At 70.9% G+C, this 53,475-nt stretch carries 71 protein-coding genes and 2 tRNA genes; 27 read left to right on the top strand and 46 right to left on the bottom strand.

From position 1 onward, the window contains the following. Positions 1-328: 328 nt before the first annotated feature. Positions 329-1,696 carry a hypothetical protein gene (locus tag ACXJJV_RS07255; protein ID WP_456467510.1) on the bottom strand — a complete coding sequence of 456 codons (1,368 nt, stop codon included), beginning with the start codon at positions 1,694-1,696 and terminating at the stop codon, positions 329-331. Between the two features lie 280 nt (positions 1,697-1,976). On the opposite strand from ACXJJV_RS07255, the gene ACXJJV_RS07250 reads away from it, so the two are divergent. From ACXJJV_RS07250 to ACXJJV_RS07240, 3 genes are read left to right on the top strand one after another with little or no spacing between them, the layout of a single operon-like run. After that, positions 1,977-3,185 carry an adenosylhomocysteinase gene (locus tag ACXJJV_RS07250; protein WP_456467561.1) on the top strand — a complete coding sequence of 403 codons (1,209 nt, stop codon included), beginning with the start codon at positions 1,977-1,979 and terminating at the stop codon, positions 3,183-3,185. Positions 3,186-3,192: 7 nt separating this feature from the next. After that, the gene (locus ACXJJV_RS07245; RefSeq protein ID WP_456467509.1) at positions 3,193-4,170 is read left to right on the top strand and encodes an NOL1/NOP2/sun family putative RNA methylase; all 978 of its coding nucleotides are present in this window, start codon (positions 3,193-3,195) and stop codon (positions 4,168-4,170) included. Positions 4,171-4,224: 54 nt separating this feature from the next. Beyond that, entirely contained in the window at positions 4,225-4,665 is a 441-nt protein-coding gene (locus ACXJJV_RS07240) for a hypothetical protein (RefSeq protein WP_456467508.1), read from the top strand. Positions 4,666-4,719: 54 nt separating this feature from the next. On the opposite strand, the gene ACXJJV_RS07235 is transcribed toward ACXJJV_RS07240, so the two are convergent. Beyond that, positions 4,720-5,787, bottom strand: coding sequence for a UDP-N-acetylglucosamine--N-acetylmuramyl-(pentapeptide) pyrophosphoryl-undecaprenol N-acetylglucosamine transferase (locus ACXJJV_RS07235; RefSeq protein ID WP_456467507.1), 1,068 nt, complete (start codon positions 5,785-5,787; stop codon positions 4,720-4,722). Between the two features lie 31 nt (positions 5,788-5,818). Here ACXJJV_RS07235 and ACXJJV_RS07230 point away from each other — a divergent pair, with 31 nt between their 5' ends. Then, the gene (locus ACXJJV_RS07230) at positions 5,819-7,021 is read left to right on the top strand and encodes a redox-regulated ATPase YchF (protein ID WP_456467560.1); all 1,203 of its coding nucleotides are present in this window, start codon (positions 5,819-5,821) and stop codon (positions 7,019-7,021) included. 22 nt (positions 7,022-7,043) lie between these two features. Then, positions 7,044-7,526: a hypothetical protein gene (locus ACXJJV_RS07225; RefSeq protein ID WP_456467506.1), complete on the top strand. Its 483-nt coding sequence runs from the start codon at positions 7,044-7,046 to the stop codon at positions 7,524-7,526. Here the strand turns inward: ACXJJV_RS07225 and ACXJJV_RS07220 are convergent. The 17 genes from ACXJJV_RS07220 to ACXJJV_RS07140 are packed head-to-tail and all read right to left on the bottom strand — an operon-like array spanning position 7,523 to position 17,361. Beyond that, positions 7,523-7,756, bottom strand: coding sequence for a DUF3194 domain-containing protein (locus ACXJJV_RS07220; RefSeq protein WP_456467559.1), 234 nt, complete (start codon positions 7,754-7,756; stop codon positions 7,523-7,525). The two genes, ACXJJV_RS07225 and ACXJJV_RS07220, sit on opposite strands and share 4 nt — an antisense overlap. Positions 7,757-7,790: 34 nt before the next feature. Then, positions 7,791-8,153, bottom strand: coding sequence for a prefoldin subunit beta (locus ACXJJV_RS07215; protein ID WP_456467505.1), 363 nt, complete (start codon positions 8,151-8,153; stop codon positions 7,791-7,793). Further along, positions 8,134-8,406, bottom strand: a complete 273-nt coding sequence (locus tag ACXJJV_RS07210; protein ID WP_456467504.1) for a KEOPS complex subunit Pcc1 — start codon at positions 8,404-8,406, stop codon at positions 8,134-8,136. The genes ACXJJV_RS07215 and ACXJJV_RS07210 overlap by 20 nt, the downstream gene beginning before the upstream one ends. A gap of 19 nt (positions 8,407-8,425) precedes the next feature. Continuing rightward, complete coding sequence (locus ACXJJV_RS07205; RefSeq protein WP_456467503.1) at positions 8,426-9,010, bottom strand: Brix domain-containing protein; 585 nt, start codon at positions 9,008-9,010, stop codon at positions 8,426-8,428. Beyond that, complete coding sequence (locus tag ACXJJV_RS07200; protein WP_456467502.1) at positions 9,007-9,177, bottom strand: TFIIB-type zinc ribbon-containing protein; 171 nt, start codon at positions 9,175-9,177, stop codon at positions 9,007-9,009. The genes ACXJJV_RS07205 and ACXJJV_RS07200 overlap by 4 nt, the downstream gene beginning before the upstream one ends. A gap of 1 nt (position 9,178) precedes the next feature. Further along, complete coding sequence (locus tag ACXJJV_RS07195) at positions 9,179-9,457, bottom strand: 50S ribosomal protein L37ae (protein ID WP_456467501.1); 279 nt, start codon at positions 9,455-9,457, stop codon at positions 9,179-9,181. A gap of 24 nt (positions 9,458-9,481) precedes the next feature. Next, the gene (gene rrp42 / locus ACXJJV_RS07190) at positions 9,482-10,285 is read right to left on the bottom strand and encodes an exosome complex protein Rrp42 (protein ID WP_456467558.1); all 804 of its coding nucleotides are present in this window, start codon (positions 10,283-10,285) and stop codon (positions 9,482-9,484) included. 19 nt (positions 10,286-10,304) lie between these two features. After that, entirely contained in the window at positions 10,305-11,030 is a 726-nt protein-coding gene (rrp41, locus tag ACXJJV_RS07185; protein ID WP_456467500.1) for an exosome complex exonuclease Rrp41, read from the bottom strand. 6 nt (positions 11,031-11,036) lie between these two features. Further along, a complete protein-coding gene (rrp4, locus tag ACXJJV_RS07180) occupies positions 11,037-11,756 on the bottom strand; it encodes an exosome complex RNA-binding protein Rrp4 (protein WP_456467499.1) in 720 nt (239 codons plus the stop codon). Positions 11,757-11,761: 5 nt separating this feature from the next. After that, positions 11,762-12,823: a M42 family metallopeptidase gene (locus tag ACXJJV_RS07175; protein ID WP_456467498.1), complete on the bottom strand. Its 1,062-nt coding sequence runs from the start codon at positions 12,821-12,823 to the stop codon at positions 11,762-11,764. 3 nt (positions 12,824-12,826) lie between these two features. Further along, the gene (locus tag ACXJJV_RS07170; protein ID WP_456467497.1) at positions 12,827-13,549 is read right to left on the bottom strand and encodes a ribosome assembly factor SBDS; all 723 of its coding nucleotides are present in this window, start codon (positions 13,547-13,549) and stop codon (positions 12,827-12,829) included. 1 nt (position 13,550) lies between these two features. Continuing rightward, complete coding sequence (gene psmA / locus ACXJJV_RS07165; RefSeq protein ID WP_456467496.1) at positions 13,551-14,303, bottom strand: archaeal proteasome endopeptidase complex subunit alpha; 753 nt, start codon at positions 14,301-14,303, stop codon at positions 13,551-13,553. 5 nt (positions 14,304-14,308) lie between these two features. Continuing rightward, complete coding sequence (locus ACXJJV_RS07160) at positions 14,309-14,782, bottom strand: Rpp14/Pop5 family protein (protein WP_456467495.1); 474 nt, start codon at positions 14,780-14,782, stop codon at positions 14,309-14,311. Next, a complete protein-coding gene (locus ACXJJV_RS07155) occupies positions 14,775-15,512 on the bottom strand; it encodes an RNase P subunit p30 family protein (RefSeq protein WP_498043503.1) in 738 nt (245 codons plus the stop codon). Before ACXJJV_RS07155 ends, ACXJJV_RS07160 begins: the two co-directional genes overlap by 8 nt. Then, positions 15,509-15,970 (bottom strand): RNA-binding domain-containing protein, encoded by a 462-nt coding sequence (locus tag ACXJJV_RS07150; protein ID WP_456467493.1) that lies wholly within the window; start codon positions 15,968-15,970, stop codon positions 15,509-15,511. The genes ACXJJV_RS07155 and ACXJJV_RS07150 overlap by 4 nt, the downstream gene beginning before the upstream one ends. A 16-nt stretch (positions 15,971-15,986) precedes the next feature. Then, a complete protein-coding gene (locus tag ACXJJV_RS07145; RefSeq protein WP_456467492.1) occupies positions 15,987-16,571 on the bottom strand; it encodes a 50S ribosomal protein L15e in 585 nt (194 codons plus the stop codon). A 58-nt stretch (positions 16,572-16,629) separates the two neighbouring features. Further along, positions 16,630-17,361 (bottom strand): HD domain-containing protein, encoded by a 732-nt coding sequence (locus tag ACXJJV_RS07140; RefSeq protein WP_456467491.1) that lies wholly within the window; start codon positions 17,359-17,361, stop codon positions 16,630-16,632. Positions 17,362-17,425: 64 nt separating this feature from the next. Here ACXJJV_RS07140 and ACXJJV_RS07135 point away from each other — a divergent pair, with 64 nt between their 5' ends. Further along, positions 17,426-18,928 (top strand): 2-isopropylmalate synthase, encoded by a 1,503-nt coding sequence (locus ACXJJV_RS07135; protein WP_456467490.1) that lies wholly within the window; start codon positions 17,426-17,428, stop codon positions 18,926-18,928. Here ACXJJV_RS07135 and ACXJJV_RS07130 read toward each other — a convergent pair. Both ACXJJV_RS07130 and comE read right to left on the bottom strand, forming a co-directional pair. Next, positions 18,925-19,947, bottom strand: a complete 1,023-nt coding sequence (locus ACXJJV_RS07130; RefSeq protein WP_456467489.1) for an Ldh family oxidoreductase — start codon at positions 19,945-19,947, stop codon at positions 18,925-18,927. The genes ACXJJV_RS07135 and ACXJJV_RS07130 overlap by 4 nt on opposite strands. Continuing rightward, a complete protein-coding gene (gene comE / locus ACXJJV_RS07125) occupies positions 19,944-20,510 on the bottom strand; it encodes a sulfopyruvate decarboxylase subunit beta (protein WP_456467488.1) in 567 nt (188 codons plus the stop codon). Before comE ends, ACXJJV_RS07130 begins: the two co-directional genes overlap by 4 nt. A gap of 61 nt (positions 20,511-20,571) precedes the next feature. Between comE and comA the strand changes: the two genes are divergently transcribed. Together comA and comD are read left to right on the top strand one after the other, a co-directional pair. Beyond that, entirely contained in the window at positions 20,572-21,342 is a 771-nt protein-coding gene (comA, locus tag ACXJJV_RS07120) for a phosphosulfolactate synthase (RefSeq protein WP_456467487.1), read from the top strand. A gap of 8 nt (positions 21,343-21,350) precedes the next feature. Further along, the gene (gene comD / locus ACXJJV_RS07115) at positions 21,351-21,842 is read left to right on the top strand and encodes a sulfopyruvate decarboxylase subunit alpha (RefSeq protein WP_456467557.1); all 492 of its coding nucleotides are present in this window, start codon (positions 21,351-21,353) and stop codon (positions 21,840-21,842) included. On the opposite strand, the gene ACXJJV_RS07110 is transcribed toward comD, so the two are convergent. From ACXJJV_RS07110 to ACXJJV_RS07085, 6 genes are all read right to left on the bottom strand, one after another. Beyond that, on the bottom strand, positions 21,834-22,340 hold the full coding sequence (locus ACXJJV_RS07110; protein WP_456467486.1) for a hypothetical protein: 507 nt from the start codon (positions 22,338-22,340) through the stop codon (positions 21,834-21,836). The two genes, comD and ACXJJV_RS07110, sit on opposite strands and share 9 nt — an antisense overlap. Next, complete coding sequence (locus ACXJJV_RS07105; protein WP_456467556.1) at positions 22,324-22,518, bottom strand: RNA-binding S4 domain-containing protein; 195 nt, start codon at positions 22,516-22,518, stop codon at positions 22,324-22,326. The genes ACXJJV_RS07110 and ACXJJV_RS07105 overlap by 17 nt, the downstream gene beginning before the upstream one ends. Positions 22,519-22,535: 17 nt before the next feature. Next, complete coding sequence (locus ACXJJV_RS07100; RefSeq protein ID WP_456467485.1) at positions 22,536-23,030, bottom strand: RNA-binding domain-containing protein; 495 nt, start codon at positions 23,028-23,030, stop codon at positions 22,536-22,538. Further along, on the bottom strand, positions 22,987-23,580 hold the full coding sequence (locus ACXJJV_RS07095; protein WP_456467484.1) for an AAA family ATPase: 594 nt from the start codon (positions 23,578-23,580) through the stop codon (positions 22,987-22,989). Before ACXJJV_RS07095 ends, ACXJJV_RS07100 begins: the two co-directional genes overlap by 44 nt. A 40-nt stretch (positions 23,581-23,620) precedes the next feature. Beyond that, complete coding sequence (locus ACXJJV_RS07090; protein ID WP_456467483.1) at positions 23,621-24,691, bottom strand: DUF763 domain-containing protein; 1,071 nt, start codon at positions 24,689-24,691, stop codon at positions 23,621-23,623. A 44-nt stretch (positions 24,692-24,735) separates the two neighbouring features. Beyond that, a tRNA-Met gene (locus tag ACXJJV_RS07085) sits at positions 24,736-24,853 on the bottom strand. A 64-nt stretch (positions 24,854-24,917) separates the two neighbouring features. Here ACXJJV_RS07085 and ACXJJV_RS07080 point away from each other — a divergent pair. Continuing rightward, on the top strand, positions 24,918-25,880 hold the full coding sequence (locus ACXJJV_RS07080) for a THUMP domain-containing protein (RefSeq protein WP_456467482.1): 963 nt from the start codon (positions 24,918-24,920) through the stop codon (positions 25,878-25,880). A gap of 78 nt (positions 25,881-25,958) precedes the next feature. After that, positions 25,959-26,771 (top strand): tryptophan synthase subunit alpha, encoded by an 813-nt coding sequence (gene trpA, locus ACXJJV_RS07075; RefSeq protein ID WP_456467481.1) that lies wholly within the window; start codon positions 25,959-25,961, stop codon positions 26,769-26,771. On the opposite strand, the gene ACXJJV_RS07070 is transcribed toward trpA, so the two are convergent. Beyond that, complete coding sequence (locus ACXJJV_RS07070) at positions 26,760-27,152, bottom strand: hypothetical protein (RefSeq protein ID WP_456467480.1); 393 nt, start codon at positions 27,150-27,152, stop codon at positions 26,760-26,762. The two genes, trpA and ACXJJV_RS07070, sit on opposite strands and share 12 nt — an antisense overlap. Before the next feature lie 12 nt (positions 27,153-27,164). After that, positions 27,165-27,479: a hypothetical protein gene (locus ACXJJV_RS07065; protein ID WP_456467479.1), complete on the bottom strand. Its 315-nt coding sequence runs from the start codon at positions 27,477-27,479 to the stop codon at positions 27,165-27,167. 166 nt (positions 27,480-27,645) lie between these two features. On the opposite strand from ACXJJV_RS07065, the gene ACXJJV_RS07060 reads away from it, so the two are divergent. Then, a tRNA-Ile gene (locus ACXJJV_RS07060) sits at positions 27,646-27,720 on the top strand. A 43-nt stretch (positions 27,721-27,763) separates the two neighbouring features. Here ACXJJV_RS07060 and ACXJJV_RS07055 read toward each other — a convergent pair. Continuing rightward, positions 27,764-28,723 (bottom strand): sodium:calcium antiporter, encoded by a 960-nt coding sequence (locus tag ACXJJV_RS07055; RefSeq protein ID WP_456467555.1) that lies wholly within the window; start codon positions 28,721-28,723, stop codon positions 27,764-27,766. Positions 28,724-28,747: 24 nt separating this feature from the next. On the opposite strand from ACXJJV_RS07055, the gene ACXJJV_RS07050 reads away from it, so the two are divergent. Together ACXJJV_RS07050 and mobA are read left to right on the top strand one after the other, a co-directional pair. Next, the gene (locus tag ACXJJV_RS07050) at positions 28,748-29,041 is read left to right on the top strand and encodes a hypothetical protein (protein WP_456467478.1); all 294 of its coding nucleotides are present in this window, start codon (positions 28,748-28,750) and stop codon (positions 29,039-29,041) included. Then, positions 29,038-29,571: a molybdenum cofactor guanylyltransferase gene (gene mobA, locus ACXJJV_RS07045; protein ID WP_456467477.1), complete on the top strand. Its 534-nt coding sequence runs from the start codon at positions 29,038-29,040 to the stop codon at positions 29,569-29,571. Before ACXJJV_RS07050 ends, mobA begins: the two co-directional genes overlap by 4 nt. Here the strand turns inward: mobA and ACXJJV_RS07040 are convergent. From ACXJJV_RS07040 to ACXJJV_RS07015, 6 genes are all read right to left on the bottom strand, one after another. Further along, a complete protein-coding gene (locus tag ACXJJV_RS07040; RefSeq protein WP_456467476.1) occupies positions 29,525-31,510 on the bottom strand; it encodes a DUF460 domain-containing protein in 1,986 nt (661 codons plus the stop codon). The genes mobA and ACXJJV_RS07040 overlap by 47 nt on opposite strands. A 44-nt stretch (positions 31,511-31,554) precedes the next feature. After that, on the bottom strand, positions 31,555-32,091 hold the full coding sequence (locus ACXJJV_RS07035) for a DJ-1/PfpI family protein (protein ID WP_456467475.1): 537 nt from the start codon (positions 32,089-32,091) through the stop codon (positions 31,555-31,557). 100 nt (positions 32,092-32,191) lie between these two features. Next, complete coding sequence (locus ACXJJV_RS07030; RefSeq protein ID WP_456467474.1) at positions 32,192-32,923, bottom strand: 50S ribosomal protein L2; 732 nt, start codon at positions 32,921-32,923, stop codon at positions 32,192-32,194. 12 nt (positions 32,924-32,935) lie between these two features. Further along, positions 32,936-33,223 carry a 50S ribosomal protein L23 gene (locus ACXJJV_RS07025; protein WP_456467473.1) on the bottom strand — a complete coding sequence of 96 codons (288 nt, stop codon included), beginning with the start codon at positions 33,221-33,223 and terminating at the stop codon, positions 32,936-32,938. Between the two features lie 13 nt (positions 33,224-33,236). Next, positions 33,237-34,019, bottom strand: a complete 783-nt coding sequence (gene rpl4p, locus ACXJJV_RS07020) for a 50S ribosomal protein L4 (protein ID WP_456467472.1) — start codon at positions 34,017-34,019, stop codon at positions 33,237-33,239. A 12-nt stretch (positions 34,020-34,031) separates the two neighbouring features. Further along, entirely contained in the window at positions 34,032-35,117 is a 1,086-nt protein-coding gene (locus tag ACXJJV_RS07015; protein WP_456467471.1) for a 50S ribosomal protein L3, read from the bottom strand. Between the two features lie 50 nt (positions 35,118-35,167). Here ACXJJV_RS07015 and ACXJJV_RS07010 point away from each other — a divergent pair, with 50 nt between their 5' ends. From ACXJJV_RS07010 to aroD, 14 genes are all read left to right on the top strand, one after another. Then, the gene (locus ACXJJV_RS07010; RefSeq protein WP_456467470.1) at positions 35,168-36,013 is read left to right on the top strand and encodes a hypothetical protein; all 846 of its coding nucleotides are present in this window, start codon (positions 35,168-35,170) and stop codon (positions 36,011-36,013) included. A 15-nt stretch (positions 36,014-36,028) separates the two neighbouring features. Further along, positions 36,029-36,307 (top strand): 50S ribosomal protein L44e, encoded by a 279-nt coding sequence (locus ACXJJV_RS07005; RefSeq protein ID WP_456467469.1) that lies wholly within the window; start codon positions 36,029-36,031, stop codon positions 36,305-36,307. 39 nt (positions 36,308-36,346) lie between these two features. Next, positions 36,347-36,550 carry a 30S ribosomal protein S27e gene (locus ACXJJV_RS07000; protein ID WP_456467554.1) on the top strand — a complete coding sequence of 68 codons (204 nt, stop codon included), beginning with the start codon at positions 36,347-36,349 and terminating at the stop codon, positions 36,548-36,550. Then, the gene (locus ACXJJV_RS06995; RefSeq protein ID WP_456467468.1) at positions 36,550-37,356 is read left to right on the top strand and encodes a translation initiation factor IF-2 subunit alpha; all 807 of its coding nucleotides are present in this window, start codon (positions 36,550-36,552) and stop codon (positions 37,354-37,356) included. The genes ACXJJV_RS07000 and ACXJJV_RS06995 overlap by 1 nt, the downstream gene beginning before the upstream one ends. A gap of 4 nt (positions 37,357-37,360) precedes the next feature. Then, the gene (locus ACXJJV_RS06990; RefSeq protein ID WP_456467467.1) at positions 37,361-37,564 is read left to right on the top strand and encodes an RNA-protein complex protein Nop10; all 204 of its coding nucleotides are present in this window, start codon (positions 37,361-37,363) and stop codon (positions 37,562-37,564) included. Between the two features lie 2 nt (positions 37,565-37,566). Beyond that, positions 37,567-38,388, top strand: coding sequence for a proteasome assembly chaperone family protein (locus ACXJJV_RS06985; RefSeq protein ID WP_456467466.1), 822 nt, complete (start codon positions 37,567-37,569; stop codon positions 38,386-38,388). A 71-nt stretch (positions 38,389-38,459) separates the two neighbouring features. Beyond that, complete coding sequence (locus ACXJJV_RS06980; protein ID WP_456467465.1) at positions 38,460-39,281, top strand: hypothetical protein; 822 nt, start codon at positions 38,460-38,462, stop codon at positions 39,279-39,281. Positions 39,282-39,286: 5 nt separating this feature from the next. Next, positions 39,287-39,772: an archaeosortase/exosortase family protein gene (locus ACXJJV_RS06975; protein WP_456467464.1), complete on the top strand. Its 486-nt coding sequence runs from the start codon at positions 39,287-39,289 to the stop codon at positions 39,770-39,772. Between the two features lie 21 nt (positions 39,773-39,793). After that, positions 39,794-41,062 (top strand): TIGR00375 family protein, encoded by a 1,269-nt coding sequence (locus ACXJJV_RS06970; RefSeq protein WP_456467463.1) that lies wholly within the window; start codon positions 39,794-39,796, stop codon positions 41,060-41,062. A 6-nt stretch (positions 41,063-41,068) separates the two neighbouring features. Then, positions 41,069-42,547: a glutamate--cysteine ligase family protein gene (locus ACXJJV_RS06965; protein WP_456467462.1), complete on the top strand. Its 1,479-nt coding sequence runs from the start codon at positions 41,069-41,071 to the stop codon at positions 42,545-42,547. Next, a complete protein-coding gene (locus tag ACXJJV_RS06960; RefSeq protein ID WP_456467461.1) occupies positions 42,541-43,269 on the top strand; it encodes an amidohydrolase family protein in 729 nt (242 codons plus the stop codon). The genes ACXJJV_RS06965 and ACXJJV_RS06960 overlap by 7 nt, the downstream gene beginning before the upstream one ends. A gap of 2 nt (positions 43,270-43,271) precedes the next feature. After that, entirely contained in the window at positions 43,272-44,006 is a 735-nt protein-coding gene (locus tag ACXJJV_RS06955; protein ID WP_456467460.1) for an N-formylglutamate amidohydrolase, read from the top strand. Positions 44,007-44,009: 3 nt separating this feature from the next. Next, positions 44,010-44,453, top strand: a complete 444-nt coding sequence (gene cfbA, locus ACXJJV_RS06950) for a sirohydrochlorin nickelochelatase (RefSeq protein ID WP_456467459.1) — start codon at positions 44,010-44,012, stop codon at positions 44,451-44,453. Between the two features lie 3 nt (positions 44,454-44,456). Further along, positions 44,457-45,119: a type I 3-dehydroquinate dehydratase gene (aroD, locus tag ACXJJV_RS06945; RefSeq protein ID WP_456467458.1), complete on the top strand. Its 663-nt coding sequence runs from the start codon at positions 44,457-44,459 to the stop codon at positions 45,117-45,119. Here aroD and ACXJJV_RS06940 read toward each other — a convergent pair. From ACXJJV_RS06940 to sepS, 10 genes are all read right to left on the bottom strand, one after another. Beyond that, complete coding sequence (locus ACXJJV_RS06940; protein ID WP_456467457.1) at positions 45,116-45,847, bottom strand: sulfide-dependent adenosine diphosphate thiazole synthase; 732 nt, start codon at positions 45,845-45,847, stop codon at positions 45,116-45,118. The two genes, aroD and ACXJJV_RS06940, sit on opposite strands and share 4 nt — an antisense overlap. Before the next feature lie 17 nt (positions 45,848-45,864). Then, positions 45,865-46,254 carry a hypothetical protein gene (locus ACXJJV_RS06935; RefSeq protein ID WP_456467456.1) on the bottom strand — a complete coding sequence of 130 codons (390 nt, stop codon included), beginning with the start codon at positions 46,252-46,254 and terminating at the stop codon, positions 45,865-45,867. After that, positions 46,254-46,643 (bottom strand): hypothetical protein, encoded by a 390-nt coding sequence (locus ACXJJV_RS06930; protein WP_456467455.1) that lies wholly within the window; start codon positions 46,641-46,643, stop codon positions 46,254-46,256. Before ACXJJV_RS06930 ends, ACXJJV_RS06935 begins: the two co-directional genes overlap by 1 nt. A gap of 4 nt (positions 46,644-46,647) precedes the next feature. Then, on the bottom strand, positions 46,648-47,439 hold the full coding sequence (gene surE / locus ACXJJV_RS06925; RefSeq protein WP_456467454.1) for a 5'/3'-nucleotidase SurE: 792 nt from the start codon (positions 47,437-47,439) through the stop codon (positions 46,648-46,650). Then, positions 47,414-48,184 (bottom strand): diaminopimelate epimerase, encoded by a 771-nt coding sequence (gene dapF / locus ACXJJV_RS06920; RefSeq protein ID WP_456467453.1) that lies wholly within the window; start codon positions 48,182-48,184, stop codon positions 47,414-47,416. The genes surE and dapF overlap by 26 nt, the downstream gene beginning before the upstream one ends. A gap of 39 nt (positions 48,185-48,223) precedes the next feature. Next, positions 48,224-48,943 (bottom strand): 2,3,4,5-tetrahydropyridine-2,6-dicarboxylate N-acetyltransferase, encoded by a 720-nt coding sequence (gene dapD / locus ACXJJV_RS06915; RefSeq protein ID WP_456467553.1) that lies wholly within the window; start codon positions 48,941-48,943, stop codon positions 48,224-48,226. 14 nt (positions 48,944-48,957) lie between these two features. After that, positions 48,958-49,539 (bottom strand): anthranilate synthase component II, encoded by a 582-nt coding sequence (locus ACXJJV_RS06910; protein ID WP_456467452.1) that lies wholly within the window; start codon positions 49,537-49,539, stop codon positions 48,958-48,960. Beyond that, positions 49,505-50,917: an anthranilate synthase component I gene (gene trpE / locus ACXJJV_RS06905; protein WP_456467451.1), complete on the bottom strand. Its 1,413-nt coding sequence runs from the start codon at positions 50,915-50,917 to the stop codon at positions 49,505-49,507. The genes ACXJJV_RS06910 and trpE overlap by 35 nt, the downstream gene beginning before the upstream one ends. Continuing rightward, positions 50,902-51,663, bottom strand: coding sequence for a stage II sporulation protein M (locus tag ACXJJV_RS06900; RefSeq protein ID WP_456467450.1), 762 nt, complete (start codon positions 51,661-51,663; stop codon positions 50,902-50,904). Before ACXJJV_RS06900 ends, trpE begins: the two co-directional genes overlap by 16 nt. A gap of 125 nt (positions 51,664-51,788) precedes the next feature. Beyond that, positions 51,789-53,423, bottom strand: coding sequence for an O-phosphoserine--tRNA ligase (sepS, locus tag ACXJJV_RS06895; protein WP_456467449.1), 1,635 nt, complete (start codon positions 53,421-53,423; stop codon positions 51,789-51,791). Between the last annotated feature and the right edge of the window lie 52 nt (positions 53,424-53,475).

The following is a 53,475-nucleotide window of genomic DNA, read 5'->3' as shown; positions in this document are numbered from 1 at the left end:
CCGCCTCCCCCGGCGCTCGGCCCCGGGCCGTGACCGCCACCGTGACCACCGCCGCCCTTACCGCCGCCTCCGCCGCCACCGGAGTGCTTCCCGTGGGAGCCGCCGTGCGCGGCGCCCCCTCCACCGTGTCCTCCCCCGCCCCGACCCGAGGATTTCGACCCGTGCTCCTGCTTCGGAGGGGCCGGGGCGGGGTGTGAGGCTGGAGGGGGCGCCGCGTGACCCGCGCCGCCGCCCTTACCGCCGCCTCCACCTCCGCCCGATGATTTGCCCGCGCTCGGTGCCGGCGGTGCGGGAGGGGGCGGGGGCAGCACCTGAGATTCGGCCGGGATCAGCGCCGCGAGCAGGAGCGCAACGATCGCCGCAGCGGCGGCACCGCGCAAGCTATCAGCCCCAGGATCGGTATCGGGCCGGTCTTTACGAGTTTCACGACCGCGAGGGCGCCCACGCCCACCCCCACGGTGGCCGCCACCGGGAACCACGGTTGCTCCAGGACCCACTCCCACCACGGACGCTCGGTTTCGCTCGGGGGCTGGACGACGTCGACGATGCGGACCGGGATCCGACGGTACCCTTCGATGTACTCGGCGTAAAGCCGCCTGACCTCGTTGTACTCCGGGAGCAGTCGATCGTCGACCAGCCGGGCCGCCTCCCGGCGGTTACCGGCCTCCAGCAGCGCCGCCACCTGCCGGCACTCGTCCGACATCCGTCGGAGCAGGGAGGAGATGCGGCGCGCCAGCTCGGACAGGTGCCGGAGGACGTCCGCGTAGTCCGGGTGTTGGTCGGCCGCGAGCTCCAGGTATCGGGCCGTTCGGTCCCAGACCCCGGCCGCGACCTCGTACCAGTGGGCGAGCTTCCGGTAGCCCTCGGGCGTGGGCGACACGCGGCCGCCCTCGAGCGCGTACAGGTACAGGGCCTCGAGCAGGGCCTTGTCGAGCTCCGTGCGGTAGTTGTCGTAGTTGGCCGGCATCTCGCGCTCGAGGTAGTAGTACCCGTTCTCGAAGGTGGCGGCCGGGATGCCGGCCCGGGCCACGGGCGCGGTGACCCAGGGAGGTGAGGTACCCTTCTGGTTCGGGTCCACGCTGGCGCCGATCACGCCGGCCAGCGCCTCGCAGATCTGCAGGGCCTTGCGGTAGGAGGTCGGGTTGTCGTTCCCGTGGACGGGGCCGGCCGGGATGAGGATGAACTCCGAGGCGCCCCACCAGGGTCGGTGGGCGTGCACGTCGAGGAAGAGTTCCGGGCGCCCGGTGAGCCTCACGCCCACCTTCCGGCCCAGCTCCTCGGGGTGCAGGACGTAGCGCAGCACGTGGTGGTAGAACGTCAGCTGTCCCAGGTCGCGGGAGACCTGGTAGTCCCGCTGTCGGTCGCCGGTCGTGTAGTACTCCTTGGGGATTCGGATCCAGGAGACGATGAGCGTGCCCCGGAACTCGCCGGAGTACCGCACGAACCACTGGGCGGCGTGGAACATGCACTCGTGGGCCTGATGCTCGAGCGGATGGACGCCCAGGGAGAGCCAGACGAAGTGTCCGTCCCCGTTCTTCCAGACGTAGTAGTCGACGGGTACCCGGTAGGTGACGCCGTTGAGCGTGACGGTGTAGGTCTCCCTCAGGTGGCCCTGTTCCAGCGCGGTCGCCCCGGTCGTTCCCAGGAGGAGTCCGGTCAGTAGTGGGACGAGGAGGGTCGTGGGTCGAGGGGACATCCCGCGTCCCCCGTCGTGCGCAAGGAAATATGTACCCGGCGGCCAGGTCGCCCGGTCACGGACGGCGTCGCGGCCTGCTCCCGGGCGTGACGGGGCGGGGTGTACCGGGATCGTGACGGCGGGGTTCATCGCGCGGTGAATACCGCCTCGCCCCGCCGGGGGCCCCGGTCGGCCGGGCCCGGTCCCGGCTATAATTTCTCGGGGGCGGGAGCGCGTGGTCGTGGTGAAGGAGGGTGAGTACGCGATCCGGGACCCGTCCCTGGCGCCGAAGGGTCGGGACATGATCGAGTGGGCCCGCGAGCACATGCCCGTGCTGCGGATCATCCGGGAGCGCTTCGAGGAGGAGCGGCCGCTGGAGGGGCTCACGGTGGGGATGACCCTGCACCTGGAGGCGAAGACGGCGGTTCTCGTGGAGACGCTGATGGCGGGCGGCGCGGAGGTGGCGATCACGGGGTGCAACCCGCTGTCGACGAAGGACGAGGTGGCGGCGGCGCTGGTGGAGGAGGGGGTGCACGTGTACGCGTGGCGCGGGGAGACGCGGGAGGAGTACTACGAGAACATCGACCGGGTGCTGAGCCACGAGCCGGATATCCTCGTGGACGACGGGGCGGACTGCATCACCCGGGTGCACCTGGAGCACCCGGAGCTGGCCGATCGGATCATCGGGGCGACGGAGGAGACGACGACCGGCGTGCAGCGGCTCCGGGCCATGCACCGGGACGGGAAGCTCAGGTTCCCGGTGATCGCGGTGAACGACGCGCGGACGAAGTACCTCATGGACAACCGGTACGGGACGGGGCAGAGCGCGCTGGACGGGCTGATGCGGGCGACGAACGTGCTGATCGCGGGGAAGACGGTCGTGGTCGCCGGGTACGGCTGGTGCGGTCGGGGCATCGCGCGGCGGGCGCGGGGTCTGGGCGCGGACGTGATCGTGGTGGAGGTGGACCCGATCCGGGCGATGGAGGCCGTGTTCGACGGGTTCCGGGTCATGCCGATGGACCGGGCGGCGGAGGAGGGGGACATCTTCATCACGGCGACCGGCAACCGGGACGTGATCCGCGGCGAGCACATCGAGCGGATGAAGGACGGGGCCATCCTCGCCAACGCCGGCCACTTCGACGTGGAGATCGACAAGGAGTACCTGGAGGAGCATTGCGAGGAGAAGGTCGAGCGGCGCGGGGGGCTGGTCACGGAGTACCGCATGCCGGACGGGCGCCGGATCTACCTCGTGGCGGAGGGCCGGCTCGTGAACCTCGCGGCGGGCGAGGGGCACCCGATCGAGATCATGGACATCAGCTTCGCCCTGCAGGCCCTCTCCGTCGAGCGGCTGGCGCGGGAGGGCGAGTCGATGGAGCCGGGCGTGTACGAGGTCCCGTCCGAGATCGACCGGCGGGTCGCCGAGCTGAAGCTCGAGTCGATGGGCGTCGAGCTCGAGGAGCTCACGCCGGAGCAGCGGGAGTACCTGAGGAGCTGGAAGGAGGGCACGTGATCCGACCATGCGCGTGTTCCTGCCCGAACCGGACGAGCGGGCCCGCCGCCTCGCCGAGGAGCACGGCCTGCGCCCCTACATGGTCGCCCGGTACCTCCGGTTCCTGGGGCGCCGGGAGACCCGAGAGCTCCTGGAGCACCTTGACGACGTCCGCCCCGCCCTCCGCACCAACACCCTCCTCGTCACCCCGGAGGACCTGCGGAGGCAGCTCGAGGGGAAGCGCGGCTTCAGGCTGGAGCGCTGTCCCGAGCCCATCGACGAGGGCTTCTGGGTGGTGGAGGAGCCTCCCATCTCCCTGGGCGCCACCCTCGAGTACATGCTCGGGTACTACGTGCCGCAGGACGCGGCCTCGATGGTCCCGCCCGTGGTCCTCGACCCGCGGCCCGGCGAGCGCGTGCTCGACGCGTGCGCGGCCCCGGGCGGGAAGACCACGCACCTCGCCCAGCTCATGCGCAACGAGGGCACGCTGATCGCCATCGACGTCGACCCGGACCGAGTCCGCAAGCTGAAGAGCAACCTGCACCGCTGCCGCGTGGCGAACTGCCTCGCCCTGCGCATGAACGCCCTCGACCTGCCCCGAACCGACTGGGAGTTCGACCGCGTGCTCCTGGACGTGCCGTGCACGGGCGAGGGCGTCATCCACAAGGACCCCAGCCGGCGGCGCAGCCGGGACCCCGAGGACATCGAGCACTGCGCCCGCCTGCAGCGTCGCCTCCTCCGGGCCGCCGTCGAAGTGCTCAAGCCGGGCGGCGTCCTCGTCTACTCCACCTGCACGTTCTCCCCGGAGGAGAACGAGCTCAACGTGCAGTACGCGGTCGAGGAGCTGGGCCTGGAGCCCGAGCCCGTGGACATCGACTGGGCCGAGCCCGGGCTTCGGGTACCCGGCGTGGACCGGGAGGTGCGGGAGGCCTGCGCCCGGTTCTACCCCCACCGGCACGGCACGGAGCTCTTCTTCGTCGCCCGGCTCCGCAAGCCCCTCGGCTAAGGCCCCACCGATCATTACAAGGTCACCAAGGGATTCCCTCGTCATCGGGGCCCCGTGGACGCGACCCTCGAGTTCGAGCTCACCCTCACCGAGCTGGACGTGCCCGGGCCCGTGCGACAGGACGCGGTCGGGCTCCTGAGGTGCGCGCTCAACGCCCTCGAGGGCGCCGAGGCGCGCGTCACCGCCCGGCACCGTCGCGAGGCCCGGGCCGTGATCGAGGCCGAGGACGCCAGGGTTAGCGTGATCGTCGAGCTCGGTTCCGACCGGCCCCGGCTCTCCGCCACCGTCGACGACCCGAGCATTCCGGAGGAGGTGCTCGCCTGCGCGGCCGAGACCGGGGTGCGCTCGTTCTCCTTCGACCTTCAGGGGGAGGGGCTGCGGGTCCAGGGCCGGTTCGACGTGGGGTACGTGCAGGTCGAGGTCGTGGGCGGTGAGCGGGGTCGGGAGCTGCTGGACCGGCTGAGGGAGCGGGGGCTGCGCGTCGTCGAGGTCTGAGGCGTCGGCAAAGGGGGAGCTCCTCATCCCGGGCTCGGCCGTGCGGAGACCTCCTCATCCGGCCGCGAGCCTCTCGCAGAGGCTAACGAACCTTTCGCGGGCGTTCCCCCCGAACAGCTCCCGGCCCCGCTCGCCCATCTCCCGCCACCGCTCCTCCCCCGCCTCCAGGGCCTTTCGAACCGCCCGCAGGACGCTCTCCTCGTCCGCGGCGTCCTCCGCCGCGAAGGCGACGCCCAGCCGCTCGAGCTTCTTGGCCGTCACGTACTGGTGGTCCCGAAGGACGTCCCGGCGGGGTAGGACGACGATCGGCTTCCCGAGCGCGGCCGCCTCGACGGGGGTGGCACCGCCCAGGCACACGACCAGCCGGGCCGCCTTGAGCAGGGCGGGGAAGTCGTGGAAGAACCGGCGCACGACCGCCCGGCGGCAGCGGCCCTCCAGCTTCCGGCTCAGCCGCTCCGGGTCCATGGCCCGCCCCGTGTTCACCACCACGTCCCAGTCCTCGAGGAGCCCCTGCTCGGCGCAGGTGATCAGCGCGCGCAGCGCGGGCTCGTACCCGCCGGAGCCGGTCGTCCACACCAGCACCCGCTCGCCCAGGCCGTACCGCTCCCGGGCCTCCTCCGGGTCCGCCTCGTCGAAGGCCCTGGGGAGCACGATGCCGACGGCCACGGCCCGGTCCCCGTAGTACTCCTTCAGGTCCCGGTCCCACACGCCGATGAGGTCCGCGCAGTACTTGGCGACGCGGCCGGAGACGGACACGACGTCCGTGGGCTCGTAGTGGGCGACGGGCAGGCCGCGGAGCTTGCCGGCGACCATGGGTCCGATCGCCACGCCGGCCCCGGTGGAGAGCACGAGGTCCGGGTTCACCCGGTCCAGCGCGCGTCGGGCGCGCAGGAGGTTGCGCAGGCCCCCGAGGGCGGCGCGCCAGGCGGGGTCCCCGACGCGACGTGGTCGCGGTAGGCCGATGCGCTCCCGGAAGCCGGCCCGGTCCAGCCGCTCCCGGGCCTGCTCGGAGTCCTCGTTCACGGCGAAGACCACCTCGTGGCCCCGGTCCTCGAGCTCCTCGGCGAGGGCCACGGCCCGGGTGAGGTGACCACCGTCCCCTGAAGCTATTAGCACGCGCACCGTCGACGCCCCCAGGGTAGCGGTCTTGGGCGTGCAGGTGGGCATCGTCGGGAAGCCGAACGTGGGCAAGAGCACGTTCTTCGCGGCCGCGACGCTGTCCCCGGTGGAGACGGGTAACTACCCGTTCACCACGGTCGACCCCAATAAGGGCGTGGCGCACGTGGTGGACGAGTGCCCGTGCCGGCGGTTCGGGGTCGAGTGCGACCCGCGCAACTCCGAGTGCGTGGACGGGCGCCGGTTCGTCCCGGTGGAGCTGATCGACGTGGCGGGCCTCGTGCCGGGGGCGCACGAGGGTCGGGGGCTGGGGAACCAGTTCCTGGACGATCTCCGGCAGGCGACGGTGCTGATTCACGTGGTGGACGCGGCGGGGGCGACGGACGAGGAGGGGCGCCCGTGCGAGCCGTGCTCGCGGGACCCGGTCGAGGACGTGCGGTTCCTGGAGCGGGAGCTGGACGAGTGGATCGCGGGCATCCTGTCGCGGGACTGGGACCGGACGGTGAAGCGGGCGAGCCTGGAGAAGAAGCCGGTGTCGGAGGTGCTGCGGGAGCGGCTGGCGGGGATCGGGGTCTCGCTGGAGGACGTGGAGCGGGCGCTGGACGAGTCGGGGGTGCCGGACAACCTCGAGGAGTGGTCGGAGGAGGACCTGCGCCGGTTCGCCCGGGAGATCCGGCGGGTGAACAAGCCGATGGTCATCGCGGCGAACAAGGCGGACGTGGACTGCGCGGAGGAGTACATCGAGCGGTTGAAGCGCGAGGTGGAGTACCCGGTCGTGCCCACGTGCGCGGAGGCCGAGCTGGCCCTCCGTCGGGCGGCGGAGCGGGGGCTCATCCGGTACCTGCCCGGGGAGGGGGACTTCGAGGTCCTGAAGGAGGACGAGCTCAGCGACCGGCAGCGGGAGGCGCTGGAGTTCATCCGGGAGCGGGTGCTGGAGCGGTGGGGATCGACGGGCGTCCAAGAGGCGCTCAACACGGCCGTGTTCGACGTGGCCGGGATGATCCTGGTCTACCCGGTGGAGAACGAGAGCAAGCTCTCGGACTCGGAGGGTCGGGTGCTGCCGGACGCGTTCCTGGTGCGGAAGGGGACCACGGTCCGCGAGCTGGCCTACAAGATCCACACCGATCTCGGGCAGAGTTTTAATAGGGCGGTGGTGCTGAGGCCGGACGGATCGCGAGAGGTGGTGGGTGAGGACTACGAGCTCGAGCACGGGGACGTGGTCAAGATCCAGACCTCGTGAGCCTCGGGGGTGGGCCCCGCTGGTGGTTCCTGCCCTCATCCTGTGCCTGCTCGCCGGGCTCATCGGCCCGGCCGCGGGCGCGGACGTGACCTCGGCCGCGACGGAGGCCGGTAAGGGCGCGCCCGCGTCCCAGCCGGAGGTTAACACCCCGCCCAGCGAGGCGGTGAAGCCGACGGTCCCCGAGCCCAAGCGTGAGGTTAAGAGGGTCGAGGTGCGGTCCAGCGGTCCGGAGGAGGTGAGCGAGCGGTCGGAGGAGAGCGTGCGGTCCGAGGCGGGGGCGGGATCGACCCGGACGACCGAGGAGAAGCGAGAATCGAAGCCGCGGGAGGAGACGGGTGAAAAGACCGCGGGCGGGCTGAAGGAGCGGCTGCGCCAGCCGGACACGGCGGAGCGTAGCACCGTGAACGCTCAGCTGTTGGTGGGCGCGCTGATCGCGGCCCTGGTGGGCCTCTACAGCATCGGGAAAAACGGCAGGAGGGGCGCGTCGAAGATCCCGGCCGCCTAATCGGTGCCCTTCATCAGCTCGTCCGCGGCCCGGATCGCGGCCTCCGCGGCTTTTTCCACCGCCTCCTGGATTTCCCCGTCGGACAGCTCGCTCAGCGGGTGCACGGTGACCTCCACGCGCACGTCCACGTCGTCGCCGTCGATCACCACGCGTACGTCCACGTCCTCCAGGTCCCGCTTGGGAATCAGCCGGTAGAGCTCGCGCAACGCCGCCTCCTGGATTTTTTCCACGCTCCGGGGATCGAGCCGACGGGGCAATGGCGCGTTAGGCGGCCCCTCCTCCCGCCTGTTGTTGCTGCTGCAGGACCTTCTGGAGGCGCTTCTGCAGGCTCTCGATCTGCTCCTGCACCCGCTTCTCCTGCTTCTCCAGCGTCTTGACGCGGAGCTCTAGGGTCTCCTTCCGATCCTCCAGCTCCTCCTTCACCTCATCCCGGTCCGCCTCGATGAGGAGGCCGCCCACGGTCTTGTAGATCTTCGTGTCCTCGTCGATCTCCTCCAGCTCCTCCAGCGCGCGCTCGATCTCGCGCAGCTGCATCTCGAGCTGCTGCTTCTGGGCCACGATCGAGCTCAGCTGCTGCTGGAGCTGTTGGAGCTGAGCCACCTGCTGCTCAACGTCCTGTTGCGCCATCCTCGGTCGACCCCCTCACGACCTCCAGTACGCGTTCGGACACGGTCAGGAGGCGGAGCGTTCCGGTGACGGAGGCCCTCAGCGCCGGGACGTCCTCGGCCTTGATGAGTATTTGTATGTTGTTACCCCGACGCTCGACCCGGATCTCGCTCCGTCGGGTCGGCATCGCCCGGAGGTCGGGGAGGACGGCCCCGTGGACGATGCGGGCGGCCCGCTCTGACGCGAGCTCCGCCTCGCACTCGAACTCGTGCAAGGGGCGACCCACCGCGCGTTCAGAGCCTGAACCGTCGGTCTCGGAGCTCGAACCGGCGGTAGAAGAGGGAGGGGCCGACCTTCCGGTCCCCCCGGTAGAAGGTGAGCGTGCCGAGGTGGGTGGGGTGGCTCTCGATCACGAGGAGGGCGTCGGCGAGCGCGTCCTCGAGCACGCGCTCAAGGGGACCCGTGCGCGGGACGAACTCGACGCCGAGGAGGTCGGCGAGTGCCTCGGCCACCTTCACGTGGCCGGAGACGGGGCGCTTGGACGTGGTGATCGCGAGGGTGCCCTCGACGTTGATGCGCTTCTCGTCGTGGGGGAACTCGCGCTGGAGCTTGACGCCTCCCAGGGAGAAGTAGAGGCGCTCGCGCGGGGGGAGCTCGGAGAGGTCCACGAGGGTGAGGCGGGCGGGGTTGCCCTTGGCCTCGGAGACGTACAGGAGGACCTCCGCGTCGTTCTCGAGGGCCTCGAGGACGGTGTCCCGGAGGTTCTTGGTGCCCCGTTGGATGTAGACGGCGTCGGGGAGGGCGCACTCGAGGTCGCGGCAGAGGGATCGGGTGCGGCGGGCGGGTCGCTGGGAGGTGGTGATGGCGGCGGGTCTCAACGGGCCTTGTACCTCCTGGGTACCGGGTGCCGCGGCTTCATGACGATGCGGAACCCGCAGTGGGTGCACCGGATGGGGTCCTCGTTGATGTTCAGCCGCACCCGCTTGCCGCAGCGCATGCAGACGTACTCGTACTTCTCCTCCTCTTCCTCCCCGTAGACGGGCATGCTACCGGCCCTCCTCTTCCTCGAGGGCCTTGCGGATGGCGCGCTTCACCATGCGCTGGGCCTCGGTCTCCGGGTAGTACGCGCCGCCGGCGAACTCCGCGCCGCACTTGGTGCACCGCCAGATGCCGGTGCCCACGCGCTTGACGGCCCGTCGGTGGCACACGGGGCACTCGTGCTTCTGGCGCTGGACGGACTCGATCTCGGCGACGCGGCGTCGGATGCGCATTCCGTACCGGGGGCCGAACCGGCCGGCGGGCCCGACCTTCTGGGTGCGGCCCAACGCGGTTCACCCCCTTGGGCGCGCTCAGAGCTGCGCCTTGACGACTCTCCTAATTTCTTCCGCCTTCTTCACGGCGAGGTCGATGGCGTCGTCGAGGAGGTGCTCGGGGAGGGAGCCGCGCTCGCCCTTCTGGACCGCGCAGATGCGGCCCTCCTCGGTCACGGTGACGGTGACGCGGGCGTCCATGACGACCTCCTCGTCCAGGCAGGGGTCGACGAGGAGGTGCTCGTCCACGAGGGCGAGGGTCACGGAGACGGGGAAGTCGCGGACCTCGAGGGGGGTCGTCTCGGTCTCGTCGACCTCGACCTCGTCGTCCACGACCTCGGCCCGGGGGACTCTGGTGCGGTGGAGGGCGGCGACGGAGGCGAGGAGGGAGGCGTCGAAGAGGTTCCCGTCGTGGTCCAGCACGTGGATGTCGACGAAGGTGACCCAGCAGTGCTCGCCCTCCTGGATGCAAAGGGACTTGAGGTCGATCATCTCGGACTCGCGGATGCCCCGGTCCACGACGCGGGAGAGCTCGATGGCGTTCTCGTCGGGGGGTCCGGGCTCGAAGGTGGGGTCGGCGAGGGGGACGAGCTCGGCGTTCACGGCGAGGGCGCCCTCGTCGGGGGTGTCGGGGTAGGGCGTGCCGACCTCCAGCTTGACGCCGACGACGAGCTGGGTGTTGCCCAGGTGGATGAGGGCGGAGCCGTTGGCCTTGGAGATCACGTCCGTGCGGAGCTCGATGGGTCGGAACTCCTCGAAGTCGCGGCCGTCCACGCGCTCGCCGGCCCGGAGGGCCTCCAGGACCTCGTGCCGCTTGAGCCGGGCGAGCAGGTCCTGGTCCAGGGGCAAGCGTCGGGTCCCCTCACTCCTCCTCCCCGTACTTCCGCTTGAGCGCCCGGCGCTGCTCCTTGTAGATGATCTTGCAGCCCTTCTTGGCCAGCCGGATGGCCTTCTTGAGCTCCTCCGGGGTCATGTCCCCGTCCATCTGGAGGAGGGTGATCTCGCCCTCCTTGGGCATCATGGCGAGGGGCACATCCGCCTCCCCGTGCCCATCCTCGTAGTACATGGGGTCGAGCACGATGTGACCGTCCACCTTGCCCGCGGCGCAGGCGGCGACGAGGTCCCGCATCTCGATCCCCGCGTCGGCGAGGGCGACCGAGGCGGCCGTGATCCCGGCGCACCGGGTGCCCGCGTCCGCCTGCAGGACCTCGACGAAGATGTCGATGGCCGTGCGCGGGTAGTACTCCGTGAAGATCGCCGGCTCCAGCGCCTCCTTGGACAGCTTGGAGATCTCGATGGAGCGCCGGTCGGGGCCCGGGCGCTTTCGCTCGTCCACGGAGAAGGGGGCCATGTTGTAGCGGAACCGCACCACGGCCCGGTCCGGCTTCTGCTTGTGCCGTGGGTGCAGCTCCCGGGGCCCGTACACGGCCGCTACGATCCGGTTCGCGCCCACCTCCACGTACGCGGACCCGTCCGCGCGCTTGAGCACGCCGGCGCGGATCTTGATCGGTCGCATCTCGTCGGGCTTCCGACCGTCCAGCCGGAGCCCGTCCTCCGAGATCAACCGCTCCGGCTCCTCCTCCGGCATGCGCGCTCACCACCGCGCGAGCCTCCTGAGGTTGGACCTTAACCACTCGGTCAGGCCCTTCAGGTGGGAGCGGCGCTCGATCTCGCGCAGGGCGCGGGCCGCCAGCGCCTCCCGCCGGCTCTTCGGCTCCTTCCGGGCCCTCACGTAGATCCGCCCGTTGGCCCCCACGATGATGTCGCACTCCAGCTCCCGCTTGAGCATGCGGATCATGGAGCCCTCGCGCCCGATCACCCGGGGCACCTTCACCGGGTCGATGTCGACCACGCGGCCCCCCTCCAGGCGGCCCAGCCGCACCGGGGCGTCCTCCTCCAGGATGGAGAGCTCGGTCTGCTGGACCGGGTTGACCTCCTTGACGACCGCCGCGATCACGTCCCCCTCCCGGAGGTACCGCGACAGGTCCGTCTCGATCAGGTCCACCTCCTCCTCCAGCGCGTTGGAGACGTGCAGGGTGGCCGGCAGCGGGGCCCGGATGTCGACGAGCCAGGTGGAGAATCGGACCTCCCGCACGACGCCGACGACGAGGTCGCCCGGCGTGGGCCGGTAGGGGCCCGCGAGCGGGATGACCCGGATCGTGCGCCCCTGGATGTCGGCGAGGCCGGTCACCTTGGAGTACACCCGGTCCCCCTCCGTGTAGGTCCCGTCGCTGGCCACGACCTGCCCCTCGGCCAGCAGCTCGCCCGGGGTGACGACCTCCCGGTCCTCCACGTGCAGCTCGTACTCCGGCAACGCGCTCACCTCGGCACGCGGTCCGGTAGCCTTGGGATCGCGTTCGCGGCGAGCTCGAGCGCGCGCTCGGCGTCCTTCAGGTCGAGGACCTCGGCGGGCGAGTGGAGGTACCGGGTGGGCACGCCGATCACGCCGGCCGGGACGCCGCCCCGGGTGACGTGGATCGCGGTCGCGTCGGTCGTCCCGCCCTCACCCACCTCGAGCTGGTACGGGAGGTCCAGCTCCCGGGCGGTCTCGATGAGGAGCTCGCGGACCCGCGGGTGAGCGATCAGCCCGCGCCCGCTCGCGTCCACGACGGTGATGGCGGGCCCCTTCCCCAGCTTCAGCTCCGCCTCCTTGACCCCGGGCACGTCCCCGGCGACCGCGGTCTCGAGCACGAGGGCCGCGTCCGGGTAGAGCTCGAAGGCCGACGTCCGGGCGCCCTTCAGCCCGACCTCCTCCTGCACGGTCCCGACGAGGTGGACGGTGGGATGCTCCTCGTCCCACTCCTCCGCCAGCCGCTCGGCGAGCGTCAGGAGGAGCGCCACGCCGATCTTGTCGTCCAGCCCGCGCCCGTTCACGCGGGTGGAGGCCAGCCGGGTGAACTCGCCCTGGAGGACGCCCACGTCGCCGACGCCGACGAGCTCCTCGGCCTCCTCCCGGTCCGACGCCCCGATGTCGATGAACATCTCCCGGTGCTCGGGGACCTTGCGCCGCTCCTTCTTCCGCTGCACGTGCGGGGGCTTGGTCCCGATGACCCCGGGGACCTTCTCGCCCTCCGCGTTGAGGATCACGACGCGGCTGCCGGGCAGGATCTTGTTGTCCACGCCGCCCAGCTTGGCGAACCGGAGGAAGCCCTGCTTGGTGATGGACTTGACGATGAGGCCGACCTCGTCCATGTGGGCGGCGACCATGACCTCGTAGTCGGAGCCCTCGAGCGTGCCGATCACGTTGCCCATCACGTCCACGTGCACGTCGTCGCAGTGCTCCTTGAGGACCTCGCGCACGTACTCGCGCACCTCGTCCTCGCGGCCCGGGGGCGCGGGCCGCTCGACCAGCTCGCGCAGGTGCTCCTCGATCCGACGCAAGGCCTACGGACCCTCCACCTTCTCCCGCTCCAGGATCTTGCTCTCGTAGTCGCCCTTCGTGATCTCGTTCAATCGCTCGAAGAAGTCGTCCTGCACGCCGGCCGGGAGCCGGACCACGGCGATCCAGGACCCGTCCTGCTGCCACTCCTCCTGCTCGATGTCCCCGTACTCCCGGACGACGCCCATGGCCTGGCCCGTGTACTTCGCGGGGATGCGGATGGCGACCTTCACCTCCTCGAACTTCAGCGGCAGGTGCGGGCGCAGCTGCTTGATCACCTCCTTCACCTGCTCCTCCGCGCTCTTCATGGGGTCGATGTGCACGCCCGCCTCCTCCATCGCCCGCTCGATCCGCTCCGGCGGGTGCGGGGCGCCCGTGCGCGGGTCCACGGCCCGTCGGGCGATCATGTGGATGATCTGCCGCTTAACCTCCTCCTGCATCTTCCGGCGCTGCTCCGCCGTGAGCTGGATCTGACCCTCCTTGATGATGATCTCCGCGACCTTCACCGGCTCGGTCGTGCCGAAGACCTCCTCCATCGCCTGCTCGGAGGCCCGCTCCCCCTTCCGCGCGTCCCGGAACACCTGCTCGACGGCCAGGATCTCCTCCACGTCGACGTCCTCGCCCTCCCGGAGCTTCCGCGCGCCCTCCGGGTCCACGAGGACCTCGAACCGCTCCCCGCCCTTCTCCAGCCGGGCCACGACGGCCTCCTCGAGGCTGACGCGCGCCATCCTACTCCGCCCCCTCACCCTCCGACTCCTCCGACTCCGCCTCGCCCACGACCCGCTGGAACACCTCCTCGATCCGCTCCCGCTCGAGCTTGCGGAACCCCTCCTCGTCCACCACGGCGATCTCCAGGTTCTCCACCGTCGTCTCCTCCCGGGAGGCCTCGTAAAGGGCCCGCACGGCGAGCTCGACCGCCTCGTCCAGGGACATGTCCTCCCGGTACTCCTCCTCGAACACGTCCAGCGCCTCCTGGCGGCCCTCCCCGATCGCCGTCGCCTTGTGCTCGGTCAGCGCCCCGCTCGGGTCCGTCTCGAAGAGCCGGCAGCCCTTCGTGTCCACGCCCGCGACCAGCAGCGCGGTGCCGAAGGGTCGGACGCCGCCGTGCTGCGTGTACACCTGCTTGAGGTCGCAGATGGACTTGACCAGCACGTCCACGTCGATGGGCTCGCCGTACGTGTACCGGTAGGTCTGCGCCTCGACCCGGGCGCGCTCCACCAGCACCCGGGCGTCCGCCACGAGGCCCGCGGTCGCGGCCCCGATGTGCGTGTCGATCTGGTACACCTTCTCGATGGACTCGGGCTCGATGAGCTTGGAGGTGACCCGCTTGTCCACGCCGAGGACCACGCCCTCCTTCACCTTGATCCCGAGCGCGGTCGTGCCGCGCTTGACCGCCTCGCGCGCGTACTCCACCTGAAACAGCCGGCCGTCGGGGCTGAACACGGTGATCGCGCGGTCGTACGCGGTCTGCGCCGGCTGCATGACCGTCACCCCTCAGGCTCGGGGTCCTCGTAACTCGTGTACGCGACAACCCGGCCCTCCTCCACCACGTCCACCTCGCCGTTCTCGTAGATCCAAAAGGACCGGTCGCCCACGCGCTCCACGTCCCACCGCGGAACCCGGGAGAGAAACCGCTCCGCCCCTTTAACCGTTCCGGAGGTGCCCAGGACCTCCAGAAACACCCGCCCCAGCTCGGGATCCCGCCGGTACAGGGACAGGGCCGCCCGCGCCCGGGACTCCCGCCCGCGCTCGACCCGGAGGATCCCCGCGCGGAGCCCCTCGTCCCACCGCATCAGCCAGGGCCGAACCTTGCCCATCCCCACGGGCCCGAGCACGTCGCGCAGGGCCCGGAGGACGAGGTCCCGCGCCCCGTCGAAGTCCAGCCGCTCGAGCCGCTCGGACCAGACCTTGAACGCGATGTAGCGCCACCGGGGGCGCAGGGTGGACGTGAGCCTAACCATGGCCCACCACCGCCACGCCCGGGACCACGAACACGTGCTTGCAGGCCACGTTCCAGCGCAGGAGCTCCCTCGGGGCCTCCACCAGCGCCTCCCGGGCCTCCCCCTCGCTCAGGCCCAGCAGGTCGAGCACGTCCTCCAGCTGCCGGGCGGGGAGCAGCTCCAGCGGGTCGCGGGCGCCGAGGGCGACGGTCAGCGGGAAGCGCTTCCTCCGGCGCATTCGGAGCAGGTCCCGGAGTCGCGAGACCTGCCAGGCGAGGCGCTCCCCGCTCCGTCGGAGCAGCCGGGCGAGGTCAATCTCCACGTACGTGCGCTTCTCCCGGGCGAGCTCGAGCTCGTGCTTGCCGAGGCCCGCGTGCGGGTTGCCCCGCTCCGGGTGGGAGAGCGCGTCCACGCGCGTGTCGCCGAGCGCGGTCCGGTTGATCCCGGGCCGCCCGCCCCCCACGGCGAGGTAGTACACGAGCGGGCGCACGCGGGGGATGGCCCGGCGGAGCGCGCCCGGATCCTCGGCCTCGAGCTGGCACCCGGGGAGAACCAGCGCGTCGACGCGATCCCGGAGCTCGGCCGTCTCCTCGGCCAGCCACTCGAGCTCGTCCAGGTCGGGCTCCTCGGCGCGGAGCCGGAGGGTGAGGATGACGACCTCGTAGCCGAGCCGGTCGGTGGCGAGGGCCATGCGGAGGGGGTCGACCTCGTCCACGTGGACGCGGAGGGCGAAGCGCTCGGCCCGTCTCAGTCGGTCGAGAAGATACCGAGCCGTTTCAGGGCCTCGATCCCGCCCTCCCGGCTCGCCGGGTACGCCTCGAGGTTCAGCTTCACCCGGACCACGTCGTCCGCGTCCGATACCCGGAGCTCCCCCTGGTACGCGCTCTGCTTGTCGAACCGGATGTAAAAGTTCCCGTGCTCGTCCACGCGGCGCTCGATCTCCTCCCAGACCCGCCGCTTCTCCTCCTCCGGCAGGTGCCTGCGCCAGTGCTCGAGCACGCGCTCGATGTGGGGGCGCCGGGTCAGCCGCACCTGGAAGATCGTGATCGGGTTCCCGTGGTGGCCCTCCGCGTAGAAGGTCTCGACCTCGACGTCGTCCTCCTCCGTTACGCCTCCGAGAACGTTTGACAGCGCCTCGAGCACCTTCTCCTCGTCCTCCGTCGCGTGCGCGATCACCCGGGCGGAGAGGCTGTTGACGGGGAGGGACAAGCGCCGGTGGGCCCCGTTACTTCCCGCGCCTCCGGTGCGCGCGGAGGCTCGGTCGCACCTTCTCCGCGCCCTTACCGCGCCGCCTCAGACCGCGCGCCTTCTTGCCCGCGCCCGTCTTGCCCCGGAACACCCGACCCTTCTGGGACTTCTGGCAGATCCAGTTGATCCGGTGGTCGCTCTTGATCTGCGGGTGGTGCGGGTCGACCATGATCACCTCGTAGTACTTGTACTGGCCGTCCTCGCCCACCCAGTACGAGTTCAGCACCTCCAGGTTCGGGTACTTCCGCTGGGCCCGCTCCTCCGCGATCCACCGCTTGCTCTTGCCCGGGGAGAACTTGTTCTTACCCATGCGCTTGGGTCGGCGGCCCTTCTTCGGCCGGGACTTGCGCCGACCGCCCTTGGGCACGCGGACGCGGACGACCACGTAGCCCGGCTTGGCGCGGTACCCGAGCCGGCGGGCCCGCTCGATCCGGGTCGGGCGCTTGACGCGCTGGACGGCGGGTCCCTTCCGCCACTTGGGCAGCCGCTTCTTCAGCAGCTCGCCCACGTACGAGTCCTTGGGCCGCTTCCACGCCTCGCGCTGGTACTTGTACATGGACATGGTTCCCGCTCCCCTCCCCGCGCCCGCGCCGGCCCGGGCTTAAGTGTTTACCCGAGGCTCACTCCTCCCGCACCTCCTCCAGCGCCTCGGCGATGAGCCTCCGCACCGCGTCCCGGCCCTCGCGCACCCGGGTCAGGAACACCTCGGTGGGCGTGAGGCGGTCGAGGACGGCGTCCACGAGCTCGTCCGTGGGCTCCTCGCCCAGCTCCTGCAGTCGGGCCCGGACGATCCCGCGCGCCGCCCGGATGACCTCCTCCGCGAACTGGGCGTCGGCGTTGTCGGCGAGGTGCACGATGAGGGCCTCCGGGGTGTTCGGGGGGACGGGGCTGCCCCGGCCGTGGTGGGCGGCGACCGCGTGGATCAGCTCCAGGGGGGCGCCGCGCGCGTAGAGCTCGGCGGTCACGGCGGTGAGGTGGTCGAGCCGGCGGGCGAAGTCGGAGTACTTGTACCCGGACTCGCTCTCCTCGTAGGAGGTGGCCTTGCCGAGGTCGTGGAGGAGGGCGGCGGCGAGGATGAGGTCCCGGTCGACCCGCACGCCGTAGACCTCCTCGAAGACCTCCGCCATGGCGAGGGCGAGCTTGGCGGTGGCGACGGTGTGCTCCAGGAGGCCGCCCGGGTAGGAGTGGTGCCCCTTGCGGCTGGCGGGGGCCTCCTCGAGGTCCATGGGTTCGGGCGCCTCCTCGTGCGAGAGGCCCTCCTCCAAAAGCTTCTTAACGAGGTCGCGGAGCTCGGCGTCCTCGATGCGGTCGATCAGCCGCTCCAGCTCCTTCCTCAGGTCCTCTCGGGCCAACGCCGGCTCCCCTCGGGGGTTCTGACGGTGGTCGAGGGGCGTTCCTTTCTGCTGGGAGAGTAGGGTGCCGGAGCGGGTCCGCATCTTCGACACGACGCTGCGGGACGGGGAGCAGACGCCCGGGGTCAGCCTGACGAAGGAGGAGAAGCTGACGATCGCGCGGAAGCTGGACGAGTTCGGCGTGGACACGATCGAGGCAGGGTTCCCGGTGGCGAGCGAGGGCGAGTTCGAGGCGGTCAAGGCGATCGCCGGCGAGGGTCTGGACGCGGAGGTGTGCGGGCTGGCGCGCTGCGTCCGGAGGGACATCGACGCGGCGGTCGAGGCGGGCGTGGACTGCGTGCACGTGTTCATCGCCACGTCGGACATCCACCTGAAGCACAAGCTGGAGATGAGTCGGGAGGAGGCGCTGGAGCGGGCGGTGGAGGGGGTCGAGTACGCGAAGGAGCACGGGGTGACGGTGGAGTTCTCGGCGGAGGACGCGACGCGAACCGACCCGGACTTCCTGCTGGAGGTTTATAAAGCTACCGTGGAGGCGGGCGCGGACCGGATCAACGTGCCGGACACGGTGGGCGTGATGACCCCGCCGCGCATGTACCGGCTGGTCCGCCGGATCGTGGACGCGCTCGACGTGCCCGTGAGCGTGCACTGTCACGACGACTTCGGGCTGGCCGTGGCGAACTCGCTGGCCGCCGTGGAGGCGGGCGCGGAGCAGGCGCACGTGACCGTGAACGGGATCGGGGAGCGGGCGGGGAACGCGTCGCTCGAGCAGTTCGTCATGGCCCTGAAGGCCCTCTACGGGCTCGACCTGGACGTGAGGACGGAGATGCTGGTCGAGCTGTCCCGGCTCGTCGAGCGGCTCACGGGCGTGGTCGTCCCGCCCAACGCGCCGATCGTGGGCGAGAACGCGTTCGCGCACGAGTCCGGGATCCACTCGCACGGCGTGATCAAGTGCGCGGAGACGTACGAGCCGATCCGGCCGGAGGACGTGGGGCACCGGCGCCGGATCGTGCTCGGCAAGCACGCGGGCCGGCACGCGATCAAGAAGAAGCTGGAGGAGCTGGGGATCGAGGTGGACGAGGAGCAGCTGCGGGAGATCGTGCGCCGGGTGAAGGAGCTGGGCGACAAGGGCAAGCGGGTGACCGAGGAGGACCTGGAGGCGATCGCCCGGGACGTGGTGGGCGAGGTGCCCGAGTCCGAGGCGGCGGTCCGGCTGGAGGAGTTGGCCGTCATGACGGGGAACCGGGTCACGCCCACCTCCTCCGTGCGCGTGCGCCTGAAGGGCGAGGAGCGGAGCGCGGCCGCGACGGGCGTGGGGCCCGTGGACGCGGCCCTCCGGGCCCTGCGGGAGGCGATCGAGGAGCTGGGCCTGGACGTGGAGCTCCGGGAGTACCGGCTGGAGGCGGTCACCGGGGGCACCGACGCGCTGGCGGAGGTGGTCGTGAAGCTGGAGGACGAGGAGGGGAACGTGGTCACGGCCCGCGGGGCCTCCGAGGACATCGTGATGGCCAGCGTCCGGGCCTTCGTCAGCGGCGTGAACCGGCTGGTCCAGCGGCGGGAGGAGGGCTAGACCGGGGACTCCAGCCCCAACCGCTCCGCGACCTCCCGGACCGCACGCACCGACCCCTCCGGTAGCCGCAGACCCTCCCGGAGCGCCCGCTCCCGGCGCCGGAACTCCGGCTCACCCGGCAGCAGCACCTCCTCCCCCGACTCCTTCACCTCCGCCACCAGCCGCTCCAGCCGCTCGAAGTACTCGTGCTCGTCGACCAGCGCGGAGAGGTCCAACGCCGCGAACAGGTCGCCCTTGTTGCACGGGACCGTGGGATCCGTCGTGCCCCGCACCTCCCGACCGGCCGCCGCCCCCACGGCCGGGCCCGCGAGCACCTCCAGCGCCAGCCCGAGCGCGTACCCCTTGTGACCGCCGAACGGGAGCAGGGCCCCCTCCAGCGCCCGCTCCGGGTCCGTGGTGGGCTCACCGTCCGGGCCCACGGCCCAGCCCTCCGGGATCTCGCGCCCCTCCTTCCGCGCCTGCAGGATCTTCCCCCGGGAGACGCGGCTGGTGGCCATGTCCACGACGATGGGCGGACCGTCCCGGCGCGGGAGCGCGATGGAGATCGGGTTCGTCCCCAGCACGGCCCGAGAGCCCCCGTACGGGGCGACCGCCGGCTCGGTCCCGCAGGTGGCGAACCCCACCATCCCCCGCTCGGCGATCAGCGTCGTGTAGTACCCGGCGATCCCGTAATGGGAGGCGTTCCGGACCGCCACCACCCCCACCCCGTGCTCCCGGGCCAGCTCCACGGCCTTCAGGGCGGCCCGACGCCCCACCACATGCCCCAGCGAGTGGGCAGCGTCGTACACGAGGACGGCCCCGCGCCGCGAGACCCGCCTGAGGGTGGTCTCGGCGCGGATGGCGCCCCGCTCGAGGCCCTCAACGTACCCGGGGAGCCGCAGGACGCCGTGCGAGTGGAAGCCGCGGAGATCCCCCTCCACGATCGCCTCGGCCGCGACCTCGGCGTCCCGCCGGGGGACACCCACGCTCGAGAGGGCTTCGGCCACGAAGGCCCGGAGCTCGCGCGGGTCAACCCTCAACGCTCATCCTCCCGGAGCGCCCTGGTGAAGCGGACCTTGATCTCCTCCGGGGTGAGGTCGATCAGCGGCACGTCCGCGTTGCCGGGCTCCACCTCCAGCCGGACCATCCGGGGACCGCGGGCGTCGAGGGCCCGCTCCAGCGCGGTCCGGGCCCCCTCCGGGTCGTCCGCCTCGTAGTACCGCAGCCCGTGCGCCCGGGCGACCCCCTCCCAGTCGATGAGGTGGGATGGGGTGGGCTGGTCGCCGGTGGTCGCGTACGTGGAGTTGTCGACGAGGACGAGCGTGTAGTTCTCCGGGGACTCCTGCGCGATCGTGGGCAGGATGCCCATGTTCATCATGAGGCCGCCGTCTCCCTCGACGGCGAGCACCTCGCGCTCCGTGGTCAGCGCGAGGCCGAGGCCGACGGAGCAGGACTGCCCCATCGCGCCGAGCAGGTAGAAGTTGAGCGGCCGATCGTGCGCGTGGTACAGCTCCCGGGCCGGGAAGCCGAGGTGGACGGTGACGATCGCGTCGTGCCGGTCCGCGACCTGGCCCACGACCCTCAGGGCCTCGATGCGGCGCATTCGACGACCCCCGGAGGAACATACTAAAGATGGGAGGCCGGCGGCGCCGGGTGGGGCGCGGATGAAGGCGTTTGAGCGGTCGATCCGGGTCCCGAGGGTGGACGGTGCCACGGTTATGCTGGACAAGGGGTTGACCCCGGAGTTCGTGCGCTCGTTCTTGAGGATGGCGGGGGAGTACGTGACCGGCGTGAAGATGGGTTGGGGCACGGCCCGGCTGATCGATCGGGAGATCGTGGAGGAGAAGGTGGAGCTGTACGCGGACGCGGGGCTGGACGTGTTCCCGGGCGGCACGCTGGCGGAGATCGCCGTGTCTCAGGGCACGTTCGAGGACTTCCTGAGCGAGCTGGACGAGCTGGGGTTCAACGCGGTCGAGATCTCGGACGGCATGATCCCGATGTCCATCGAGCGGAAGTGCGAGCTGATCGAGCTCGCGCGGGAGCACGGGTTCACGGTGTACGCGGAGGAGGGGAAGAAGCGGGACGAGGAGTACTCGGTCCTGTCCCCGGCGGACATGGTGGGTCGGATGGTGAGGTGCGTGGAGGCGGGCGCGGAGTACGTGATCGTGGAGGCGCGGGAGAGCGGGGAGCACGGGCCGATGGGGGCGGAGAAGCGGGAGCGGGTGCGGATCCTGTCGGAGATCGTGAAGGGCGTCGGGATCCGGCGCGTGATGTTCGAGGCGCCGGAGAAGGAGCAGCAGTTCGAGCTGATCGTGAAGTTCGGCCCGGAGGTGAACATCGCGAACGTGCCGCCGGATGAGGTCATTCCGCTCGCGACGCTGCGGGCCGGGCTGCGGGCCGAGACGATGGGTCGCGTGGCGCTGGACGGTGAGTAGCCTTGAGCGTGGACGAGCGGATCGTGGAGGCGCTGGAGCGGGCCGGCATCACCTTCGCCTGCTGGCTCCCCTGCTCCCTACTGGGCGGCGTGATCGAGCTGCTGGAGGAGCACCCGGACATCAGAACCGTGCGCGTCTCCCGGGAGGAGGAGGGCGTCGGGATCTGCGCGGGGGCGGCGCTGGCCGGGGAGAGGCCCGCGCTGGTCATGCAGAACTCGGGGCTCGGGAACGCGGTCAACGCCCTCTGCTCCCTCACCCTCACCTACCGGCTCCCGCTGCTGATGCTCATGAGTCACCGGGGCTACCTGCACGAGGACATCCCGGCGCAGGTGGGGATGGGGAAGGCCGCGCCCCGGATCCTGGAGGCGCTCAACCTGCACACGTACGTGGTGGAGCGGCCCGAGGACCTGGACGTGATCGAGGGCGCGTGGCGGACGGCGGAGTCCGCCGGCGAGCCCGTGGGCGTGTTCCTGACGCCGCGCCTGTGGGCGTCAGAGTGAGTCGGTGAGCTCCTCGAACGCGTAGTAGTTGACGTCGAAGTCGTTGTCCACGACGGCGACGACGAGGTCGAACTCGGTGCCCCGGAGGGACCGCACCCACCGCAGGACGTCCTCGGGCGTGAAGTCGTCGGTCTCCTCGTGCAGCACCTTCACCGCGATCCGCTCGTCCTCGCCCCGGAAGGCGCGGAAGTCGGTGCCGAACCGACGGCCCGGCTTGGGCTTCCAGCCGCGCTGCCGCAGGTCCGCGTAGACGGCGTAGCGGACCGGGAACCGCGGGTCCTCTCGCAGGAACGCCTCGATCAGCCGGTCCAGCGTGAGCCTCTCTCCCTCCCTTTTGACCTCCAAGCGGCCCACCTCGCAGAGGAACGTCGCCTCCTCGGGCCAGAGCCAGAGTCCCTCCCGGGACGGCTTGCCGTACATGGAGGAGTAGAGCCGGTTCGCCTGGCGCTTGTTCCGGACCAGGACCTTCCCCTCCCGCAGCTCACCGGTCACCGTCATCGAGCACCACCCGCAGGACCGTGTCCCCCACCCGCACCTCGTCCCCCTCGAACACGAGCCACCAGGGTCGGGTCACCCGGCGCCCGTTGACCCGGACCTGGCCCCGCCTGATCAGCTCGCGGGCGCGCCGGCGACTCTCCGCGACGCCCGACGCGACGAGGAACTGGTCGAGCCTCAGGCCGCCGACGGGCGCCCTCAGCCCGGCTCCCCGCCCTCCTCCCGCTTGGGCACGCGCGGCTTCCTCACCTCGTAGATCGGCTTGCCGTCGATCGTCTCCGGCGCCAGCCAGTCGATCACCTTGTCGACATCGTCCGGGTCCTTCGGGAAGATCTCCACGACGATCGGGCCCAGGGGGGACTCCCCGCCCTCCGAGAAGCTCACCGCGTTGGCGAACGCGGCCTGCTTGTTGAGGTGGAAGAGGATGGAACCCTCCGCGGTCACGCCCTCCCGCAGCACGCGCCGGGCCGCGTCCAGGATCTCCTGCTCCCGCAGCCGCTCGTAGAGCCGGCCCAGGGAGAGCCGGGCCTGCGGGCCCCGGCACTCGAACTCGATCCGCTTGACGTCGCCCAGCCGCTCCTCTCCCACCTTCTCGAACAGGTCCAGGTCGAAGAGGTTCCCCAGCGCCTTCAGGACCTTCTCCTCGTCCTCAGTGGGGTACACGTACGTTGTCAGGACCACCCGGGAGATCATGCGGGTTCTCACCCCTCAGCAGGGAGCGCAGCACGGACCGGCACTTCTCTCGGAACTCTCCCAGGCTGATCCGCTCGTTCACAATCATCACGTCCGCCCGGGAGATCACCTCGCCGATGCCGAACCCCAGCTCCCGCTCGTCCCGCTCCTCGAACTCCCGCCGCGTCTCCGGGTCGTCCTCGCGACCCCGCTCCCGCAGCCGCTCGAACCGCGTGTCCGGGGACGCGTGGATGGCCACGATGACTACGGACTCCTCCCCGAACCGGCTCTTGAAGTACTCGATCTCCTCCGGGTTCCGCACCCCGTCCACCACGACCACGCCCACCCGGCGCAGCTCCCGCTCCACCTCGTCCGCCACCAGGCGGGCCACCGCGTCCATGCCGCGCTCCTCCCGCAGCCGCCGCGCGGTCTCACCCACGTCCAGGCCCCGGCGCCGCGCCTCCCGGCGCACCGCGTCCCCCATCACGACCACCGGGACGCCCTCCTCGCGCGCCACCCGCACGAACTCACCCTTCCCGGCCCCGGGCATGCCGACCACGCAGATCAGCATCCCGCTCACCCCCGGGCTTTCCTCGACGGAATCCCGTATTTTAAGACTGGGAGGGCCCGCGCGCCCGGAGGAACCGGCGCAGCCGGCGCGAGTCCACCCGCTCCAGGAGCTCGGCGGCCAGCGACATGAGCTCCCGGTCCACGGGGAACGGGTCCCCGGACTTGCACCCGAACGCGAGCGTGTACTCCGCCGGGTCCCGGTAGTCGGGCCCCTCCCCGTGCACCACCTCCGCGATCAGGGCCAGGGCCCGCGTGAGCGAGGGCCCGACCCCGCGCGTTCGCAGGAGGTCCGTGAAGTCCTCGGGGTCCCGCTCGTACAGCCGCTCCAGCGCCCCCCGGTCCAGCCGGCGCGGCAGGCGGCGCAGGATCCCCTCCGGCACCTCCACCCCGCGGTCCGCGTCGAGGAACCGGTCCAGGGGCCCGCGGATCGCGGCCCGCACCCGCCTCCACTCGCGCAGGACCCGGTCCGGTCCCTCGGAGACCAGGTCCAGGATCGCCCGGCGGCACCCGGCCGGTCGGTCCCCCTGGAGGGAGAGCACGTCGGCGGGCGCGCTGGCGGCCACGGGGTGCAGCTCGGTGAAGCGCTCCGCCTCCCGCCAGCTCCAGTGGTACCGGCGGGCGGTGCGCGCCTCCGGGTTCATCCCCTGCTGGATCACGACCCAGCGGCCCGACTCGTCGAAGGCGATCGTGTGGTGGTAGAGGTCGTGCCCGTCCTGCAGGCAGACCGTGTCGGACTTGGCCGCGAGCCGGCTGGCGTCGATCAGGGGCTCGGGGTCCACGTCGAGCGCCTCGGCCCGCTCGCGGATGAGCTCCGGGGTTCGGAGCCCCAGCCGGCCCTTCCCGCCGACGAGGGTGAGCCCGTGCTCCTCGGGGTCCAGGGCCTCGCGGAGGGCGGCGGTGACGACGGTCGTGCTGCCGGAGGTGTCCCGCTCGTAGCCCAGGAGGCAGGCGAGGGATTGGAACCAGCGGGGGTCGGCGAGGCGGCGGAGGGCGCCCTTGGTCCCGTGCTCCTCGACGATGAGGCGGAAGAGCTCGCGGGAGAGTCGGACCATCTCGGGGAAGTGTCGGGGTGGGGGGCAGCGAACCAGTCGGAGGTCGGCGGCGCGGGGCAACGACCTCGGCCCCGTATCGTTACGATTTTCGTAACGGTTCCCGGTGGTGCCGGGGCCGGGATTTGAACCCGGGACCTCGGGGTATCCCAGGCCCGAGTCTCCCTCGCCCCGGGTCATCGGGCCCTATGAGCCCCGCGCTCTACCAGGCTAAGCTGCCCCGGCCTCCGGCGGGCCGTCCGGTCGCCTTTTGTGGGTGGCTAAAAAAGGTTACGTGGGGTGCGCCGCGTTGGAGGCGCTGGTGACGCTGACCCCGGACGTTCGGCCGGAGGACACGGAGCGCGTGGCCCGGGAGATCGAGCGGCGGCTGGGGATGCGGGCGCGCCCGGACCCGCTGAAGCCCGTGCGGCGGTTGAGGGTGGTGGTGGGGGGACCGGAGGACGTGGACGCCCTGCGCCGGGAGTTCCCGGAGGTCTCGCGGGTGATCCTCGTGCGGGCGGAGGGATCCTCCCCGGACCTGGAGACCGTGGTGGAGCGGGCGCGGGAGGCGGTTCGGGGTCGGATCCGTCCGGACGAGACGTTCGCCGTGGACGCGCGGCGGCTGGACAAGACGCTGCCCTACACGTCCCGGGACCTCGCGCGGGCGGTGGGGGACGCGGTGCGAGAGGAGACGGGGGCCTCGGTGGACCTGGACAACCCGGACCGGTACGTGGACGTGCACGTGTCGGGGGAGGGGTTCCTGATCGGGGTAACCCCGGCGACGCTGCGGGAGCCGAGCCGGCGGTGGTTGCCGGCGGACGCGTTCCGGCACGTGTACGTCTGCTGCGAGCGGCCGGAGCTGGAGTACGAGATCGCGGACCTGATCCGGGTGACGGCGGCGCTGGGGCTGGGTGGGCTGATCCTGGTGCGGCCGTGGGGGGAGAGCCTGGAGCGGGCGCGGGAGAAGGTGGGGGCGGCGTCCCTGGTGGACCTGCGGGTGGTGGACGAGTTGGAGCGGGCGGTGGAGGGGTTCGACGTGGTGGTGGGGCTGCACCCCACGGGGTCGGAGGGGGAGGAGCGGCTGGTGCGGCTGGCGCGGTCGGGGGAGCGGGTGTGCCTGCTCGTGGGCTCGGAGCGGGAGGGGCTCAGCCGGCGGGCGAAGCGGCTGGCGGACGCGCTGGTGCACCTGGGGCCGACGACGGCGGAGCCGATGCGGACGGCCAACGCCGTGGCGTACGCGGTCGGGGTGCTGGCGGGAGCCGCGATCGATTAATCCCGTCAGCCACCGCTCCCACTCTTCATCGGTCGCGCCTCGTAGACCCGGTTGACACATCATCCGGGGGACGAGCGCGTGCTCGAGCGGGTCTTTCGGCGGGTGCACCGGGAGGGCCGCGGGGCGTTGATCGGGTACCTAACTTGCGGGTACCCGGGACTGAAGGAGACGGTCGAGCTGGCCCGGGCGATGTGCCGGGGCGGCGTGGACATCCTGGAGCTCGGCGTGCCCTTCTCCGAGCCCATCGCGGACGGGCCGACGATCCAGCGGGCCGTGGACGAGGCGCTGCGGGCGGGGGTCACGCCCTGGGACTGCCTGGAGGTCGCGGAGGAGGTCGCCGACTTCGCGCCCGTGGTGCTCCTGTGTTACTACAACACGCTGCACGCGAACGGGATCCGGCGGTACCTGGAGGCGGCGGCGGAGGCGGGCGTATCGGGGATCCTCGTCGCGGACATGCCCGTGGAGGAGTCCGACGAGGTGTGGCGGGTGGCCCGGGACCTGGACCTCGACGTGATCTACCTCGTAGCCCCCTCCACGACCGAGGAGCGCCTCGAGAGGATCGGGGAGCGGGCCTCGGGCTTCGTGTACGTGATCTCCCGGTACGGGGTCACGGGGGCGCGGGAGGACCTGTCCGAGAGGACGCTCGAGCTGGTGCGCTGGGTCCGGGGCTACGTGGACGTGCCCATCGCCGTGGGCTTCGGGATCTCGAAGCGGTGGCACGTGCGGGAGGTCGTGGCGGCGGGCGCGGACGGGGCGATCGTGGGCTCCGCCTTCATCGACGTCATCCACGAGTCGGAGGACCTGGAGGAGGCGAAGGAGGGCGTGAGGGAGCTCGCGGAGCGGCTGGCGGAGGGGGCGCGGGAGGGGTACGAGCGGCGCTCATCGGGTTAGGGCGCGCCGGATCGCGTCCTGCAGCAGCGACGAGGCCCGGCTGGCGGCCCGCTCGGCCACCCGCTCCAGGTCCTCCTGCAGCACCTCGTCGGCGACCTCCAGCACCAGGTTCAGCGTCTCCTCGAGCTCGTCCGGGTCCGCCGGCGGGCTGAGGCTCGCCCGCGACATCTCCTCCTCCAGGTAGTCCTCCAGCAGGCCGCAAGCGCGGTCGGACAGGGCGGGCACGAAGCGCTCCCGCAGCTCGGTGTCGATCGCCTCGCGCACCGCGTCCTCGTCCACCTCCAGCCGCTCCGAGAGGTACACCTCGAACCACAGGTTCATCAGGCGGTTCAGGAGCCGCTCCCGGACCTCGTCCGTCGACACCATCCGGCGCTCGGCCATCGGGCCCCGCCCCTACTCCTCCTTCAGGCTCAGGTGCTCCTCCAGGCGCTCCAGCAGGCGCTCGGAGCTCCGCTCGGCCACCATGCCCAGGATCCAGCGCGTGTCCTTCAGCGCCCGCTCCACCGAGCGGCACACGGCGTCGACCAGGAACCGGTACTCGTCCACGTCCACCCCCGCCTCGGAGAGCCGCTCCAGGTACCGGTCCCGGAAGTCCTCCCCGAACCGCTCCAGCTCCTCGTGGATCGCCCGGGCCAGCTCGCCGGGCTCCAGCTCCTCGCGGACCCGGCCCATCAGCTCGGGCAGCAGCTCTCGCGCGGACTCCGACACCGTCGACCCCCCGCCCGTCCCCGGGCCGCGACCGCATAAGTCGTTCGAAAGTGGGGCGGTCGGGAAGTCCGCCTCCGCTCATCCCCGGCGCCCCGGGTCGCCCAAGGCTGAACTCCCCATCCGCGCAAGACTTTTGACGACGATAACGCCGGCGTACCGGGGGCCCGGGCCCGCAGCTCAGTCCGGTCAGAGCGCGGGGCTCATAACCCCGTGGTCCCGGGTTCAAATCCCGGCGGGCCCACCGCCCGGATCGTTATAATAATCGTAACGATAGGCGCCCGGGGTCAACCCGACGAGACCAGCGCGGGGACGGGGTAAAGGAAGGACACCGCCACCATGCTCGGCCAGTCCAGCCGGCCCCGACGACCCCGCACGTAGAGCGCCAGCACGGCGATCATGGGCACCGCCAGGTACGCCAGGTCCCGGGTCGAGAGGTTCCACCTCGTGAGCGTCAGGCCGATGGAGACCGGGAACGTGGCCTGAAACACCATGGCCCCCGTCACGTTCCCCAGGGCGAGGCGGTCCCGGCCCCGGGCGTACCAGATCACGCTGTTCACCTTCTCCGGCAGCTCCGTGGCCACCGGGGTGAGCAGGGAGGAGACGAGCAGCGGGCTGAGCCCGAGGCTCAGGGACAGTGCCTCCACGCCCCGGGCGAACCCCTCCGCGCCGAGGACCATCAGGGCCACGGAGGCGGCGATGAGTAGGGCCGCCAGGGCGGCCGCCGCGACGGGGTTCGCCACCCGCAGCGGGATGGACGGAGCCTCCGGCGGCGCGCCCTCCCGCATCAGCCGTCGGAGGTAGCGGGCGTACAGGAGGAGCAGGGTGATCGCGACCGCGTACCGCAGGGTCCGGTGGTTGAACACGGTGGCGAGGAGGGCGAGCGAGTAGGCGGCGAGGAAGTGCGTCGCGTCGAGCCGGAGCTGGTCGCACCGGACGTGGGGGGAGTCCCGGTGCCCGAGGGCGTGGGCGAGCGCGACGGCGATCCCGCCCATCCCCATGGCCAGGGTGGAGAGCATGAGTGGGGCACCGAGGATGGCGCCGATCGCCACCCCCTCCCGGCACCCCGTGAGGAGGGCGACGATGGGGACCAGGGTCTCCGGGAGGGCGGTGGCCACGGCCGCCACGAAGCTGCCCAGGAAGCCCGAGGGTAGCTTGAACCGGTACCCGAGCCACTCCACGGCGTTGGTGAATACCCAGGATCCGAGGAGGATCTCCGCCAGTCCCTCGATCAGCTCCACCGTCACGCTCAACCGGGGGGTGCCCCTCCGGTGTCCCGTGAGACGATCAAGCTGAGCCGGTGCGGGCTCCGGGCGCCTCGGCACGAGCCCGTTCGGCGGTCCTACCTCGAGCGGCTGCGCCGCTTCCGGGACTATCAGGTGAGAGAGCTGTACGAGGCGGGCGTGCGTATAAGCGTGTTGGCGCGGCTGTTCGACCTCTCCGAGGGCGAGGTCCGGGAGATCCTGCTGCGGCCCCCCAGGTGCGCCCGGTGCGGTCGGAGGCTCCGGCGGAACGCGCCGCTGTGCCCGGAGTGCGAGCGAACGCTGAGGGAGTCCGGGGAATGATCGGCGCGGTGCTGATCGGGGGACGCGGTCGGCGGATCGGTGGTGATAAGCCCTGGGTGACGGTGGAGGGGCGGCCGCTGGTCGAGTGGGCGGTGCGGTTGCTGCGGATGGTGGGGTGCGAGGAGGTCTACGCGGTCGCCCCCGTCCGGGACGCGCGCTGGGACGGTCCGGTCATCCGGGACGAGGGGGTGGGTCCCGCGGGCGGCGTGCGGGCCGTGCTGCGGGCGTTCGACGGGGAGCTCGTGTGCGTGACCGCCTGCGACGTGGCGTTCGACCCGGAGGCCTTCGCCCGGTGCGACCCGGTGCCGCGGCACGTCCGGGGCACGCTGTTCCCGATGCTCCTGAGGGCGGACGGTCGGGCGCCCCGGGCGCGGTCCGTGCGGGGGCTGCTGCGGCGGCTGGGCTCCACCGGCGTGGAGGTTCCGGCGGTGGACGCGGACCGCCCGGAGGATCTGCGGTCGTACCGGGCCCTGCTGCGCCGGGTCATCGGGCGAAGTGCTCGCGGCGCTTGCGCTGGTACTCCTCGATGATGCGGACGAGCTCCTCCCGGCGCTCCTCCCGCTCCTCCTCGCGCCAGCGCTCCCGCACGCGCTCGATCGCCCGCCGGAGCTCGTCCGACTCGACGAGGGCCAGCGTGCCGGCGCGCTTGACGGTCACGTCCCTACCCTCCTCCAGCAGCGGGAGCTCCAGCTCCCGGAACGCGTCCCGGGCGGGGTCCGGCACGGTGGACTCGTCGGGCACGATCACGGCCTCGGGCCCGAGCTCCCGCAGCTCCCGGACGTTCGACTCGCTCATCCCGCTGGGGTCCCGCACGTAGAGGGCGAACACCGGGGGCGTCTCCAGGTCCGAGAGCGCCTCGTGGGAGGCCTTCTCCACCTCGACCACCGGGACGCCCCGGCCCGAGCGGAGGATGGCGTTGAGGCGCTCCGCCCGCCGCAGCCGACGCTCCAGCTCCTGCCGTCGGGACTTCTCCCGGTTGAGCTCCCGGCGGAGGCGCCGCAGCTCCCGCTCCTTCGCCTTCAGCCGCCGTTCCACGCGCTCCTCCACGAGCTCGTCGATGCGCTCCTGCAGCGACTCCAGCCGCTCCCGCAGCTCCCGGTTCTCCCGCTTGAGCCGCCTCACGAGCCGCTCCAGGTACCTCACCTCGCGCTCGTACTCCTCGAGCTTGCGCTCCTTCGCCTCCAGCTCCCGCTCCAGCGCGCGCACCCGGCGCCGGTACCGGTCCACCCGGGCCCGATCCTCCCGGCGCCGGCGCTCGATCTCGCGCTCCTCGCTCACGATCTTGAGCGCGTCGGAGACCGGGAGTCCCTTGATCACGTACCCGGCCGCCTTGATCACGTCCCGCCGCTTGGCGTCCTCCGGCGCCCGCCGCTCCACCTTCTCGATCGTGGGCTTGACCAGCGTGTGGTACGCCTTGATCGCGGCCGCGAGCGCGTCCCGCTGGTGCGTGTCCTTGGGCCGCACCCGCTCGTCCAGCTTGGCCAGGTGGCCCTTCACCAGCTCCCGCTTCTCGTCCACCGAGAGGCTCCGCTTGGGCCGGTACAGCTTGGCCCCCAGCGCCCGGGCCAGCCGCTCCACGGCGGTGGGGACCGGTGAGACGTCCGTGGCCACGACCACCGGGCGGCCCAGGGACTCCACCCGCTCCACGATCTCGCTGGGGGAGAGGTTCCGCGAGCTCTCCAGGTGGATGACCGACCCGTCGGCGTTGAGCACGGCGACCGCGGTCGTCGAGCCCGGGTCCACGCCCACCGTGAGCAGCTCCCGCCGGTGCGAGTCCCCGCGGAACGTGATCCGATCCTTCAGGACCGGCTCGACCCGCACCTTCACCTCCGAGGTGTCCACGCGGTCCACGAGGGGCTTGACCCGGTCGTAGCGCTCGTACACCACGAACTCGGCGGAGGCGTACCCGCCCTCCGCCCTCCGCACGTTCAGGTCGTAGTCGATCCCCTCCCGCTCCAGCGCCGCGCGGAGCTCCCGGGTCGCGCGCTTGACCGCCGCGTGCAGGTTCCGGGCGTACCGGGACTGGCTGAAGCCCCCCTGCCCGGGCCGGCGCGCCCGGCCGATCCGGATCCGGGTCTCGTCCTCCAGCACGAAGACCTCGCTGCCCACGCCCATCCGGGCCAGCCGGGCGCACGCCTCGGACTCCTCCTCCGGGCTCTTCGGGTCCGGGACGGGGAGCCCGTGCTCCCGGGCCAGCCGCTGGAGCGACCGCTGCTCCCCGGGCGACCCCGTCACCTGCACCACGCGCAGGGTGGGGTGCGCCTTCACGAGCTCTCGCAGCTCGCCCAGCCCGTCCAGGAGCTCGTGCACGTCGTCCACGGCCAGCACGTCGGGCTCCAGGGACAGAAGCAGGTCCAAGAGGTCCTCCCGGGACAGGCGCCGCTGCAGCACGACCTCATCGTCCTCGAGCACGGTGATCGCGTACTCGGGCGGGTCCTTCCGAACGAGGTCCACGCCGACGACGATCACGACCCCGCGCACCCGCGCGCGGGTTGTCGGGGATGAAAGCGCGCTCACTTGAGAATAAGCTGTCGGGCGACCGAGTTCGCCAGGTGATCGCCCGCGAGCTCCCGCACCACCTCCAGGCACGCGTCGACGGCGAACGCGGGCCCGCGGGTCGTGATCACCCGCCCGTCCCGCACCAGCCCCCGCTCCACCGGCTCCGCGCCCCGCGTCCGCAGCTCCGCCTCCAGGCCCGGGTAGGTCGTGGCCCGCCGCCCCTCCAGCACGCCCGCCTCCGCCAGCACCAGCGCGCCCGCGGACAGGCCCACGACCAGTCCCCGCTCGCGCACCGACCGCACCAGCTCCAGGCACCGCCGGTAGCCCGAGAGCGTTGTGGGCGAGGTCCCGCCGGGGACGATGACGGCCTCGTAGCGCTCCCCGCTCGCCTCCCACACGGTGACGTCCACGTCGAGCCGGAGCCCGCCCGCACCCTCCGCGCGCTCCTCCACCCCCACCAGTTCCCAGTTCAGCCCGCCCCGGGAGAGCACGCTGATCGCCGCGCCCAGCTCCAGCTCCTCGAACCCGTCGTCGACGAGGATCGCGATCAACCGGGGCTCCCCTCCTCGAAGAAACAGCGCGGTCGGGGAGGCCGGGGGCGCCCGCCGGGTGGGAACGTCGGGCGCGGGGAAAAGAAGTCCAAGGGGGGCGTTAGCGGCGGCCGCCTCGGCCCGTCTTCCGGGCCGCGATGTGTCCGACCTTCTGCCCGGGCGGCGCGCCGCGGGCGACGGTCGTGGGCTTGCCGGGGCTCTGGTGGTTGCCGCCGCCGAACGGGTGGTCGACGGCGTTCATCGCCACGCCGCGCACCTTGGGCCACTTGCCGCCCTTCGAGCGCATGTGGTGGTACTTCTTGCCGGCCTTGACGAAGGGCTTCTCGCGCTTGCCGCCGCCCGCCATCACGCCGATGGTCGCGCGGCAGCGGGGGTCGAAGGCGCGAACCTTGCCGGAGGGCAGCTGGACGTAGGTTCGGCCGACGTCGTGCGCCACGATGGTCGCGTAGCAGCCCGGGGCGCGGGCGAACTTACCGCCGTCCCCGGGCCGGCCCTCGATGTTGAAGATGGGGACGCCCTCGGGGATCTCCGCCAGGGGCAGGGTGTTGCCCGGTTTGATCTCGGCGGAGACGCCGCACTCGATGGTGTCGCCCACCTTGGTGCCCTCGGGCACCAGGACCAGGCGCTCCTCGCCGTCCTCGAAGCGCACGCGGGCGACGGGGGCGTTCCGGGCGGGGTCGTGGAGGAGCTCGACGACCTTGCCGACCACCTTGCCCTCCTTCTCCCTCTTGTCGTAGGGCCGGTGCCCCGCGCGACCGCGGTAGCGGTGCGAGGGGGCCCGGTAGGTGGGAGAGCCGCGACCGAGGCGCTGGGGTCGGATGCGCTTGCCCACGGGGAACACCCCCTAGAGGATACCCAGCTCCACGGCGACGTCCTCGGCCCGGTACTCGGGCTTCAGCTTGACGTAGGCCTTCTTCTCGCCGGTGGGCGTGATGAGGGTGTTCACCTTCTCGACCTCGACGTCGAAGAGCTCCTCGACGGCCCGCTTGATCATCGGCTTGTTCGCGTCGCGTCGGACGATGAAGGTGAGCTTGTTCTCCGCCTCGAGCAGGCGCATGGCCTTCTCCGTCGCCAGCGGGTACAGGAGGACGTCGTGCGGGTCCTCGATGCGCGGGCCCCGGCGCTTGGCCATGTGGACGCTCCCCCTACTCGCCCAGCCGCTCCTCCAGGACCTCGATCGCGGAGGGCGTGTACACGGTCAGCCGGCCGGGGTGGGTGCCGGGGGCGAGGTGCTCGACGTTGAGCTCCATCGCCCGGACCACGTCCACGCCGGGGTGGTTCCGGGCGCCGAGCTCGATGCCCTCGAACTCGTCCACGACGATCAGGACGCTCTTCGGCTTAACGTACCGACGACCGCGCCGCTTGCCCTTACCGGCCCGGATGCGGCGCTTCCGCTTGGCCCGCTCCACGTCGGCCCAGAGACCCAGGTTCTGGAAGAACTCCCGCACCTCCCGGGCCCTCCGCAGCCCCCGCAGCTCGTCCACGACGACCAGGGGCAGCTCCGGGACCTCGTCGATGATGTGACCCCGGGCCTCCACGAACTCGGGCTTGGCGGTGGCCGCCAGGGCGGAGCGGAGGGCGGCGCGCTTCTCCCGCCGGTTCACCCGCTGGCTCCAGTCCTTCTCCGGCTTCGGCGGGTGGGCCTTGCGCCCGCCGACGGTCTGGGCGACGCGGGCGCCGCGCCCGGCGGCGGGGTGCCGGCTTCCCTTGATCCTGGGCACCATCGCGACGCCGTGGCCCGCGCCCCACGACTCCGCGCTCGTGCGCATGCCCGCGCGCGGGTCCGTGCCGTAGGGCTGCCGCCGGTTCGCCTGGAACGCCAGGACCACGCGTCGGATGAGGTCCTTCCGTACGGGCTCCTCGAAGAACGCCGGCAGCTCGAGCTCGTCCACCCGCTCGCCCTCCAGGTCGAACACGGGGACCTTCACGGTGCGACCCCCCTACGCGCTGGCGGTGCCGCCCAGCTGCTCGAGGATGTCCTCCTCGGAGGCCTTCGGCCGGACGCCCTGCTGCGACGTCCGGCTGATGTACAGGATCTCCGGCGCGCCCTTCGGCGCGTTCTTCGGCGGTCGGACCGCGGGCCGCAGCCGGATCAGGCGCTTCTTCGGGCCGGGCACGGTCCCGTGGATCAGGATGTAGTCCCCGCGCACGACGCCGTAGTTCACGAAGCCGCCCTTCGGCGTGACCTCCTCGCCGTTCTCCCCGATCTTCAGGATCCGCTTGTTGTGCTCGGTCCGCTGGTGGTACCCCATCTGACCGGCCATCGGGACCGTCCAGCGCACGCGCGAGGGCGTGATCGGGCCGATCGAGCCCACGTGCCGGCCCTTCTGCTTCCGCTGGGCCTTCCGGTCCTGGATCGTGACGCCCCAGCGCTTGACCACGCCCTGGAAGCCCTTGCCCTTCGTGATGCCGGAGACGTCGACGATCTCGCCCTCCTCGAACACGTCGCTGGCCCGAAGCTCCTCGCCCAGGATCTCCGCCGCGTACTCGAACCGCTCCCGCACGTCCCGACCGCCGATCCGGTACTCCATCACGTCCGGCTTCTTCTTCGGCACGCCCGCCTTCTTGGGCTGGGTCGCCACGATCACGCGGATCTCGTCCACGACGCCCTCGTCCACCAGCTCCTCGATCTCGTCCAGGTCGCCCGCCGTCCCGTCCTTGGGCACCGTGAAGACGCGGTCCATCTCCAGCTCCTCCGGAAGCTCCGCCCACGCCTCCGTCAGGCACTTGTACCCGTCCGGCGTCGCCGCGTACGCCCGCACGGCCGCGACGTACAGGGGCGGCGCGTCCAGCACGGTGACCGGGACCGCGATCTCCTCGCCCTCCGTCGGGCTGTTCGGCCAGTCGTCGATCATGATCACGTGCGTCATGCCCGCCTTGTAGCCCGCGAACCCCTGGACCCGCACCTTATCCTCGTCCGGCCAGCTGCGGATCCGGGGGACCGGACGGGACGCGCGCTTGCGCGGGCTGAACGCCAGCGAGCCGCGCCTCGGTCGACCCGGATTCCTGCGTCCTCCGCGACCCAACGCGCGCACCCCCGGCTTGGGCACGGCCCGGTCGGGCGGGGGTAAAAAGATTGACCGTGCCGGAGGCCCGGGAGGCGTGCCGAGAGCTCTTCGAGCGAAAGGACCCGGAGGCCATCCTGGAGGACCTCGTGGACTTCGCCAAGCGGGTGGACAAGGCCTGGGAGAACGCGAACCCGCGCATGGGGGAGATCTCGGCCAAGGACGACGCTCGGGAGATCCGGCGCCGGCGGGAGCTCCTCCTCAGCCTGGTCCACCACTACTTCGACCGGCTGAGCCCGGACCTGCTCCGGGACGCCCTCGGGGTGGAGGAGGGGGAGGTGAGGAGCTACCGGGAGCTGGACGCGATCCTGCGCGCGCTCGAGGAGGAGCTGGAGGAGCGGCGGGAGGACGTGCTGAGGGTCCGGAAGGCGCTGGGGAAGTACGCGTGCGCCCGGATCTACGTGCTGAGCTGGCTGGCCGTCAGGTTCTCCGGGGAGCGCGCCCGGCTGAACTCCTGGAAGGGCCGGCTGATGGAGTCGGAGCTGCTGGCGGAGGAGGCGGCGTTCCTGGTCCCGCTGCTGTGGGACGAGCGGGTGCGGGAGTGGGCGGAGCGGTACCTGGACGGGCTGGGGTTCGACGCGGTCCCGGGGGAGGAGTCCGGGGACGAGGGCGGGGAGGAGGAAGGGGAGTCCGAGGACGGGTGGCTGGAGTTCGGGGAGGATCGGGCGGAGCCGGAGCCGGAGTTGGAGGTGTGCGTGGCGCGGGATCGGCTCCCGCGGTTCGTGGATCCGGATACGGGGGCGGTGGTTCCGGACGCTCGGGCGGGAGATTTATTGGTGGTGGGTGAGACGGCCGCCGGGATCCTGTCGGAGCGTGGGAAGCGGTGGGGAGGCCCGTTCGCGAGGAGGGTGCGTTAACGGGGGCGTTCGGGCATGGTCAAGCTGCCGCGGAAGATCCGGACGTACTGCCCGTACTGCCGGAAGCACACGGTGCACGAGATCGAGAAGGTCAAGAAGCGGCCGCCGCGGAAGATGGCGTGGGGTCAGCGGCAGTTCGAGCGGGTCCTGAAGGGTTACGGCGGCTTCCCGCGTCCGAAGCCGTCCGGGGAGAAACCCACTAAGAAGGTCGACCTGCGGTACCGGTGCACGGAGTGCGGTAAGGCGCACACGCGGAAGGGTTGGCGGGCCGGTACGCTGGAGTTCGAGGAGTAGGGGGTGGGAGCCGTGGCCGAGCGGGAGGAGGAGCGGCTGTTGAGGCGGTTCACGGAGTCGGATCTGGTTCCGCAGCCGCGAAGCCGGTTCCTGAGGGTAGAGTGCGTGGACTGCGGGAACGAGCAGGTGATCTTCGGAAACGCGAGCACGGTCGTGCGGTGCCACGTGTGCGGTCGGGTGCTGGCGAAGCCGACGGGCGGTAAGGCTCGGGTGCTGACGAAGATCAAGGAGGTTCTCGAGTAATGCCCCGGAAGCTCTCGGAGCTGCCGGAGGAAGGCGAGGTCGTGATGGCCACGGTGGAGCGGGTGGAGGATCACGGGGCCTTCGTCACGCTGGACGAGTACCCGGAGGTGGAGGGCTACATCCACATCTCGGAGGTGGCGAGCGGCTGGGTCAAGAACATCCGGGACCACGTGAAGGAGGGGCAGAAGGTCGTCGCGAAGGTGATCCGGGTCAACCCGAAGAAGAAGTACGTGAACCTGTCCCTGCGGCGGGTCACGGACCACCAGCGGAAGGAGAAGCTGAAGGAGTGGAAGCGGGAGCAGCGGGCGGAGAAGCTGCTGGAGATGGCGGCGGAGGAGCTGGGGAAGGACCTGGACGAGGCGTACGAGGAGGCCGGGTACCGGCTGATCGAGGAGTACGGGTCGCTGTACGACGCGCTGGAGCGGGCGGCCTCGGAGCAGAGCGCGGAGCCGCTGCTGAAGGCGGGGATCCCGGAGGAGTGGGCGGAGAAGCTGGCGGAGCTGGCGATCGAAAACATCGAGCCGGGCCGGGTGAAGATCGAGGCGTACGTGGACTTGAGCTGCCCGGCCCCGAACGGGGTGGAGGTGATCCGGGAGGCGCTGCAGCGCATCGAGGGGTACGGTGAGGACGAGGACGTGAAGATGGAGGTCCAGTACGTCGGCGCGCCGCGGTACCGGATCCGGGTGGACGCGCCGGACTACAAGACGGCGGAGCGGGTGGTTCGGGAGGCCGCGCGGGAGGCGATCGAGTACGTGGAGGAGCACGGTGGGGAGGGCGAGTTCCACCGGGAGATCGAAGAGGGGTGACCGCGTGCCCAAGCGGCTCCGACGGTGCAAGGAGTGCGGCGAGTACACCCTGCAGCGGGACCGGTGCCCGCACTGCGGCGGCGAGGTGGAGGTTCCCCACCCGCCCCGATTCTCCCCGGAGGACCCGTACGGTAAGTATCGGAGGAGATTAAAAAAGAAGGTGTGGATCAAGAAGTTCGGGCCTCCCCCGAGGGGGGAGGGGGAGTAACGATGGACCTCTTAAAGCTCGCCCGCGGGAGCACCGTCATCCGGCTCGAGTTCGAGCCGGACGTGGAGAAACCCGTGCTGGTGGAGGGCCTGCCCGGCATCGGACACGTGGGCAAGCTCGCGGCGGAGGCCATGATCGAGGACCTGGGCGCGGAGAAGTTCGGGGAGCTGTACTCGCCCTACTTCCCGCCCCAGGTCTCCGTGAACCAGGACGGGATCGTGGAGGTCATGAAGAACGAGTTCTACGTGTACGAGTCGGACGGGTCGGACGAGCCGGACATCATCTTCCTCGTGGGCAAGGCGCAGGTGCAGGGCGAGCTCGGCCAGCACGAGGTGGCCATCAAGGTCCTCAGCACCGTTAAGGAGTTCGGAACGGAGACCATCTTCACGCTCGGGGGGCTGGGGACCGGGACCTTCCCCTCCGAGCCCAAGGTGGTCGGGGCGGCCACGCACAAGGAGATGGTCGACCTGCTGAAGGAGCACGGGGTGGAGATCCGCACCGGGAACGGGGGCGGTAACATCGTCGGGGCCTCGGGGCTGCTGCTGGGGTTCGGCAAGCTCATGGGCATGCGCGGTGCCTGCCTGATGGGCGTGACGCCGGGACACCTGGTCGACCCGCGCGCGGCCATGGCGGTGGTGGAGAAGCTGTCCGACATCCTGGGCGTGGAGGTGGAGGCGGACTCGCTGCGGAAGCGCGCGGAGAAGTTCGAGCGGGAGGTCTCGCAGCAGCTGGAGGAGATGCCGTCCATGGAGGAGCTGCAGCAGGCGCAGCAGCAGGAGGTGGAGGAAGGGCACCCCGAGGAAGACCTACGGTACATCGGGTGAGGTCGTTGGGGAGGGCGGTTCACCGGGCCCTTTTTTCCGCCCTTCCACCCCTCCTCTTACCGCTGCTTCCCGTGACCTGGACCCTCCACGCCGCGTTCCTGCTCGCCGTTACCGGCGTCTGCGCGGAGCGGTACGGGATACCGGCCACGTCCATGGCCTCCGGTATCCTGGCCGGCACGCTGCTTCTCGGGCACCCGTACGTGGCCGCCCTCGCCGCCGTCATCGGCGAGCTGACCGTGGCGGAGGCGCTCCGACGCAAGCTCTCCGACGATCCGGTCGCCTCGACCCTGCACTCGGCGGTGGGAGGGGCGGCCGCGGCGGTCCTGCTCGGCCAGGCGATGTCGGGCGTCCTCCCCGCAATCATCTTCGGACTCACCGTCTTCGGGGCGTTCATCCGGCCCCCGCTGGCCCCGAAGCTCTACGAGCGTAGGGAGCGGTACGACCCCTGGAACTCGATCCTCCTGGCCGCCCTGATGCTGTTCGGGCTCGCCCCCGCCCTCGGGCTGACGAACGCCTGCCTCGCGTTCCTCGTCTCCAAGGGGGTCGACGGCGCGGGCGGGCTCGCCCAGTTCGTCCCCAGGTCCGTGAACCCGGTGGTCTCGCTCGAGGGGTTCCGGGTCCGGCGCGTGGAGGAGGGCATCAGCCCGATCGGCACGATCTTCGAGTTCCTGGCGGCGCTCCTGCTGGGACTGCTCATCACCGGGTCCTGGCGAGGCGGGCTCGTCATGGGGGCGGTGGTCACGGCCGCGGACCTCGCGTCCAACGTGACGGGGGTCGAGCGGTACCACAAGGGGGACGACCTGCTGATGATGTTCGCCGCCGCCTGGACGATCCAAACGTTCGGCGCCCACGGGCTGTTCGAGCTCGCCCGGCACCTCCGACCCGCGGGGTGAGACGGGTGGACTGGCGGTACCTGACCGCCGCCGTCGCCGTCTCCCTGTTCGTGTACTCCGGGATCGACACGGAGCCCCTGCAGTACCGCACCGCCCACTGGGTGCACTCGCTGCTCAACGCGCTGGGCGTGCACCTCCCGAAGACGGGGTACACGTTCCAGGTGGGCGGGATCAACGCCGTGATCGTGAAGGGCTGCGTCGTGTGGCCCGCGATCGCCCTCTTCGTCGGTCTCATCCTCGCGACCCCGGGCCCCTCGCTGACCCGCAAGCTCCTGGCCATCGCCGTCTCGACCGCGATCATGACCGCGGGGAACGTGCTCCGGCTCGCGTTCATGTTCTACATGATGAGCGTCTGGCACGTGGGGTTCCGGGTGGCCCACGACATCGTGGGCCAGCTCATCGGCCTCCTGATCATCGTGCTCGCCGGCTGGATCGCCTTCGAGATCGTCCCGGAAACGGAGGAGAAACTGCGCGAGCTGCTCCCGGTCTAAAAGCCCGCCAGGGGGAGTAGGGTGCCCACCTACGACGCCGACCTCCACCTGCACTCCAAGTACTCCGGGGGCACCTCCCCTCGGATGGTGATCCAGGAGCTCGCTCGCGGGGCGAGGAGGAAGGGGCTGGACCTCGTCGGCACGGGGGACATCCTCCATCCCCGGTGGCGGCGGCACGTGCGGCGCGAGCTGGAGCGGGACGAGTACGGGCTGCTCCGGGACCCGCGCACGGGCGTCCGGTTCGTCCCCACGGTCGAGATCGAGGATCGGGACCGGGTGCACCACCTCGTGATCCTGCCCTCGCTGGACGCGGCCGAGGACCTGTACGAGGAGCTGAGGCCTCATTCCCCGGACATCGAGGAGGAGGGGCGGCCGAGGGTCGACCTCTCCGGGGCCGAGCTGGTGGACCTGCTGAAGGAGCGGGAGTGCCTGGTCGGCCCGGCGCACGCGTTCGTCCCCTGGACCAGCGTGTTCAAGGAGTACGACTCCCTGTCCGAGTGCTACGGCGACGCCGTGGACCGGGTCGACTTCGTGGAGCTGGGCCTCTCCGCGGACTCCGACTACGCGGACCGGATCTCGGAGCTGCACCGGTACACGTTCCTCACCTGCTCCGACGCGCACTCCCCCTACCCGCACCGGCTCGGGCGCGAGTTCGTCCGGCTGGAGCTGGAGGAGCCCTCCTACGACGCGATCAAGGCGGCGATCCGGCGGAAGCCGGGCGGTCGCGTGGTCCTGAACGTGGGCCTGGTCCCGGAGCTGGGCAAGTACAACCGGACGGCGTGCGCCCGGTGCAAGCGCCAGTTCACGCTGGAGGAGGCGGAGCGGCTGAACTGGCGGTGCCCCGAGTGCGGTGGACGGATCAAGAAGGGCGTGCGGGACCGGGTGCTCGAGCTGGCGGACCTGGACGAGCCGAGGCATCCGAAGCATCGGCCCCCGTACCTGCGGATCGTCCCGCTGTCGGAGCTGATCGCGAAGGCGCTGGGGCTCTCGACGGTCACGGCGAAGAAGGTGAACGCCGTGTGGAACGCCCTCGTCCGGCGGTTCGGGAGCGAGATCGACGTGCTGGTCGAGGCGCCGCCGGAGGAGGTGGCGGAGGTGGACGAGCGGGTCGCGAGGCTCCTGCGGGCCTTCAGGGAGGGGTCGGTTCGGATCCGGCCGGGCGGGGGCGGTCGGTACGGGGAGATCCTCGTGGGCGAGGAGGAAGACGGTGAGGAGGGCGGGGAGGAGGGACCGCGGACGGGCGGCGGCAGGGTGGTGCAGCGGACCCTGGACGAGCTGCTCCGGGGGTAGGACCGCGTGCCGCTCATCCGCCGGAGGCGGCTGCGCCGGTTCCTGGAGCGGATCGAGGTGCGCGTGGGGATCGAGGAGGAGCTGTTCCTCATCAGCCGGCGCGGTTCCCTCGTGCGGGCCGCCGACGACGTGATCATGGAGGCGGCGGAGCTGCTGAAGTCGGACCACTCGCTGCTCGACACGTGCTGGGAGTACGTGCTGGGCCTGGACCCGGAGCCGAACCCGGCGCAGATCGAGTACATCACCCAGCCCGTGCCGCCGGAGAAGGCGCTGGAGGCCTGCAAGGTGGGTCGGGAGCTGATCCGGAAGGCGGCCAGCCGGATGAGACTCCTGGTCCTGCTGGAGAGCATGCACCCGGTGGAGAGCGATCCCCTGCCGATCAACGGGACGCACGTGAACCTGGCCATCCGGTTCAAGGACAAGCCGTACATGACGCCGTCCCAGGTCTGCGCGGTGTACAACTACCTGTGGTACCACCTGCCCACGCTCATCGCGGCCACGGCCAACACGCCCTACTGCTGCGGGGGGCGGAACCTCGCGGCCAGCTGCCGGCTGCTGAAGAGCCGGGTGCTCAAGCCCAACCGGCACGCGCGGCTGGAGCGGCCCCCCAAGCGCCCCACCCTGACCCAGACGCAGTACTACGGTCGACTCCGGTACAAGCTCCGGCTGCGCAAGGACACGGAGTTCGAGGAGCGGGTGGTGGCGCACCCGAACGGCAAGCGGTTGGTGGACATCACCCCGCGCGGGCCGGCCTCGAACGTGACGGGGGACGAGAACGAGAGCCCGGAGCGGAACCGGGTGGAGGTGCGGGCGATCGACAACCAGAAGTCCCTGGACTACCTGCACGACGTGATCCTCCTCATCGCGGGGTTGGGCGTGCACGGGTTCTACCTGTACGAGAAGGAGGGTCGGATGAGCTACCCGGACGAGCACCACATGGAGAACCGGGAGCGGGCGATCCGGTCCGGGATCGAGGCGGAGTTCGTCCGGGAGGACGGGATCGTGGAGGCCCGGGAGGCGCTCCTGGAGCTGATCGGGCTCGTGGAGGAGATCGTCGACGAGTTCGGGCTCTCCTTCCGCTCCCAGCTGCGCAACGGGAAGACCGAGCTCGAGGAGCGGCCGTCCCTGAAGGTGGAGCGGAAGTTCGAGGAGCTGGCGCGGTACGAGGGGAAGGAGGTCGTCGTGCGGCTCGGCTCGGACCGCGTTCTGGAGATCAACGGGAAGCGGGTCAGGATCCCGGAGGGGACTCGGCTGGTGGGGCGCCTGACCCCGGTCGCGGACTACGAGTACCGGCGGGATCGGCTGGGGTTCGTCAAGGACATCGTGCGGGCCCGGATCACGGTGGGCGTCGATCAGCCCGTGGTCGTGGCCGAGCGGGAGGGCGTGCTGGGCCGGCTGCCCCGGGGCGTGAGGGTACCGCTCAAAGAGGGGGATCAGATCGTCCAGCTCGAGCACGTGAGCAGGGGGATCGTGAGCCGGTGGTGATCGACGTTCACAATCACCTAGGGGAGGACGTGGACGGCACGGTCCAGACCGTGGAAATGCTGCTCGCGAAGATGCGGGTCAACGGGATCGACCGGGCGGTCGTGTTCCCCTTCAACGACGTCGATCCGGGCGTGTGCTTCTCGAAGGCGAACGATCGGATCGCGCAGGCGTGCTCGGAGCACGAAGAGCTGATCGGGTTCTGCCGTGTGGACCCGAACTGCGAGGAGGCGGCGGTGGAGGAGGTGGAGCGGTGCGTGCGCGAGCTGGGGCTGCGAGGGGTCAAGCTGCACCCACGCAGTCAGTCCTTCTACCCGGACGACCCGGAGGCGGTTCGGGTGGTGGAGAAGGCGGCGGACCTGAGCGTGCCGGTGATCGTTCACACGGCCCGGGGTGAGCCCTTCTCGGATCCCGTCCGGGTGGGTCGGCTGGCGGAGGAGGTGCCGGACACGCCCATCATCATGGCGCACATGGGTAAGGAGCAGGGGTACGACGCGGCGATCCGGGTCGCGGAGGAGCACGAGAACGCGTACCTGGAGGTCTCCCTGGTGAAAGACCCGGAGGTGATCGAGCGCGCGGCGGAGCGGGTCGGGGAGGAGCGCATCCTCTTCGGCTCGGACTCCCCATACGGTAGCCCGGCCGCGCAGCTGGAGGTGGTGCGGGCGGCCGACGTGGACCACGATCTGATCCTGGAGGAGAACGCGAAGAGGATCCTGGGGCTCTGAGCTTGCCCCTGAGGAGCCGGGCCGTGGAGCTGATTCTCCGGGAGGGGATCTCGGACGTTCGGGAGCTGTCCGAGCGGCTGGACGTCCCCACGGAGCGGCTCCGGCGCGCCCTGAGGGGCGTGCCGGGGCTGTCGGTCGACGGCGAGCGGGTGGGCTCGGAGGTGCGGCTGCGCGGGTACGTGGAGGTCCGCGGGGCGCGCCCGATCCTGCTCACGGCCCCGCACGCGCAGGGGCCCGGGGCGGACGTGTTCACCGGGGAGATCGCGTGGTGGGTCGCGCGGATCGCCGGCTGTCACGCGCTCATCGCGACGGTCAGCCGGCGGTCGCGCCTGCCCGGGAAGGATCGACCGGCCGATTACAACCGGGAGTGGACGCGGGACACGCCCTTCCGGCGCCGGATCTCGGAGCTGATCGAGGAGCACGGGATCCGGTTCATCGTGGACCTGCACGGGATGGAGTCCGACCCCATCCGGCCGGAGGTGGACGTGGGGGCGCTGGGCGGCGAGGCCGCGAGGGGTGAGCTCGTCGCGAAGGTGGTGGAGCGGTTGGAAGAGTGCGGGTTCGACGTGGGGTTCGAGCAGGAGTTCTGCGGCGGGGACATCCTGGAGTATCACTGCGACGGTAAGCGGGTGCAGGGGCTGCAGCTGGAGCTGTCCGAGGAGCTGCGGGAGATAGACGAATATAGGGGCATCCTGGCCGTGCTGGTGGTCGTTAACACGCTACTGGGGGAGTTGTGATACATGGTAGCCGTCGTGCTCGTGGGGCATGGCAGCCGCCTCCCGTACAACCGCGAGGTGGTGGAGAAGCTCGCCGAGTACGTGGAGGAGATGGGTGACTTCGAGGCCGTGGAGGTCGGGTTCATGGAGTTCTCGGAGCCGTCCATCCAGGAGGCCGTGAAGCGGGCGGCCGAGTCGGGGGCGGATCGGATCGTGGTCGTGCCGGTGTTCCTGGCCCACGGGGTGCACACCAAGCGGGACATCCCGAGGATGCTGGGCCTGGAGCCGGACTGGGAGGAGGATCACGGGCACGATCACGATCACGGGCACCATCATCACCACGATCATCACCGCGAGTACGAGCCCGTGGACGTGGACGCGGAGATCGTCTACACGGAGCCGATCGGGGCGGATCGGCGCATCGCCGAGATCATCCTGGACCGCATCAAGGAGGCGCTGGAGGAGTAGACCTTGCCCGGCCTCATCATCGCCACGCTAACCGGGCGCACCGTGGAGGACATGGTCGAGCTGGCCGTCGAGGCCGTGGAGCAGGGCGCGGACGCGCTGGAGGTGCGGCTGGACTACCTGGAGAATCTGGACCTGAGGACGGCCCTGCGGGCCGTTCGGGAGTGCTCGCGGTACGAGCGCGTGATCGCCACGCTGCGCCGGGCGGAGGAGGGCGGGCGGTTCGAGGGCGACGAGGAGCGACGGTTGGAGATCCTGGAGCGGGTCTCGGAGGAGGCCGACTTCGTGGACGTGGAGCTGGACGTGGCCGAGGAGGACGTGATCCGGCCCGCGTGCCGCACGATCGTGTCGCACCACGACTTCGAGGGCACTCCGGAGAAGAAGGAGCTGTTCGAGCTGCGGGACCGGTGCGCGGAGCTGGGGGACGTGGCCAAGGTCGTCCCCACGGCGCGGGATCACGGGGAGGCCCTGCGGGTGCTGGAGATGGTGGCGACCGCCGACGCGCCCACGATCGGCTTCGCGATGGGCGAGCGGGCCCGGTACACGCGGGTGGTGAGCCTGCTCGTGGGCGGGTACGCCACGTACGCCGCGGTCCGGGGCGCGGCGGCCCCGGGGCAGATGACGGTTCGCGAGGTGAGGGAGGCGTTGGAGCTCCTGGGAGGGCGTTAGAGGCGCTCCAGGATCTCCCGGGCCGCCTTCCTGCCGGAGCGGAGCATGCCGCCGAAGATGGGTCCCATCCGGTAGGCGCCGCGCACCGCGGAGGCGGCCATGCCGGCGACGAAGAGGCCCGGTTTGACCTCTCGGGTGTGCTTCTCCACGAGCTCCTCGCCGCGCTCCGCCCACATCGGTCCCTCTCCCTTCACCTCCACGCCCGCGCACCGGCAGACCGAGGCCTCGTGACCCGTGGCGTCCACGGTGAACTTAGCCTCCATCGGTAGCGGGTCCACGTGCATGCCGGCGCGCTTGGCGGCCGTCCAGTTGACGACGACGCCCTCGACGCGGCCCTGACGCTCGATCACGTCCTCCACCTCCAGCCCCACGAGGATGACGGCACCCGCCTCCACGGCCGCGTGGGCGAGCTTGATCGCCGCCTCCACGGGGTTGAACGCGAGCAGGCCCTCCTCGGCGGGTTCCAGCTCGACCCCCAGCTCCTCCAGGAGCTCGGCGTCCTCCTCCATCACGACGCCCGCGGGCAGGAACATCCCGCCGCCGGTCATCCCGCCGCCGACGTACAGCTGCCGCTCGATGACGGTGACCTTCACGTCGTTCCGGGCCAGCTCGTAGGCGCAGGTGAGACCGGCCGGGCCGGCCCCGACGACGATGACGTCGCTCCGGGCCCGGTCGTTAAGCACCTCGTAACCTTTCCTGAGGATGGAGGAGGCGATGGACCGCTCCAAGGTCGGACCCCGGGTCGTTACTCCTCGGACTCGGAGAGCTCTCGGAGCCGAGCCTCCAGCCGCTCGATCTTCCTTCGGATGTCGTTCCTGAACTCGTTGAACCGCTGCTCCAGCTCCTCCAGCCGTCGGTCGAGCGCGTCCACCCGGCGCTCCACCTGCTCCAGGTCCTCGGTCGTGGCCAGTCCCCAGCTGTCGATGAGCTCCTCCACGCGCCGCTCGATCATCTCGTCCACGCGCTTAGAGATGATGTCGGAGCTGGACAGGGACAGCTTCCCGGACAGCTTGTTACCCAGCAAGGTGGGGGACTCCCCGGACTCGGTGCTCGTGCGGCTTCGCACGATCAGGGCCACGACGATGATCACGGCGAGCGTGATCACGCCGACCGCGATGAACTCGGCGATGGTCATCACTCACCACCTTCCTCCTCCAGCTTTTCGAGGCTCTTGGAGAGCTCCTCCAACCGCTTGAGCTCGGCCTCAAGCTCCAACCGCGTCATGCGCGTTTCGACGTCCATATACTTTTCCGCGAGGCTCGTGAGGAGGGAGCGGATCGCACTCACGCGGTTGAGGAGCCGGGTGTCCTCGGGCAGGTAGAAGAGTAAATCCAGCAGCCGGCGACGCTCCAGGTCGGCCCGGACCAGCTCCACCTTTTCCCGCTCCACCTTCAGCTCGAGCTCCCGGACGCGCAGCTTCCGGGAGTAAACACGGGCCGTGATCGCGGCGACGATGACGGCCGTGACGCACCCGGAAAGGGCGACGAGGACGGTCGGTTGCGTCAGGATCGGGAGGAGGTTCACCGGATTATCCCTGGAGCTCGCGGCTCAGCGCTTTGATAACCTTTTCCGCCGACTTCAGGTCGCCGGTGATGTCGACGGTCAGCGGGGTGATCACGATCGACCCGCGCCGCAGCTCGTAGAGATCCGTGCCCTTGGGCGGGTCCTCGATCACGTCGCCGTCGATCCAGTAGTACCGGCGGCCGCGTGGATCGTGCCGCTCCTCGATCCTGGGTCGGTACATGGTGAAGGCCAGCGGGGCGGCGGTCACGCGGCCGTTCCACCGCTCCGGGCTCGGCACGTTCACGTTCAGGACGCCCCGCCAGTCGACGTCGGAGAGGACGCGCAGCAGGCCTCGAAGCACCCGGGCGGCCAGGGTGAAGTCCACCTCCTCGTCGTCCGGGTTGTTGTCCATCCGGGCCCTGGGGCTCCGGACCTCCTGGGAGATGGCGATGGCGGGAATGCCGTTCCCATACGCCTCCAGCGCCGCGCCGACCGTGCCGGACGTGGTGATGTCGGCGCTGAGGTTCTCCCCCAGGTTGATCCCGGAGACGACGAGGTTGGGTGGCTCGTCCATGAGGGAGAAGGCCCCGATCAGCACGGCGTCCGCCGGCGTCCCGGAGATGGCCAGCGCCTCCACCCCTTCGATCCGCATCTCCTCCGCCCGCACGGGCTCCAGCAGGGAGATGCTACGTCCCACCCCGCTCTGCTGGGTCGCCGGGGCGACCACCGTCACCTCGCCGAACTCCTTGCAGACGCGGATGGCCTCCCGCAGCCCGGGCGAGGCGATCCCGTCATCGTTGGTGATCAGGATCCTCACGCCAGGGCGCCCCCTTCACCCGACCCTCGTACACGATCTCCGCCGGTCCCTCCAGGAGCGGGCCGTCGTCGAGCAGGACCTTCAGCGGGCCGCCCGCGGTGCTCACCCGCACGGGCCCGTCCGCCCCGAACAGGTCGGCGTACACGAGCGCGGCCGCGACCACGCCGGAGCCGCACGCGGGGGTCCAGCCGACCCCACGCTCGTACGTACGCACGCGCAGGGCGTCCCCGGCCGGGGCCGCGAAGGTCACGTTCACGCCGCCGCGCTCCGCGTACCGGCGCTGGATCTCGCGGGCCTCCCGGGTGAGCCGGCGGGCCTCGCGCACGGGGTCCCGCTCGGTGAGGCGGACGAGGTGGGGCACGCCGGCGTCGACCTCGAAGCCCAGCTCCGTCGCGTCCCTCACCCGGGCCCCGGGCACCTCCACCCGCACCCGGTCGTTGAGGACCTCCACGGCGTGACGGCCCGATAACGTTCTTAGAGCCTTAACGTTCTCGCCGCGCACGTCCGTCGCGTACCGAGCCGCGCACCGGGCCGCGTTCCCGCAGAACTCGGCCTCGGACCCGTCCCGGTTGAAGATCCGCATCTCCACCTCGGACGACCGCACGCGGACGAAGATCACGCCGTCGGCGCCCACGCCCGCCCGGCGGTCGCAGGCCCAGCGGGCGAACGCGGGTTTCTCCCCCTCCGGGACCCGCTCCCCGTCCGTCTCGTCCACGAGCACGAAGTCGTTGAGGGCCCCCTGCACCTTCCAGAACCGCGAGAGGGAGGCCCCCCCGGACCGCGGTTAGAGGCGGCGGAGCGCGTCCACGATCTGCGTCTTCGCCTCCGTCCGCTCGTCCACGTCCTTGACCACCCTCGCCGGCACGCCGGCCACGACCTTGCCGGGCGGCACGTCCTCGGTCACCACGGCCCCGGCCGCCACGACCGCCCCCTCGCCCACGGTTACGCCCTCCAGCACGACGGCGTTCGCGCCCACCACGACGTTGTCCTCGATCACGACGGGCTTGGCGCTCGGCGGCTCCAGGACGCCCGCGATGACCGCGCCCGCCCCGATGTGCACGTTCCGCCCGATCTCCGCGCGGGACCCGATGACCGCGTTCATGTCGATCATCGTGTTGTCCCCGATCTTCGCGCCGATGTTGATCACGGCGCCCATCATCACGACCACGCCCTTGCCCAGCTCCACCTTGTCCCGGATGATCGCGCCCGGCTCGATCCGCGCGTCCTTGAACTCGGCGTAATCCGCGAGCGGGACCGCCCGGTTCCGGTGGTCCAGCTCCCGGTGGTAGTACTCCACCGAGTCGTCGCCCTCGATCACCTCGAGGATCTCGTCGTGCTCCCCGACCGCGACCACGTGGTCGACGCCCGTGAACACCTTCACGCCCTCTACCCGCTCCTCGAGGCGCTCCGCGAGCCCCTCGGGATCGTCCGTCTTGATGTAGAACCGGGCGATGGTCCGCTTGGGGCTCTCGGAGATGTATCGGATGAGCTCCTCCGGGTCCAGGTCCGCCACGCGCCTCACCCCACCAGCTCCAGGAAGTTCCGGGCGATGACGTCCCCGCCTTCCGTCATGAAGCTTTCAGGGTGAAACTGCAGGCCGAACACGTCGTGATCGACGTGCCGGATGGCCATCAGCTCCCCGTCGTCCCTGGCCCACGCGCAGGCCTCGAGCTCGTCCGGGAGGCTGGACTCCTCCAGGACCAGCGAGTGGTACCGCATGGCCTCGAACGGGTTCTCCAGGCCGGAGAGCACGCCCTCGCCCGTGTGCTCGATCGGCGAGGTCTTCCCGTGCACGATGCGGCGGGCGCGCCGGACCCGGGCCCCGTACGCGACCCCGATGCACTGGTGGCCCAGGCAGACCCCGAGGATGGGGATCTCCCCAGCGAAGCGGCGGATGGCGGGGATCGACACGCCCGCGTCCCGCTCCGGGTGCCCGGGACCGGGGCTGATCACGAGCCCGTCCGGGTCCAACCGCTCGAGCCGGGAGAGGGGCGCCCGGTTGGAGACGACCCTCAGCTCCACGCCCTCCAGGGGCGCGAAGAGGTGGTACAGGTTGTACACGAAGCTATCCTTGTTGTTGATCAGCACCAGCCTCCTCAAGGATGGCCCCCACCATCGCCCGCATCTTGTCCTCCGTCTCGCGCCACTCCCGCTCGGGCACGGAGTCGTACACGATCCCCGCGCCGGCCTGCGTGAACCAGCGCCGACCCGTGGAGAAGATCGTGCGGATGGAGATCGCGAAGTCCAGGTCGCCCGTCCAGCTGACGTACCCCACCCCGCCCGCGTACGGGCCCCGCTTGTACACCTCGAGCTCGTCGATGATCTCCATCGCCCGCACCTTCGGTGCGCCCGAGACCGTGCCCGCCGGGAAGGTCGCCCGGAGCACGTCCCACGGGGTGACCCCGGGGCGCCGCTCCCCCTCCACCTCGGACACGATGTGCTGCACGTGACTGTACCGTTCCACCTCCATGAGCCGGGTCACGCGAACGGTGCCCGGGCGCGAGACCTTGCCCACGTCGTTCCGGGCCAGGTCCACGAGCATGGCGTGCTCGGCCCGCTCCTTCTCGTCCTCCAGCATCTCCCGGGCCAACCGCTCGTCCTCCTCCGGCGTCTCGCCCCGGGGCCGGGTGCCCGCGATGGGCTTCGTGACGATCCGATCGCCCTCCAGCTTGACCAGCGTCTCGGGGCTGGAGCCCACGATCCGACGCTCGCCGAACTCCAGGCAGTACATGTACGGTGACGGGTTGATCTCCCGCAGCCTCCGGTACACCTCGAGCGGGTCGGCCGCGGCCCGCACCTCCACGCGCCGGGAGAGCACGACCTGGAAGATGTCGCCAGAGACGATGTAATCCCGGGCGCGCTCAACCATCTCCTCGAACTCCTCCCGCCCCACGTCCCGGCGCACGGGACCGGCCCGGTACACCCGGGGGGCCGCCGACCCCGTCGCGTCCCGGGCGCACTCCTCGATCGCCTCCGCCCGCCACTCGACTTCGTACCCGTCCGGGTGCACGGAGACCAGCTCCACGCGATCCTCAACGTGATCGTACCGGACGACGGAGTCGTACAGGCACAGCTCGAACTCGGGCCACCGAGGGTCCGGCACCGTCGTCGGCCGCACGTCCAGCCAGTCCTCCACCACGTCGTACGATATGTACCCCACCAGCCCGCCCACGAACCCCGAGCCCTCCACCTCCGGGAGCCCGGAGAACAGGCGGCGCATCAGCTGGAAGTAGTCCTCGTCCGATCGCTTCCGGTCCCGGTCCACCAGGTCGTACTCGGGGTCCCAGACGTCCACGTGCACCCGGCCGCCCGAGCACGCGATCCGCAGGGCGGGAGCGAAGCCGACGAAGGAGTACCGACCGCTCTCCCCCACCTCCGCCGACTCGAACAGGAACGTGTGCGAGGAGAGGGTGCGCAGGGCCGCGTACAGCTCGTCCGGAGCCGCGTCCACGTCCAGCTCCCTCACCGTAAGACGCATCGGGAGCTCCCCGCCAGCAGCTTGGGCGACACGTGTACCTCCAGGTACGCGGCCGCGGTCAGCGCGAAGAGGCAGTAGGAGACGCTGCGCACCACCCAGCTCGGGGGCCGAAGGCTCGCGTCGGGCCACCGCCGGTGCACCCGCTCGCGGTGGATGAGGTGGTCCGCCAGGTACAGCCCCAGCGCCGCGGCCGCGATCACCGTCGGGAACTCGATCACCCCGTGGGGAAGTAGGAGCAGCTTGATCACCCGGTGTACGCCGAACTTGTCCGCCACCGAGGCGAAGAAGGAGCCCGCCGCCACCCCGTTGATGAAGGGCACCACGAGCGGGCCCATCCTGAGGGTCAGGATCACGTCCGCCTCCCGGTACCGGCTCACCTCGTATCCCATCCACCGTGCCAGTCGGATCAGGGCGTCCGCGTACGGGGGCCGTTCCACCCGGTGCCGCAGTCGGGAGGGGACGATCGACAGGATCATCCGGTCGATCAGGAGTGCCAGGACGCCGCCGAACACGCACAGCAGCACGACCACCGAGTTCCAGATCAGGATCGCGACGGTGATCCGCTCCCTGCCGAACGGGAGCACGGCCGCCAACCGCTCCACCCGGTGCTTCACGGCGGTGACGATCAGTTTCGGCATCTTCGGGGAGATTAGGTACAGGGCGACCCCGAGGATCGTGGAGGCCAGGAACAGCTCCACCGCGATCCGCACGTACACGTGGAACGGCCGCACCCCGGCGTCGGTCACCGCGGTTCCCCCTCCGTACCGTAGAGGATCCGACGATTATAACGTTGAACTCTTCCCGAGGGTCCCGGCGGTCGGGGATGAGGAGTACGGCGGATTGCCGAGCCGGACGATGAGGAGGGACCCAGTCACCCGACCTCCGCCTCCAGGGTCACGAACACCGGGCCCTTCACCTCGATCTCCCTCCCCCTCTCCGTGACGTACCGCAGCAGCCGATCGGACAGCCGGATGTTCACCTGCGAGGGGCGCGAGACCTTCCTCGCCCGGACCGTCGTCTCACCGCCCCCCGACGCCAGCAGCTCCTCCACCTCGTAGGCCAGCCGCGCCGCGAGCCCTTCGTCGAACGAGACGCCTGCGTCCACCCCCTCCTCACGGATCTCCCGCCCGAACTCGCCCTCCGGCGGGACCGCGTACACGCTCCCGTCCCGCACGTACACCCGGTTGAACGCCGCCGGCCCCGCCAGCGGCTCCCCTTCCTCCCGCTCCACCGCCCGCACGGTCACCTCCAGCCCGCCAAACTCCCCCTCGAACAGCGTCACCTCCACCGGACCCTCCTCGTCCGCGTGCTCCCGCAGCCCGCGCACGACCTCCCTCACCAGCCGCTCCCCGAACGACGTCGCCGGCTTCACCTCGTAGTCGATCATCCGCGCCAGCTCCAGGTCCGACGGCTCCCACGGCTCGTGCTCCACGTACGCCAGCGCCCGCACGTCCTCGACCCCGTACAGCACCATGCAGAGCCGCTCGACCCCGATCCCCAGGTTCATCACCGGGTACTCGATCCCGTACTCCGCCAGTGCGACCGGTGAGTACAGCCCGAACGTGGCGATCTCCACCCAGCCCGGGCCCAGCTCCTCGTCCTCCACCGAATCTTCCAGGTCCGGATGGTACGCGTACACCTCCGTCTGCGTGCCCGGCACGTAGTACTTCGACATCTTCTCGTCCGGCACGAACTCGAAATCCTCGAACCCGAACTGCCGCAGGATCGCCTCCGCCACCGCCTTCCCCGTGTCCACCGTCACGTCGTCCCCCACCACCACGCACGAGGCGGAGAAGTAGGAGTACAGGTGGCTCTCATCCTCCCGCTGCTCCCGCCGGAAGCACCGATCGATCGAGAACAGCCTCAACGGCGGCTCCTCCCGCTTCAGGAGCTCCGAGAGCGTGATGAACCAGCCCGCCGTCATGTGCGACCGCAGCGTCAGCGGCGGATCCAACGGCTCCGGCCGCAGCCTCCGGAACTCCGGGAACACCTCCTCCAGCACCCGCACCGCCGTCCCGTCGTCCACGCCCAGCGCCTCCGCGATCGCGTGCGTCAGCTCGTCCCCGTCCAGCCTGCCCTTCTTGTACTCGTGCAGCGTCTCCCGCAGCCGCTCCACCTCCTCCTCCGACGGCTCCCGACCCAGCACCTCCGCCAGCTTCTCCACCTTCTCCTCGCCCAACCCCACGTCCGGACGCGGGAGACCCGCCAGGTAGAAGCACCGGTCCAGCACGGCCGCCGCCTCCGGCCCGAACTGCCTGTACACGTCCTCCTCCGGGATGATCACCGGGTTCACGACCTCCCTGAACCCCGCCCGCAGGTACGCCTCCCGCAGCCGCTGGATCGTCTCAAAGAGCGGGTGCGGCTCGCCCGCCTCCACCCTGAGCCGCGGATACCGATCCTCCAGCCCCGGCCTCCGAACCAGCTTCGCCCCCTCCTTCCACGCCCGATCGAAGTCCTCCCGCGCCAGCGATCGAAGCTCCTCCAGCCGCTCCCTGTCGAAGGGCATCCGGGCTCCCCCGAGGGTAGACCGCCGCGGTGACCTTATGATAGCGACCCCG

It is taken from the genome of Methanopyrus sp. (assembly GCF_053997775.1).
This window is presented reverse-complemented; position numbering and strand designations above follow the sequence as displayed.

What these genes read in the sequence shown, in the direction of transcription:
- ACXJJV_RS07245 (WP_456467509.1), top strand. Translation starts at nt 3,193, where the DNA reads ATGCGCGTGTTCCTGCCCGAACCGGACGAGCGGGCCCGCCGCCTCGCC.
- ACXJJV_RS07070 (WP_456467480.1), bottom strand. Translation starts at nt 27,152, where the DNA reads ATGGCCGAGCGCCGGATGGTGTCGACGGACGAGGTCCGGGAGCGGCTC.
- ACXJJV_RS06995 (WP_456467468.1), top strand. Translation starts at nt 36,550, where the DNA reads ATGCCCCGGAAGCTCTCGGAGCTGCCGGAGGAAGGCGAGGTCGTGATG.
- psmA (WP_456467496.1), bottom strand. Translation starts at nt 14,303, where the DNA reads ATGCAGCCGGCGCAGACCGCGTACGACCGCGCGATCACCGTGTTCAGC.
- ACXJJV_RS07255 (WP_456467510.1), bottom strand. Translation starts at nt 1,696, where the DNA reads ATGTCCCCTCGACCCACGACCCTCCTCGTCCCACTACTGACCGGACTC.
- ACXJJV_RS07005 (WP_456467469.1), top strand. Translation starts at nt 36,029, where the DNA reads ATGGTCAAGCTGCCGCGGAAGATCCGGACGTACTGCCCGTACTGCCGG.
- ACXJJV_RS07200 (WP_456467502.1), bottom strand. Translation starts at nt 9,177, where the DNA reads ATGCCCGTCTACGGGGAGGAAGAGGAGGAGAAGTACGAGTACGTCTGC.
- ACXJJV_RS07160 (WP_456467495.1), bottom strand. Translation starts at nt 14,782, where the DNA reads ATGGTTAGGCTCACGTCCACCCTGCGCCCCCGGTGGCGCTACATCGCG.
- comA (WP_456467487.1), top strand. Translation starts at nt 20,572, where the DNA reads ATGAAGGCGTTTGAGCGGTCGATCCGGGTCCCGAGGGTGGACGGTGCC.
- ACXJJV_RS07025 (WP_456467473.1), bottom strand. Translation starts at nt 33,223, where the DNA reads ATGGCCAAGCGCCGGGGCCCGCGCATCGAGGACCCGCACGACGTCCTC.
- rrp41 (WP_456467500.1), bottom strand. Translation starts at nt 11,030, where the DNA reads ATGCCGGAGGAGGAGCCGGAGCGGTTGATCTCGGAGGACGGGCTCCGG.
- comE (WP_456467488.1), bottom strand. Translation starts at nt 20,510, where the DNA reads ATGCGCCGCATCGAGGCCCTGAGGGTCGTGGGCCAGGTCGCGGACCGG.
- ACXJJV_RS06985 (WP_456467466.1), top strand. Translation starts at nt 37,567, where the DNA reads ATGGACCTCTTAAAGCTCGCCCGCGGGAGCACCGTCATCCGGCTCGAG.
- ACXJJV_RS07170 (WP_456467497.1), bottom strand. Translation starts at nt 13,549, where the DNA reads ATGGCGCGCGTCAGCCTCGAGGAGGCCGTCGTGGCCCGGCTGGAGAAG.
- mobA (WP_456467477.1), top strand. Translation starts at nt 29,038, where the DNA reads ATGATCGGCGCGGTGCTGATCGGGGGACGCGGTCGGCGGATCGGTGGT.
- ACXJJV_RS07100 (WP_456467485.1), bottom strand. Translation starts at nt 23,030, where the DNA reads ATGATCTCCCGGGTGGTCCTGACAACGTACGTGTACCCCACTGAGGAC.
- ACXJJV_RS06935 (WP_456467456.1), bottom strand. Translation starts at nt 46,254, where the DNA reads ATGACCATCGCCGAGTTCATCGCGGTCGGCGTGATCACGCTCGCCGTG.
- ACXJJV_RS07250 (WP_456467561.1), top strand. Translation starts at nt 1,977, where the DNA reads ATGATCGAGTGGGCCCGCGAGCACATGCCCGTGCTGCGGATCATCCGG.
- ACXJJV_RS07095 (WP_456467484.1), bottom strand. Translation starts at nt 23,580, where the DNA reads ATGCTGATCTGCGTGGTCGGCATGCCCGGGGCCGGGAAGGGTGAGTTC.
- trpE (WP_456467451.1), bottom strand. Translation starts at nt 50,917, where the DNA reads ATGCGTCTTACGGTGAGGGAGCTGGACGTGGACGCGGCTCCGGACGAG.
- ACXJJV_RS07110 (WP_456467486.1), bottom strand. Translation starts at nt 22,340, where the DNA reads ATGACGGTGACCGGTGAGCTGCGGGAGGGGAAGGTCCTGGTCCGGAAC.
- ACXJJV_RS07145 (WP_456467492.1), bottom strand. Translation starts at nt 16,571, where the DNA reads ATGTCCATGTACAAGTACCAGCGCGAGGCGTGGAAGCGGCCCAAGGAC.
- cfbA (WP_456467459.1), top strand. Translation starts at nt 44,010, where the DNA reads ATGGTAGCCGTCGTGCTCGTGGGGCATGGCAGCCGCCTCCCGTACAAC.
- ACXJJV_RS07215 (WP_456467505.1), bottom strand. Translation starts at nt 8,153, where the DNA reads ATGGCGCAACAGGACGTTGAGCAGCAGGTGGCTCAGCTCCAACAGCTC.
- sepS (WP_456467449.1), bottom strand. Translation starts at nt 53,423, where the DNA reads ATGCCCTTCGACAGGGAGCGGCTGGAGGAGCTTCGATCGCTGGCGCGG.